This window comes from Roseibaca sp. Y0-43 (assembly GCF_020667835.1).
Lineage (GTDB): Bacteria > Pseudomonadota > Alphaproteobacteria > Rhodobacterales > Rhodobacteraceae > Roseinatronobacter.
Genome location: NZ_JAFMPR010000010.1, coordinates 1 through 55,103 on the forward strand (window position 1 = coordinate 1; position 55,103 = coordinate 55,103).

Annotated in this window: 55 protein-coding genes and 1 tRNA gene (1 of these 56 running past the window's edge); 25 read left to right on the plus strand and 31 right to left on the minus strand. The window is 63.6% G+C overall.

Annotation, left to right across the window (positions count from 1 at the left end; genetic code table 11):
* The first annotated feature begins 248 nt into the window (after positions 1 to 248).
* Positions 249 to 689: a DUF302 domain-containing protein gene (locus tag J1C52_RS12205; RefSeq protein WP_227428232.1), complete on the plus strand. Its 441-nt coding sequence runs from the start codon at positions 249 to 251 to the stop codon at positions 687 to 689.
* Between the two features lie 175 nt (positions 690 to 864).
* Positions 865 to 1,341, plus strand: a complete 477-nt coding sequence (locus J1C52_RS12210) for a fasciclin domain-containing protein (protein WP_227428233.1) — start codon at positions 865 to 867, stop codon at positions 1,339 to 1,341.
* 53 nt (positions 1,342 to 1,394) lie between these two features.
* On the opposite strand, the gene hemE is transcribed toward J1C52_RS12210, so the two are convergent.
* Complete coding sequence (hemE, locus tag J1C52_RS12215; protein WP_227428234.1) at positions 1,395 to 2,429, minus strand: uroporphyrinogen decarboxylase; 1,035 nt, start codon at positions 2,427 to 2,429, stop codon at positions 1,395 to 1,397.
* Between the two features lie 108 nt (positions 2,430 to 2,537).
* On the opposite strand from hemE, the gene hemC reads away from it, so the two are divergent.
* Positions 2,538 to 3,494, plus strand: coding sequence for a hydroxymethylbilane synthase (gene hemC, locus J1C52_RS12220; protein ID WP_227428235.1), 957 nt, complete (start codon positions 2,538 to 2,540; stop codon positions 3,492 to 3,494).
* Here the strand turns inward: hemC and murC are convergent.
* From murC to J1C52_RS12275, 11 genes are all read right to left on the minus strand, one after another.
* Positions 3,491 to 4,900 (minus strand): UDP-N-acetylmuramate--L-alanine ligase, encoded by a 1,410-nt coding sequence (murC, locus tag J1C52_RS12225; RefSeq protein ID WP_227428236.1) that lies wholly within the window; start codon positions 4,898 to 4,900, stop codon positions 3,491 to 3,493. The two genes, hemC and murC, sit on opposite strands and share 4 nt — an antisense overlap.
* Positions 4,897 to 5,997: a UDP-N-acetylglucosamine--N-acetylmuramyl-(pentapeptide) pyrophosphoryl-undecaprenol N-acetylglucosamine transferase gene (locus J1C52_RS12230; RefSeq protein WP_227428237.1), complete on the minus strand. Its 1,101-nt coding sequence runs from the start codon at positions 5,995 to 5,997 to the stop codon at positions 4,897 to 4,899. Before J1C52_RS12230 ends, murC begins: the two co-directional genes overlap by 4 nt.
* A gap of 18 nt (positions 5,998 to 6,015) precedes the next feature.
* Positions 6,016 to 7,179, minus strand: a complete 1,164-nt coding sequence (locus tag J1C52_RS12235; protein WP_227428238.1) for a peptidoglycan glycosyltransferase FtsW — start codon at positions 7,177 to 7,179, stop codon at positions 6,016 to 6,018.
* A gap of 93 nt (positions 7,180 to 7,272) precedes the next feature.
* Positions 7,273 to 8,382 carry a Gfo/Idh/MocA family protein gene (locus tag J1C52_RS12240; RefSeq protein ID WP_227428239.1) on the minus strand — a complete coding sequence of 370 codons (1,110 nt, stop codon included), beginning with the start codon at positions 8,380 to 8,382 and terminating at the stop codon, positions 7,273 to 7,275.
* A gap of 10 nt (positions 8,383 to 8,392) precedes the next feature.
* A complete protein-coding gene (locus J1C52_RS12245; protein ID WP_227428240.1) occupies positions 8,393 to 9,100 on the minus strand; it encodes a GntR family transcriptional regulator in 708 nt (235 codons plus the stop codon).
* Between the two features lie 5 nt (positions 9,101 to 9,105).
* A complete protein-coding gene (locus J1C52_RS12250; RefSeq protein WP_227428241.1) occupies positions 9,106 to 10,215 on the minus strand; it encodes an ABC transporter ATP-binding protein in 1,110 nt (369 codons plus the stop codon).
* Between the two features lie 103 nt (positions 10,216 to 10,318).
* On the minus strand, positions 10,319 to 11,362 hold the full coding sequence (locus J1C52_RS12255; protein ID WP_227428242.1) for a carbohydrate ABC transporter permease: 1,044 nt from the start codon (positions 11,360 to 11,362) through the stop codon (positions 10,319 to 10,321).
* On the minus strand, positions 11,362 to 12,348 hold the full coding sequence (locus tag J1C52_RS12260) for a carbohydrate ABC transporter permease (RefSeq protein WP_227428243.1): 987 nt from the start codon (positions 12,346 to 12,348) through the stop codon (positions 11,362 to 11,364). The genes J1C52_RS12255 and J1C52_RS12260 overlap by 1 nt, the downstream gene beginning before the upstream one ends.
* An 84-nt stretch (positions 12,349 to 12,432) precedes the next feature.
* Positions 12,433 to 13,692, minus strand: coding sequence for an ABC transporter substrate-binding protein (locus J1C52_RS12265; protein ID WP_227428244.1), 1,260 nt, complete (start codon positions 13,690 to 13,692; stop codon positions 12,433 to 12,435).
* 35 nt (positions 13,693 to 13,727) lie between these two features.
* The gene (locus tag J1C52_RS12270; RefSeq protein WP_227428245.1) at positions 13,728 to 14,627 is read right to left on the minus strand and encodes an aldo/keto reductase; all 900 of its coding nucleotides are present in this window, start codon (positions 14,625 to 14,627) and stop codon (positions 13,728 to 13,730) included.
* On the minus strand, positions 14,627 to 15,784 hold the full coding sequence (locus tag J1C52_RS12275; RefSeq protein ID WP_227428246.1) for an LLM class flavin-dependent oxidoreductase: 1,158 nt from the start codon (positions 15,782 to 15,784) through the stop codon (positions 14,627 to 14,629). The genes J1C52_RS12270 and J1C52_RS12275 overlap by 1 nt, the downstream gene beginning before the upstream one ends.
* A gap of 158 nt (positions 15,785 to 15,942) precedes the next feature.
* Between J1C52_RS12275 and J1C52_RS12280 the strand changes: the two genes are divergently transcribed.
* Entirely contained in the window at positions 15,943 to 16,683 is a 741-nt protein-coding gene (locus tag J1C52_RS12280) for a ZIP family metal transporter (RefSeq protein WP_227428247.1), read from the plus strand.
* An 8-nt stretch (positions 16,684 to 16,691) separates the two neighbouring features.
* On the opposite strand, the gene rlmH is transcribed toward J1C52_RS12280, so the two are convergent.
* Positions 16,692 to 17,162 (minus strand): 23S rRNA (pseudouridine(1915)-N(3))-methyltransferase RlmH, encoded by a 471-nt coding sequence (rlmH, locus tag J1C52_RS12285; RefSeq protein WP_227428248.1) that lies wholly within the window; start codon positions 17,160 to 17,162, stop codon positions 16,692 to 16,694.
* Positions 17,163 to 17,171: 9 nt separating this feature from the next.
* Positions 17,172 to 17,564 (minus strand): ribosome silencing factor, encoded by a 393-nt coding sequence (gene rsfS, locus J1C52_RS12290; RefSeq protein ID WP_255618491.1) that lies wholly within the window; start codon positions 17,562 to 17,564, stop codon positions 17,172 to 17,174.
* Positions 17,565 to 17,889: 325 nt separating this feature from the next.
* Between rsfS and leuC the strand changes: the two genes are divergently transcribed.
* The 4 genes from leuC (at position 17,890) to J1C52_RS12310 (ending at position 22,142) form a co-directional block, all read left to right on the plus strand.
* Positions 17,890 to 19,299, plus strand: coding sequence for a 3-isopropylmalate dehydratase large subunit (leuC, locus tag J1C52_RS12295; protein ID WP_227428250.1), 1,410 nt, complete (start codon positions 17,890 to 17,892; stop codon positions 19,297 to 19,299).
* A 66-nt stretch (positions 19,300 to 19,365) separates the two neighbouring features.
* Positions 19,366 to 19,971 carry a 3-isopropylmalate dehydratase small subunit gene (gene leuD / locus J1C52_RS12300; protein WP_227428251.1) on the plus strand — a complete coding sequence of 202 codons (606 nt, stop codon included), beginning with the start codon at positions 19,366 to 19,368 and terminating at the stop codon, positions 19,969 to 19,971.
* 264 nt (positions 19,972 to 20,235) lie between these two features.
* Positions 20,236 to 21,078 carry a hypothetical protein gene (locus tag J1C52_RS12305; RefSeq protein WP_227428252.1) on the plus strand — a complete coding sequence of 281 codons (843 nt, stop codon included), beginning with the start codon at positions 20,236 to 20,238 and terminating at the stop codon, positions 21,076 to 21,078.
* Positions 21,079 to 21,098: 20 nt separating this feature from the next.
* Positions 21,099 to 22,142 carry an endonuclease/exonuclease/phosphatase family protein gene (locus tag J1C52_RS12310; RefSeq protein ID WP_227428253.1) on the plus strand — a complete coding sequence of 348 codons (1,044 nt, stop codon included), beginning with the start codon at positions 21,099 to 21,101 and terminating at the stop codon, positions 22,140 to 22,142.
* Here J1C52_RS12310 and dapA read toward each other — a convergent pair.
* Positions 22,135 to 23,013, minus strand: a complete 879-nt coding sequence (dapA, locus tag J1C52_RS12315) for a 4-hydroxy-tetrahydrodipicolinate synthase (RefSeq protein ID WP_227428254.1) — start codon at positions 23,011 to 23,013, stop codon at positions 22,135 to 22,137. The genes J1C52_RS12310 and dapA overlap by 8 nt on opposite strands.
* A gap of 96 nt (positions 23,014 to 23,109) precedes the next feature.
* Between dapA and J1C52_RS12320 the strand changes: the two genes are divergently transcribed.
* Positions 23,110 to 25,080: a lytic transglycosylase domain-containing protein gene (locus J1C52_RS12320; RefSeq protein WP_227428255.1), complete on the plus strand. Its 1,971-nt coding sequence runs from the start codon at positions 23,110 to 23,112 to the stop codon at positions 25,078 to 25,080.
* Here the strand turns inward: J1C52_RS12320 and J1C52_RS12325 are convergent.
* On the minus strand, positions 25,077 to 25,919 hold the full coding sequence (locus J1C52_RS12325; RefSeq protein ID WP_227428256.1) for a sulfotransferase family protein: 843 nt from the start codon (positions 25,917 to 25,919) through the stop codon (positions 25,077 to 25,079). The two genes, J1C52_RS12320 and J1C52_RS12325, sit on opposite strands and share 4 nt — an antisense overlap.
* Positions 25,920 to 25,998: 79 nt before the next feature.
* Here J1C52_RS12325 and J1C52_RS12330 point away from each other — a divergent pair, with 79 nt between their 5' ends.
* The 5 genes from J1C52_RS12330 to queG all read left to right on the plus strand — a co-directional run bounded on the left by J1C52_RS12330 (position 25,999) and on the right by queG (position 30,660).
* Positions 25,999 to 26,382, plus strand: coding sequence for a histidine triad nucleotide-binding protein (locus tag J1C52_RS12330; RefSeq protein ID WP_227428257.1), 384 nt, complete (start codon positions 25,999 to 26,001; stop codon positions 26,380 to 26,382).
* 36 nt (positions 26,383 to 26,418) lie between these two features.
* Positions 26,419 to 26,492, plus strand: a tRNA-Cys gene (locus J1C52_RS12335).
* A 236-nt stretch (positions 26,493 to 26,728) separates the two neighbouring features.
* Positions 26,729 to 28,162, plus strand: coding sequence for a mannose-1-phosphate guanylyltransferase/mannose-6-phosphate isomerase (locus J1C52_RS12340; protein WP_227428258.1), 1,434 nt, complete (start codon positions 26,729 to 26,731; stop codon positions 28,160 to 28,162).
* Positions 28,162 to 29,583: a phosphomannomutase gene (locus J1C52_RS12345; RefSeq protein ID WP_227428259.1), complete on the plus strand. Its 1,422-nt coding sequence runs from the start codon at positions 28,162 to 28,164 to the stop codon at positions 29,581 to 29,583. The genes J1C52_RS12340 and J1C52_RS12345 overlap by 1 nt, the downstream gene beginning before the upstream one ends.
* Positions 29,584 to 29,622: 39 nt before the next feature.
* Positions 29,623 to 30,660 carry a tRNA epoxyqueuosine(34) reductase QueG gene (queG, locus tag J1C52_RS12350; RefSeq protein WP_227428260.1) on the plus strand — a complete coding sequence of 346 codons (1,038 nt, stop codon included), beginning with the start codon at positions 29,623 to 29,625 and terminating at the stop codon, positions 30,658 to 30,660.
* Between the two features lie 6 nt (positions 30,661 to 30,666).
* Here the strand turns inward: queG and zapE are convergent, their stop codons facing one another.
* Positions 30,667 to 31,749, minus strand: a complete 1,083-nt coding sequence (gene zapE / locus J1C52_RS12355) for a cell division protein ZapE (protein ID WP_227428261.1) — start codon at positions 31,747 to 31,749, stop codon at positions 30,667 to 30,669.
* Between the two features lie 102 nt (positions 31,750 to 31,851).
* On the opposite strand from zapE, the gene sseA reads away from it, so the two are divergent.
* From sseA to J1C52_RS12370, 3 genes are read left to right on the plus strand one after another with little or no spacing between them, the layout of a single operon-like run.
* A complete protein-coding gene (gene sseA, locus J1C52_RS12360; protein WP_227428262.1) occupies positions 31,852 to 32,697 on the plus strand; it encodes a 3-mercaptopyruvate sulfurtransferase in 846 nt (281 codons plus the stop codon).
* A complete protein-coding gene (locus J1C52_RS12365; protein WP_227428263.1) occupies positions 32,694 to 33,254 on the plus strand; it encodes a GNAT family N-acetyltransferase in 561 nt (186 codons plus the stop codon). The genes sseA and J1C52_RS12365 overlap by 4 nt, the downstream gene beginning before the upstream one ends.
* A gap of 4 nt (positions 33,255 to 33,258) precedes the next feature.
* Complete coding sequence (locus tag J1C52_RS12370) at positions 33,259 to 34,446, plus strand: aromatic amino acid transaminase (RefSeq protein ID WP_227428264.1); 1,188 nt, start codon at positions 33,259 to 33,261, stop codon at positions 34,444 to 34,446.
* A 43-nt stretch (positions 34,447 to 34,489) separates the two neighbouring features.
* On the opposite strand, the gene ubiG is transcribed toward J1C52_RS12370, so the two are convergent.
* The gene (ubiG, locus tag J1C52_RS12375) at positions 34,490 to 35,233 is read right to left on the minus strand and encodes a bifunctional 2-polyprenyl-6-hydroxyphenol methylase/3-demethylubiquinol 3-O-methyltransferase UbiG (RefSeq protein ID WP_227428265.1); all 744 of its coding nucleotides are present in this window, start codon (positions 35,231 to 35,233) and stop codon (positions 34,490 to 34,492) included.
* A 65-nt stretch (positions 35,234 to 35,298) separates the two neighbouring features.
* Between ubiG and pip the strand changes: the two genes are divergently transcribed.
* Together pip and katG are read left to right on the plus strand one after the other, a co-directional pair.
* Positions 35,299 to 36,282, plus strand: a complete 984-nt coding sequence (pip, locus tag J1C52_RS12380; RefSeq protein WP_227428266.1) for a prolyl aminopeptidase — start codon at positions 35,299 to 35,301, stop codon at positions 36,280 to 36,282.
* A 96-nt stretch (positions 36,283 to 36,378) separates the two neighbouring features.
* On the plus strand, positions 36,379 to 38,544 hold the full coding sequence (katG, locus tag J1C52_RS12385; RefSeq protein ID WP_227428267.1) for a catalase/peroxidase HPI: 2,166 nt from the start codon (positions 36,379 to 36,381) through the stop codon (positions 38,542 to 38,544).
* Between the two features lie 56 nt (positions 38,545 to 38,600).
* On the opposite strand, the gene J1C52_RS12390 is transcribed toward katG, so the two are convergent.
* The 3 genes from J1C52_RS12390 to J1C52_RS12400 are packed head-to-tail and all read right to left on the minus strand — an operon-like array spanning position 38,601 to position 41,007.
* Positions 38,601 to 39,248, minus strand: coding sequence for an HAD family hydrolase (locus J1C52_RS12390; RefSeq protein WP_227428268.1), 648 nt, complete (start codon positions 39,246 to 39,248; stop codon positions 38,601 to 38,603).
* Entirely contained in the window at positions 39,245 to 39,808 is a 564-nt protein-coding gene (rsmD, locus tag J1C52_RS12395) for a 16S rRNA (guanine(966)-N(2))-methyltransferase RsmD (protein ID WP_227428269.1), read from the minus strand. Before rsmD ends, J1C52_RS12390 begins: the two co-directional genes overlap by 4 nt.
* Positions 39,805 to 41,007 carry an NAD(P)/FAD-dependent oxidoreductase gene (locus tag J1C52_RS12400; RefSeq protein WP_227428270.1) on the minus strand — a complete coding sequence of 401 codons (1,203 nt, stop codon included), beginning with the start codon at positions 41,005 to 41,007 and terminating at the stop codon, positions 39,805 to 39,807. The genes rsmD and J1C52_RS12400 overlap by 4 nt, the downstream gene beginning before the upstream one ends.
* A gap of 82 nt (positions 41,008 to 41,089) precedes the next feature.
* Here J1C52_RS12400 and J1C52_RS12405 point away from each other — a divergent pair, with 82 nt between their 5' ends.
* From J1C52_RS12405 to J1C52_RS12420, 4 genes are read left to right on the plus strand one after another with little or no spacing between them, the layout of a single operon-like run.
* A complete protein-coding gene (locus J1C52_RS12405; protein ID WP_227428271.1) occupies positions 41,090 to 41,578 on the plus strand; it encodes a peroxiredoxin in 489 nt (162 codons plus the stop codon).
* Entirely contained in the window at positions 41,578 to 42,747 is a 1,170-nt protein-coding gene (locus J1C52_RS12410) for a GNAT family N-acetyltransferase (RefSeq protein WP_227428272.1), read from the plus strand. The genes J1C52_RS12405 and J1C52_RS12410 overlap by 1 nt, the downstream gene beginning before the upstream one ends.
* A gap of 9 nt (positions 42,748 to 42,756) precedes the next feature.
* Positions 42,757 to 43,044, plus strand: a complete 288-nt coding sequence (locus tag J1C52_RS12415) for a 4a-hydroxytetrahydrobiopterin dehydratase (protein WP_227428273.1) — start codon at positions 42,757 to 42,759, stop codon at positions 43,042 to 43,044.
* Positions 43,045 to 43,087: 43 nt separating this feature from the next.
* Complete coding sequence (locus J1C52_RS12420; protein ID WP_227428274.1) at positions 43,088 to 44,173, plus strand: THUMP domain-containing class I SAM-dependent RNA methyltransferase; 1,086 nt, start codon at positions 43,088 to 43,090, stop codon at positions 44,171 to 44,173.
* Between the two features lie 17 nt (positions 44,174 to 44,190).
* Here J1C52_RS12420 and J1C52_RS12425 read toward each other — a convergent pair whose 3' ends face one another.
* From J1C52_RS12425 to J1C52_RS12440, 4 genes are all read right to left on the minus strand, one after another.
* Positions 44,191 to 45,201, minus strand: coding sequence for a YeiH family protein (locus J1C52_RS12425; RefSeq protein WP_227428275.1), 1,011 nt, complete (start codon positions 45,199 to 45,201; stop codon positions 44,191 to 44,193).
* A 71-nt stretch (positions 45,202 to 45,272) separates the two neighbouring features.
* Positions 45,273 to 46,454, minus strand: a complete 1,182-nt coding sequence (locus tag J1C52_RS12430) for a UxaA family hydrolase (RefSeq protein WP_227428276.1) — start codon at positions 46,452 to 46,454, stop codon at positions 45,273 to 45,275.
* Between the two features lie 12 nt (positions 46,455 to 46,466).
* Entirely contained in the window at positions 46,467 to 46,763 is a 297-nt protein-coding gene (locus J1C52_RS12435; RefSeq protein WP_227428277.1) for a UxaA family hydrolase, read from the minus strand.
* Positions 46,764 to 46,790: 27 nt separating this feature from the next.
* The gene (locus J1C52_RS12440) at positions 46,791 to 47,789 is read right to left on the minus strand and encodes an Ldh family oxidoreductase (protein ID WP_227428278.1); all 999 of its coding nucleotides are present in this window, start codon (positions 47,787 to 47,789) and stop codon (positions 46,791 to 46,793) included.
* Positions 47,790 to 47,914: 125 nt separating this feature from the next.
* On the opposite strand from J1C52_RS12440, the gene J1C52_RS12445 reads away from it, so the two are divergent.
* Both J1C52_RS12445 and J1C52_RS12450 read left to right on the plus strand, forming a co-directional pair.
* Complete coding sequence (locus J1C52_RS12445) at positions 47,915 to 48,661, plus strand: GntR family transcriptional regulator (RefSeq protein WP_227428279.1); 747 nt, start codon at positions 47,915 to 47,917, stop codon at positions 48,659 to 48,661.
* Positions 48,648 to 49,121 carry a YaiI/YqxD family protein gene (locus J1C52_RS12450; RefSeq protein WP_227428280.1) on the plus strand — a complete coding sequence of 158 codons (474 nt, stop codon included), beginning with the start codon at positions 48,648 to 48,650 and terminating at the stop codon, positions 49,119 to 49,121. Before J1C52_RS12445 ends, J1C52_RS12450 begins: the two co-directional genes overlap by 14 nt.
* Before the next feature lie 167 nt (positions 49,122 to 49,288).
* On the opposite strand, the gene J1C52_RS12455 is transcribed toward J1C52_RS12450, so the two are convergent.
* From J1C52_RS12455 to J1C52_RS12480, 6 genes are all read right to left on the minus strand, one after another.
* On the minus strand, positions 49,289 to 50,281 hold the full coding sequence (locus J1C52_RS12455) for a zinc-dependent alcohol dehydrogenase (RefSeq protein ID WP_227428281.1): 993 nt from the start codon (positions 50,279 to 50,281) through the stop codon (positions 49,289 to 49,291).
* 9 nt (positions 50,282 to 50,290) lie between these two features.
* On the minus strand, positions 50,291 to 51,046 hold the full coding sequence (locus tag J1C52_RS12460; protein WP_227428282.1) for an SDR family NAD(P)-dependent oxidoreductase: 756 nt from the start codon (positions 51,044 to 51,046) through the stop codon (positions 50,291 to 50,293).
* On the minus strand, positions 51,046 to 52,362 hold the full coding sequence (gene hisD / locus J1C52_RS12465; protein ID WP_227428283.1) for a histidinol dehydrogenase: 1,317 nt from the start codon (positions 52,360 to 52,362) through the stop codon (positions 51,046 to 51,048). Before hisD ends, J1C52_RS12460 begins: the two co-directional genes overlap by 1 nt.
* Before the next feature lie 40 nt (positions 52,363 to 52,402).
* A complete protein-coding gene (locus J1C52_RS12470; protein ID WP_227428284.1) occupies positions 52,403 to 53,731 on the minus strand; it encodes a TRAP transporter large permease in 1,329 nt (442 codons plus the stop codon).
* 10 nt (positions 53,732 to 53,741) lie between these two features.
* Positions 53,742 to 54,248: a TRAP transporter small permease gene (locus J1C52_RS12475; RefSeq protein WP_227428285.1), complete on the minus strand. Its 507-nt coding sequence runs from the start codon at positions 54,246 to 54,248 to the stop codon at positions 53,742 to 53,744.
* 74 nt (positions 54,249 to 54,322) lie between these two features.
* Positions 54,323 to 55,103 carry the 3' portion of a TRAP transporter substrate-binding protein gene (locus J1C52_RS12480; protein WP_227428286.1) on the minus strand. Its footprint extends 374 nt past the window's final position, so the window shows 781 of its 1,155 coding nt (coding positions 375-1,155); its start codon lies beyond the right edge, outside the window; it ends in the stop codon at positions 54,323 to 54,325.

Sequence of the window (55,103 nt, forward strand, 5' to 3'; positions counted from 1 at the left end):
CCCATGCAACCTCGTCTCCCGTCATGATAACCAACCAAACCTCAGCTCAGCCAGCTAACCAACCGCGTCCCCGCCGCCGGTGAAGCGCTATCTAGAGGAGTCGTTCGGCCCACGCAACAGGAAAATGAAACAAATCCATGAAAAACTTCGTACCGCTTTCTGGGCGTGCGATTTTGATTTAGATCACGGCAGGAAAAGAAGAGTTTTGTAGTCTTCTTTGCGTGAACGCTTACAGGAAGGAATACGAGATGTTTTACAAAGCGCTTGGGCTGAGCGCCGCGCTGGCCCTCGCCAGCCCCGCTTCTGCCGATGGGTTCTTCACCTTCGAGGCCGAAGGCTCTTTCGATGATGTGGTCTTTGCCGTCGAGATGGCGATTACCGGGCGTGGCCTTGTGATCGATTCCGTCAACCATATCGGCGAGATGCTGGCGCGCACCAAGGAAGATGTGGGCGGCACCAAGGATCTGTTCGCAGCCGCGCAGGTCATGTCCTTCTGCTCTGCCGACATTTCGCGGCAGGTGATGGAAGCCAACATGATGAACATTCAGTATTGCCCCTATGGCATCTACGTGTTCCAGCCCGCCGAAGAGGGCGCGCCCGTCATGGTAGGTTACCGCGAATATAGCGACCGCTCCATGCAGCCGGTGAACTATCTGTTGCAGCAGATCGTGGCGGATGCGTCGAATTGATCGCGGATCATTCACGCGCAGACACGTTACTTTGACTTGAAATGAAGGGGCGCGCTGGCTTAGTGGCGCGCCCCTTCGCGTCAAGGCAGCTTCCGTAAAAGTTGAGTGCGATCCAATCCTGACATGTGCCCGTAACCCCAGCGTCATTACGGAAATGACCAATGGAGGTTAAACAATGTTCAAGACCACTCTGACTGGCGCCGCTGTCGCCCTTGCCCTGTCCACCCCGGCTTTCGCGGATGGCCATGGCAGCAAGACGATCGTTGACATCGCCGTCGAAGATGGCCGTTTCACCACGCTCGTGGCTGCCGTGACCGCAGCCGGTCTGGCAGAGACGTTGTCGGGCGAAGGCCCGTTCACCGTGTTCGCCCCGACCGATGACGCGTTTGCCGCGCTGCCCGAAGGCACTGTCGAAGGTCTGCTGGAGGATATTCCGACGCTGACCTCGATCCTGACCTATCACGTTGTTCCGGGCGCGGTCATGTCGGGTGATCTGACCGACGGCATGATGCCGGAAACCGTGAACGGCCAGACCGTGGAAATCGGTGTGGGCGACGCGGTCACCGTGGATGGTGCGACCGTCATCCTGGCCGACATCGAAGCTTCGAACGGCGTGATTCATGTGATCGACCAAGTGATCCTGCCCGAATAAGCACCGGGACAGATCAAACGCTGCGGGCGGCCCTTGGGCCGCCCGTTTGCGTATCAGGCTTTGAAATTGCGCACCGTCTCTATCATCAGCGCGACATTTTCCGGGTCCGCGTCGGGCGTAATGCCGTGGCCCAGATTGAAGATATGCGGGCCGTTCTTGAAGGCGGCGACGACCTTGCGGGTTTCATCGACCAGCTCTTGCCCGCCCGTCACCATGTGGCGCGAGGCGAGGTTGCCCTGCACGCAGCCGCCCGTTTGCACATTGGCGGCGGCCCATTCGGGCGTGACGGAATCGTCGATTGCCACGCAATCCGCGCCGCTTGCCTTGTGGAAACCGATGTAATTCTCGCCCCCTTCGCGTGGGAAGGCGATGACGGGAATGCCCGGATGGCGCGCCTTGAGCGCGTCGATGATGCGCTTCGTGGGCGCAAGCGCGTATTTGGCGAAAGCGTCGCCCTTGAGCGACCCCGCCCAGCTGTCGAAGATCTTGACCACTTCGGCCCCGGCCTTGATCTGCATGGACAGGTATTCGATGGTTGCGTCAGTGATGCGGTCGATCAGCGCGTCGAACACCTCGGGCGCGCCTTCACGCAGGGCGTGGGCCGGGCCTTGATCCTTGGTGCCGCGCCCGGCGATCATGTAGGTTGCAACCGTCCATGGCGCCCCGGCAAAACCGATGAGCGTTGTCTCGGGCGGCAATTCGCGCGACAGGATACGCACGGTTTCATAGACCGGGTTCAGTGTATCGTGGATGGCATCTGTCGGCTTCAGCGCATCAACGCCCGCTTGGTCGGTGATGGTGGACAGGCGCGGTCCTTCGCCGGTGACAAACCACAAATCCGCCCCCAGCGCCTGCGGCACCAGCAGAATATCGGCAAATAGGATCGCCGCATCGAACCCGTAGCGGCGAATGGGTTGCAACGTGACCTCTGCCGCCAGTTCGGGATTATAGCACAGCGACAGGAAATCCCCGGCCTGCGCGCGGGTGGCACGGTATTCGGGCAGGTAGCGACCGGCCTGACGCATCATCCAGATGGGCGGTGTGGGCAGAGTTTCACCGGCAAGGGCGCGCAGGATGGTCTTTGTCATGTGGTTTTCTCCTTACTCGCCTCTCTCGTCACAAGTCGGGCGCAGGTTGTCAAGTCTGCATGACAGTCTGTGCTTGAAAGGTGCCATGTGCGGCGCTATGCAAAACGCATGACACATGCACATCCGACCCCCGAACAGCCCCTGAAAATCGGCACGCGCGGCTCTCCGCTGGCGCTGGCGCAGGCGTATGAAACCCGGCATCGCCTGATGGCGGCACATGGCCTGCCCGAAGCGGCGTTCGAGATCATGGTCATCAAGACCACGGGGGACGACCGCACGCTGATCGACGCGGACCGCCCGCTGAAAGAGATCGGGAACAAGGGGTTGTTCACGAAGGAAATCGAAGAGGCGATGGTCGCAGGTCGAATCGACATTGCCGTGCATTCGATGAAGGACATGCCGACCGTTCAGCCCGAAGGGCTGACGCTGGGGTGCTACCTGCCGCGCGAGGATACGCGCGATGCCTTCGTGTCGCACAAGGCGCAAGGGATCGCCGATTTGCCAAGCGGCGCTGTTGTCGGGTCATCGTCCTTGCGCCGCCGCGCGCAACTGTTGAACAAGCGCCCCGACCTGAAAGTGGTCGAGTTTCGCGGCAATGTTCAAACCCGGCTGAAAAAGCTGCAAGATGGCGTGGCAGATTGCACCTTTCTTGCCATGGCCGGGCTGAACCGTCTGGGGATGAGCGACATCGCCACCGGCGGGATCGAACCCGAGGATATGCTGCCCGCGATTGCCCAAGGTGCGATCGGGATCGAATGGCGCATCGCGGATACCGCCACCGCGGAGCTGCTGTCGCCGCTGCACGACACGCCCACCGGGCAACGGCTGGCCGCGGAGCGCGCGTTTCTGGCCGCACTCGACGGGTCATGTGAAACCCCCATCGCCGGGCTTGCGCTGGTCGAGGGCGACGAGATCTGGCTGCGTGGCGAGATCCTGCGGCCTGACGGATCACAAAAACTGGCCACCGAAGGGCGCGCACCCGTGGCCGATGGCGCCGCCCTTGGCCGCGAACTGGCCGAAGAACTGCGCGGGCGCGCGCCCGCCGGGTTCTTCGACTGGCTTTAAGCCGCCGCCTTCAGGCGCGGCACCAGCCCGTGTGCCCAGCCCGAAATCGTGCCTGCCCCAAGGCAAACGACCATGTCGCCCGGTTTGGCATGGGCGCGCACCAAAGCTTCCAGTGCTTCCTCACTGTCCACGGCGTGCACGTTGCGGTGGCCATGCGCGGTCAGTCCCGCCAGCAAGTCATCGCGGCTGGCACCCGCAATCGGGTCTTCACCGGCGGCATAGACCGGGGCGATCCCCACGACATCGGCGTCGTTGAAGCAGGTGCAGAAATCCTCGAACAGGTTTGACAGGCGGGTATAGCGGTGCGGCTGATGCACGGCGATCACGCGGCCGGTGCCACCCAGCGCCTGACGGGCGGCGCGCAAGACGGCGGCAATTTCAACCGGGTGGTGGCCGTAATCGTCGATGATGGTCACACCATCGACCGTGCCCAGACGTGTGAAGCGACGGTTCACGCCGCCGAACTTGGCCAGCGCGCTACGGATTTCAGCCGGGTTCATCCCCAGATGGCGCGCTGCCGCAACGGCGGACAGCGCGTTCGACACGTTGTGATCGCCCGGCATGGGCAGCGAGCAGCCTTCGATGACGCGCCCTTCGTCCTGCAAGGCGATGTCGAAATGCGCGACGCCCGCGTCATAGCGCAGGTTGATCGCGCGAATATCGGCCTGCGCGTTGAAGCCAAAGGTCACGACACGGCGGTCGGTCAGCTTGGCCACGAGCGCCTGCACTTCGGGATGGTCGGTGCAGCAGATCGCCAGCCCGTAGAACGGAATGCCGCTGGCGAAGTCGTAGAAGCCTTTGCGCAGCGCGTCGAAACTGCCCCAGTGTTCCATATGTTCGGGGTCGATATTCGTGACGATGGCGATGGTCGCGGGCAGGCGGTTGAAGCTGCCGTCCGACTCGTCCGCCTCGACCACCATCCACTCGCCTTCGCCCGCACGGGCGTTCGAGCCGTAGGCGTGGATCACGCCGCCATTGATGACGGTCGGATCAAGCCCGCCTTCGTCCAGAAGTGCGGCAACCATCGTTGTCGTGGTCGTCTTGCCATGCGTGCCCGCGACCGCGATGTTCGAGCGCAGGCGCATCAGTTCGGCCAACATCTCTGCCCGGCGCACGACAGGCAGGCCCGCCTGCCGCGCAGCCTGCAATTCGGGGTTGTCGGGCTTGATCGCGGTCGAGACGACGATCACCGCCGCGCCGTCGATATTCTCGGCCCGCTGGCCCACGAATACCTCTGCCCCAAGGCTTTCCAGCCGCTGGGTGATGGCGCTGGCCTTCAGGTCAGACCCCTGCACGCGGTAGCCATGGGTCATCAGCACTTCCGCGATGCCCGACATGCCAATGCCGCCGATCCCGATGAAATGGATGGGGCCAATATCGGTGGGCAGCTTGGTGGCGGGGCTCATGGGCGGTCCTTTCGGGCTAGTGCCTCGACCAGTTCGGTCAGGCGCTCTGTGGCATCCGCGCGGCCTGCGCCAAGCGCGGCCTGCGCCATTTGCGCGGCGGCGTTTGGATTTGCAAGGATGGAATGCAGGCTATCCGCCAGCGCGGGCACGGTGAACTGGCTTTCGGGAAAGACCACGGCGGCATCAACCGCGCCCAGCATCCGCGCATTGGCGGCCTGATGATTGGCGGCGGCGGCGGCATAGGGCACCAGAATGGACGGGCGGCCAATGACGGAAATATCGGCCACCGAGGACGCGCCCGCGCGACTGATGACAAGCTGGCATTCCGACAGGCGGCGCGGAATATCGGCAAAGAATGGGGCGATTTCGGCGCGGACATTGCCAGCCTCGTAGGCGGCGATGACGCGCTCCATATCTTCTTCGCGGGCCTGATGGGCCACCGTCAGGTTGCGCTTTATGTCATCGGGCAAGGCGCTGATTGCATCCGGCACCACATCGGACAGGATGCGCGCACCCTGAGAGCCGCCGATCACCAACAGGTCCATCGGGTAGTCGCCCGGCGCGATATAGCCTGCGCCCGCGCGCTCCAGCACAGCGGCGCGCACCGGGTTGCCGGTAAACTGCGCATCCAGCCCGTCCGCGCCTTCGGTCGGCCACGTGCCGCAGGCCAGCACGTTCACCCGCCGCGCGAATAGATGGTTCACCCGGCCCAAAACGCCATTTTGTTCATGGATCATACGCGGCACGCGCAACAGCCACGCCGCGCCCAGCGCCGGGATGGACGGATACCCGCCGAAACCGACAACGGCCTTGGGCCGGTCGAACACCATCCCCAGCGCCGCGCCCAATATACCCGTGGCCAGCTTGAACGGCACCTTGATCTTGTCCATCAGCCCACCACGCGCGAAGGTCGCGGCGCTGACGGTTTCAATGCGCACCGCCTCGGGAAAGCCGCCTGCGTAGCGCGCGCCGCGTGCATCGGTCGACAGCTTCACCCGCCAGCCGCGCGCCAGAAGCGCCTCTGCCAGCGCCTGCGCGGGGAACATATGCCCCCCTGTGCCCCCGGCCGCGATCAGGATAAGCGGTGCCTTGGCCATGATTGCCCCCTGCCCTAGCTAGCCGCGCCGCGAGAGGATCTCGCCGATCTCGCCCTGCGGGCGTTGGCGCGTCAGTGCCAGAAGCATACCGATTGCGATACCCGTCGCAAGCAGCGACGACCCGCCATAGCTGACCAGCGGCAAAGTCATGCCTTTCGAGGGAAGCAGCCGCACCGCCACGCCCATGTTTATCATGGCCTGCAGGCTGAACACGACCGCGATGCCCGTGCCCGCCAGGCGAATGAACATGTCCCGCTCGCGCATCAGCCGGAACAGCGAGCGCAGCAGGATCGTGGCGTATAGGCCGATGATAAAGACCACAAGGATTAGCCCGTATTCTTCTGCCGCGACCGCGATGATGAAATCGGTATGCGCATCGGGCAGCGACCATTTCACCCGCCCTTCGCCCACGCCCGCGCCGAAGAAACCGCCCTCGGAGATGGCGTTTTGCGCGTAGCCCATCTGCGTGCGGGGATCGACCTCTGCGGCCAGAAACCCGTCGATGCGGCGGGCGAAATGTTCCGAATTGTTGTAAGCGACATAGCCGCCCGCAATGACCAGCAGCGCCAGACCCGTCAGAAGCAAGATCGGTGCGCCCGCTACGAAATACATCACGATCCAACCGGCGGAAATCAGCGCGGCCTGCCCGAAATCCGGCTGGATGACCAAAAGCCCGACCACCAGCAGCACGACCCCAAATGAAATCGCACGCCCCGGTGGTCCACCCACATCGGCGCTGGCGGCCATCAGCCATGCGACAAAGACCGCCAGAAGCGGCTTCATGAATTCCGACGGCTGGATAGACCCGACCCCGAAGCTATACCACCGCACCGCGCCCTTGCCGAAATCGGTTCCAAGGAAGGGCAGCAGGATCAGCGCGGCCAGCGTCAGAAGGAAACCCACGGTCGCGAAGCGGCGGATTTTCTCGGGCGAGGCCATGGAGATCAGCAGCATCGCCCCGATCCCAAGCCCGCCGAAAAACACCTGCCGCTGAACGTAATAGAACGGGTCCAGCCCGTTGCGCTGCGCCAAGGGGGGCGACGCCGCCAGCCCCAGCAAGATGCCGACCGCCATAAGCAGCAGCACCGATGTCAGCGTCATCTTGTCGATCGTGCGCCACCAGCGCGGAAGAATCGGATCGACCACGCGCAATGGCGTGGTGCCGTAGACCATTTCCGTCATTTGGCTGTCCTGCTCGGGTTGCCTGATTTGCCCGTTTTCCGGGTCTGTGGCCAACCCTACCGCGAAACCCCGCGCCAATCCAGCCCAAAGGCGTCAGATCGGCGCAAAGCCGCGATCAGAAATCGCCATGGCGCGCCCGGTCTGGGCAGAGGCCTGCGCGGCCATCCCCATCAGCACGGCCCAGACGCCATCTTCCAGCCCAACCTCGACCGCGCCCTGCCCGCGCACCACATCGGCAAAGCGGGCATGTTGGTAATAGGTCGATCCATTGTGATCGCCTGCCGCCAGAAGCGCCGGATCGACCGGAATTTCCATCGCGCGTGGTCCTTTGGGACTGCGGGGGCTTTCAATCAGTTGCGGCACCGGCGGCGCGCCCAGATGCGCGGGCCAGAACCGCCCCGGCCCCGGAACAAGGCACTCGATCTTGCCCTTGGGGCCAACGGTGGAAATCTCCTCCTGGTAGCGCGCGCCTTCGGCGAACATGCACAATTCCAGCATGGCCCGCGCGCCGCGTTTGAAATCGACGATCACATAGGCATTGTCCCAGATATCGGGCGTCTGGCCATCGTAGCTTTCATCCAGATGGTTCACATCCTGCCCGCCCGACGCGACAACGCGCACCGGGTCATCTTGCAGGATATGGCGCATCAGGTCGAAGAAATGACAGCATTTCTCGACCAGTGTGCCGCCCGTTTGGGCATTGAAGCGGTTCCAGTCGCCCACCTTTTCCAGAAAAGGAAAACGGTGCTCGCGGATGGTCAGCATCCTGATCCCGCCGGTCACCCGCTCTGCGGCGTCGATCAGCGCGGCCACGGGCGGCATGTAGCGATACTCCATTGCCACCCAGACTGGCGCGGACAAGTTCAACGCGCGCACACGCTCCAGATCGGCCGGGTCGGTGAACAGGGGCTTTTCCACCAGAACCGGGCGCGGGCTGGCCTGCGCGATCTGTTCCAGCTGGGGCAAATGCAGATGGTTGGGGCTGGTGATGACCAACGCCTCGACCGCCGGGTCTGCCAGAAGCGCATCAACACTCTCGACGAAGCGCGCATCGGGGGCCAATCGGGCGGCCTCTGCCCGCATCCCCGCATCCGGCTCATAGATGACACCCACATGCGCGCCCTCGATCAGCGCGATGTTGCGCAAGTGTTCCTGTCCCATCATGCCACAGCCGATCATGCCGTAACAAATTGCCTTGCTCATTGCCGTTTCCTTATTTCAAACGCGAGACATAACGCGCCACATTCGGGTCAAACCACGTTTCCGACACTTCCGCGCGCTGGTTGTCCTGCGACCAGCTTGTCCGCTGGATATGGGCCGCCACGGCACCGGGCCGCAGGCCAAAAGCGGGGGGCGCAAAGTCGGGGACAATCGCGGTGCCGATCCGGTCCTCGGCCCGCGCGATCCACAGGCCCAAATGCGTGCGGTAATGCAAATACAAGGATTGCGACAGATCTTCGGCGCGCAATGCACGTGCATAAGATCCGTCCAGCCAGATCTCCTCGACCGCCGCAGGCTGCCCGGACAGCAACCGCAAGCGCCGAATACGATGCGCGTCGTCCGAACGTCCGAAATCCGGTAAATGCGCGGGCTTGGGCAGGCGCGCCACGTCCAGAACCTGCGCCGAGGGCAACCCACCGCCAGCGACCAGTTCCAACCGGAACAGCGCGTAAATGCTGTCCACCTCCGGCTGCGCCCGGATATAGTTTCCGGACCCCTGCACGCGCTCCAGCAAGCCCTTGTCGGCCAAATCCTGCAACGCTTTGCGCAGGGTGCCCACGGCCACGCCCAGATCGGCGGCCATCTCGCGCTCTGGCGCAAGACGCGCGCCATCCATCAACCGCCCGGCGGCAATATCGCGGATCAATAGCTCGCTGATCTGCTGGTAGCGCGGCAGGGCACCGCTGGGCGCATTGGACATGGCGCTCAGCCCACCGCCTCGCCCAGACGCAGGCGCGGCTGCGCGACGCCATCCTGGCGGAACACATGGCACAGGTCGGGCTGCACGCCCAAGACCACCGGCGCGCCGCGCCCGAGCGCGGTCTGGCCGGACATGTGCACCGTCACCTCCACACCGTCAGGCCCGCGACAATACAAGTAACTCTCGCCGCCCAACTGCTCGACATTCTCGACCGTGGCCGCGATGCCTGGTTCGCCCTCGGCGACCGGGTGCAAATGCTCGGGGCGCACACCAAGGTCCACCTTGTTGCCGGGGTTCAGGCCGCGCCCATCGACATGGGCCACCAATTCGCGCCCGGACGGATCGCGCAACCGCGCGCCTTGCCCGTCAGCCTCAACCACCTCGCAGGCAATGAAATTCATCCGGGGAGAGCCGATGAACCCCGCCACGAACTTGTTCGCGGGCCGGTTATACAGCTCGATCGGCGCACCCTGCTGCTCTATCCGCCCATCGCGCAACACGACGATCCGGTCCGCCATGGTCATCGCCTCGACCTGATCGTGGGTCACATAGATCATCGTATTGCCAATGCGCCGATGCAGCGCCGCGATCTCGCCGCGCATCGTCACGCGCAACTCGGCATCGAGGTTCGACAAGGGCTCGTCGAACAAAAACACCTTCGGCTCGCGCACAACCGCGCGCCCGATGGCCACGCGCTGGCGTTGGCCGCCCGACAGCGCCTTGGGCTTGCGGTCCAGATAGGGCTCCAGCTGCAACATGCGCGCGGCCTCGGCCACGCGGGCGTCAATTTCGGCGCGCGGCATGCGGATATTCTCCAACCCGAAGGCCAGGTTCGCGCGCACACTCATATGCGGGTAAAGCGCGTAGGTCTGGAACACCATCGCAAGCCCACGTTCGCTGGCGCGCTGGTCATTCACCCGGTCTCCACCGATCAGCAGATCGCCGCCGGTTATATCCTCCAGCCCCGCAATCATCCGCAGAAGCGTCGACTTCCCGCAGCCCGACGGCCCGACAAAGACGCAGAATTCACCATCCGCGATCTCCAGGTCCACCCCGTGGATCACCCGCACCGCACCATATTCCTTGACGATGCCCTTCAACGACAGCCCGGCCATGCGCCCTCCCCTCTTTCATCCTTGCCCCAAATATCCTGGGGGAGTCGCGCATCCGCGCGACGGGGGCAAAGCCCCCCAAACAATAGCCTTGCGCCGCAGGCGCTCATTTTACGCCAGACTGGGCAATGCCCTGCGTGATGTATTTCTGCAAAAATGCGAACACGATGGTTATCGGCAACAACGTCAGCACCGTCATCGCCAACAGGTTCGACCAGCTTGTCTGCAACTCACCCTGAAAGCTGTTCAGCGCCAGTTGCAGCGTGAACACCTCTGACCGGTTCAGCACGATCAACGGCCAGAGGAATTCGTTCCACCGCCACATGACCGAGAAGATCACCAGCACCGCCAGCGCAGGCGCGGACAGGGGCAGCACGATTTTCCAATAGACCTTCCATTCGCTTGCATTGTCCATGCGCGCGGCATCCAGCAGGTCATCGGGAATCGTCAGCATGTATTGGCGCAGCAGGAACACGCCCGTCGGCGTGGCAATCGCGGGCCAGATCACACCCCAATGGCTGTTGACCATGCCCATTTCGGATATGACCAAAAACAGCGGCACCAGCGTGATCGTCGGCGGGATCATCAATGTCGCGATAATCAGCACGAAGACCGCGTTACGCCCGGTGAACTTGTATTTCGCCAGCGCGAAAGCGGCCATCGAGTTGAACAGCACCGTCAGGATCGTGGCGACGACCGTGATGAAGGTCGAGTTCCAGAAGTACAGCATGAAATTGAACCGCGAGAAAACGTCGGTATAGTTCTCGGTCGCGATGCCGAATTCGCGCAGCGGTTCGCGGTCGCTGATCGCCACGTTCAGCCGCTCGCTTGGGTTTGCCGGGTCCACCATCTGCGCATTCAGCCCGATGCGGCGCACCTGCGCCAGCTCGCGGCCTGCGTGCTCTCCTGCGGTGACGGTGAACATCTGCAAAGGCTGGTCAAACCCCTCGACCATCCGCTCTATCGGGGCGAGCGGCAGGAACTTGGGCGGGTATTCCTGAAGCGCGGCTTCTGTCTTGAAGCTGGACAGCACCAGCCACAGCACCGGACCCAGCATCAGGAACACGCCCAAGCCCAGAAATCCGAAGGCCATCCAGTCGGTCAGGTCGAACCCATGGCGCCCGCGCCGCCCGATCAGCCAGCCAAACATCAGTTATCCCCCGATTGTTTGCGCGTGGCCGCAAGCTGGATAATGGTCAGCACGAACAGCACGCCCGCCATCAGAAGCGACGCCGCCGCCGCCAGCCCATAGAGGCGCGGACGGGTCGAGAAACCCACGTCATAGATATATTGGATCAGCAGCGTCGTGGCAGACCCCGGCCCGCCGCCGGTCAGGACGTAAATCTCGTCAAAGGCCTGCACCGCGCGGATGACCGACAGCACCATGACGACCAGCATCGTCGGCATCAACAGGGGCAGGGTAATGCGCCAGAGCTGCCGCCAGCGGGGCGTGCCGTCCATCTCGGCGGCCTCGTAGACGTCCGAGGGGATGGATTGCAGACCCGCGAGCAGGATCAGCACATAGAACCCCATGTTGCACCAGATCGACACGAAGACGACCCAGAAGAAGGCCCAGTCGGCTTCCAGCAGCCAGTTGATCGTGCCGAAGCCCGCGCCTTCAAGGCCTGCGTTCAGCACACCGTTGCGCTGCAAGATCCATTTCCAGATCAGCGCCACGACCACCGGCGACAGCAGCACCGGGTAGAAAAACACCGCGCGGAAGAAGCCGCGCAGCACGATGTCGCGGTTCAGGATAAGGGCCGTGATGAGCGAGAAGAGGATCATGAAGCCGACCTGCATCAGCACGAACCAGCCGGTATTGCCGACAGCGCGCCAGAACAGGTCCCGGTGGCAGGAATTCGGGTCGAAATAGCTTTCGCAATCCAGAAGGCTCGCAAAATGCTCTGTGCCGACAAAGGGCCGATCCGCCAGGATGATGCGGTCGCCGCCCGTGGTGGCGAAGACGAAATTCAGGATGATCGGCAGGAAGGTGAACAGCCCGAAGATGACAAGGTTGGGCAGCAGGAAAACCCACGCCACCCGGCTTTGGCCGAACAGCTTTTGAAGGGCCAGCATGGGGCGTTCCAACAGGTTGAACGCGCCTTCATAGGCTTGGACAGCCGCCGTTTTCAACATGTCGCCTTCCCTTCATGGCCCGGCAAGGGACCGGCCCGCCCCATGGGCAGGCGAACCGGTCAGGTCGATCGCGACAAGCGCGTGTTACTGCGCAATCGCCTCTGCGATGTCGGCATCCAGGCGGGCCAACGCATCGTCCAGCGACAGCTCGCCCACGATGGCCTGCGTGATGCGCGCGGGCGTTGCGGTGTAGATGGCGCGGTTATTGGCATAGCCCTGCAACGCATAGGCACTGTCCGCAAAAGTCGGGATAGAGGCTGCGAAAGTCGTCAGCGCCGCTTTCACATCATCGCTGACATCTTGGTACTCGATCCCTTGTTCTTGCAGCACGGAATTGGCCGGAATGTTGCGGGTCTGCGCCAGAACGGCGGCCTGCACATCGTCGCGCGCCATGAATTCCATCAGCTTGCCGACGGCTTCGGGGTGTTCGGTCTGCTTGAAGCCGACGATCCCCGCGCCACCCGGCATACCCGTGCAGGCGACGGGCCCACAGATACCGCCCGTGGCAACCCAGTCGAATGCGTCGCCAATATCGCGACCAAAGCGGCCGATCTGCCAGCTACCCGAATAATACATTACCAAATTCGCGTTGATGAATTCGGCCGCCGCATCCTGGTAGGTGCCGCCACCCGCGCCTGCCCAGACATCACGCGCCAGCGTGCCGTCTTCGTGCCACGCGACGAATTGCTCGGCGAAGCTGCGGAAGCCGTCATCGACCAAGATCGGGTCGCCGTTTTCATCGAAATAGGCAGCGCCATAGGACATGGCCGGCCCAGCGAAGCGGTGGCCGGTGCGGTCGATTGCCATTGCAAAGTCGACGCCCACGGCATCGCGCACGGCGCGGCTGGCTTCCGCCCATTCCGCGAATGTCGCGCCCGGTCCGGGCATCTCTACACCTGCTTGGTCGAACAGGGTCTTGTTGGCAAAGCCGCCCGTCGCGGTCAGCTGGTCCACGATGTTGTAAATACCGTCGGCATTATTGTCGCCCACGCGCGCCCATGCCAGCGATTGGCCGTAACGCGCTTCAATCGCAGCGGGGTCGGACACATAGGGGCGCACATCCAGCATGAAGCGCGCCAAGCCGCCATAGTCGGTCACGCGCGCAAGGTCCGGGCCTTCGCCCACTTCCAGCTGCACCGGAAGCGATTCGATGATCGACTGATACGGCACCTCGTCCACCACCACGGTGATGCCGGGGTTCTCGGCCTCGAACGCGGGCATTTGCGACGCCCAAGCGGCGCATTCGGTGCCATCCTGATAGCACATGAAACGCAATTCCTGCGCGCTGGCCGCGCCTGCGGCCAAGATCAGCCCTAGGGTCGTCGTTGTCAGTGTGGTTTTCATCATTGTCCTCCCTTGATGAAAGTCCGGCCTTATGGTCAGGGCACCTCTTGCCCCGCCGCCGCGGTCCAGAGTTCGAACCAGTCCTCGCGTGTCAGCGTCACTTTCGCGGCATCCCCGATGCGCGCGATCCGCTGTAGCGAATTCGTGCCCAGCACCGGCAGAATGCGGGCCGGATGTGCCAGAAGCCACGCTACCGCGACCGCGTCCATACCCACCCCTTGCGCTTTTGCGTGCCGTTCCAGATGCGGGCGCAAGCGCATGGCCGCGTCGCCCTCTCCGAACAGCGCGCCGCCGCCCAAGGGCGACCATGCCATCGGGGGCAGGCCAAGCTTTTGCAGATGTGCCAGATCGCCATTCGTGAACGCGTCCCGCGCCAGTAGGCTGATCTCGATCTGGTTGGTGCAAAGCGGCGTCGTCATGGCAGATTGCAGCAAATCCCAATCCCATGGCCGGAAATTCGACACGCCCACGGCGCGCAGCTTGCCTTCGGCTACCAATGCATCCAGCACCGCGCCGGTTTCCTGATGGTCCATCAGCGGGTCGGGGCGGTGGATCAGCAACAGGTCAATCCGGTCGGTCGCCATATTGCTGAGCGACGCCTCGACCGAGGCGCGGATATGCGCGGCGCTGGTGTCGTAATACTTCACCCGCGCCGAGGCATATTTGCCGATCGGGGCCACGATGTCGCATTTCGTGACCAGTTCCACCTTGTCGCGCAGGCCGGGGCTTGCACGAAATGCCGCGCCGAGCAACGCCTCTGCGCCATAGTCGCCATAGATGTCGGCCTGGTCCATGGTGGTGATGCCTTGGGCCAAGCACGCCTCGACCTTAGCTTGCACATGGGCGGGGCTGGTGTCGGCGTCATCGCCCAGCCGCCACATGCCATAGACAAGTCGCGACAAGGACAAGCTGTCGGTCAGATCAACACGTTCCATCAGACACGCTCCCCCACGCCCAGGGGCGTTGCCGGTGTTTCACTTGGCACGCGGCCATATTCATGCGGCAGCGAGCAGGTCGCCAGATTCGGCATGACCAACCGCCCGAATTGCTGGCATTCGTCCAGATGCGGATAGCCAGAAAAGATGAAGGCACGGATGCCCATCTTACGGTAACGCTCCAGCTTCGACAGCACCTGATCGGCGCTGCCCACAAGCGCCGCGCCACAGCCGGAACGCGCGCGACCCACGCCTGTCCAAAGGTTCGGTTCGGTATAGCCGAACTGGTCGGCCAATTCGCGCGCGCGCGCCTGATGTGACACGCCCAGACTGCCGCTGTCATGCGCGCGTTCGCGGATCAGGCGGCCATACTCGTCGTCCAGTTTGCTGACCAGATGGTCGGCGTATTCGCGCGCCTCTGCTTCGGTATCACGGACGATGACATGCACCCGCAGCCCGTAATCCAGCGTGCGGCCATGCGCCTCTGCCCTTGCATGGACCGCGCGCATCCGCTCGGCCAGTTGATCCTCGGTTTCGGGCCACATAAGGTAGACGTCGCATTGCGCCGCGCACAGCTCTAGCGCATCGGGCGAATAGCCGCCAAAATACAGAAGCGGTCCGCCGTTTTGCTGGTAGGGCTTGGCGGGCGCGGTGGGCACGCCCTTGAACTGGTAGATCTCGCCCTCGTGGTTGATCTCGTCCCGTTCCCACGCCTGCCGCAGGATCTGCACCACCTCATGGCTGCGTTTGTAGCGATAGGCGCTGTCGGCCACTTCGCCCGGAAAATCGGAACTGATGACATTCAGCGTCAGCCGACCTTTGAGCATGTGATCCAAGGTCGCCACGGTGCGGGCGAGCATGATGGGCTGCATCTCTCCGCAGCGAATGGCGGCCAGCATGTTGATCCGTTCCGTGACCTGACTGCCCGCCGCGACGAAACTGAGCGTGTCTTGCCCCACCTGATAGCTGGACGGGCACAGGATGTTGCGGAACCCCTGCGCTTCGGCGGATTTCAGAATGTCGCTACAATGCGCCCAACTGGACCGCAGCGCGCCATCTGGAACACCAAGAAACTGGTAGTCATCCGAACAGAGCGCGGCGAACCACGATATTTCGGCCGCCTCCAGATCGCCCGAAGTGACGGGAACGATGGTCATGTCTTCCTCCCATGCGGCCTGTTATGCGGCCACTTGAGACGGACCGTAGCAAAGCGGATTTTGTAAATCAATAATGTATCAATTTGGCCGGGCAGAAAAATGCTTGCGATCTCAGAGCGGCCCATTTATTAGAATAATTCTAATTTAAGAGAATCGCCATGACTGAGCCTACCCTCCTGATCGTCTTCATCGCGGCCCTTGTTACCGCCCTGGCCACCGGCCTTGGCGCGCTGCCGCTTTTGGCCGCGCGCTCTATGTCGGGGCGCGCACTATCCATGGGCAACGCGCTGGCGGCGGGTCTTATGCTGGCAGCAAGCGCGACGCTGGTGATGGAAGGGTTCGAATTGTCCGGCCCGCGCACCATCGGCGGCATCGTTCTGGGTGTCTTTGCCATCTGGCTGGTCAAGAAACTGCTGGACCGCCAAGGGGAAGTCAGCCTGGGCGACATGCAGGGCGCCGACGCCATGAAAGTGCTGATGATCATGGGGGTCATGACCGCGCATTCCGCCGCCGAAGGCATTGGTGTGGGTGTGGCCTTTGGCGGCGGCCGCCCGCTGGGTGACCTGATTACGATTGCAATCGCCCTGCATAACGTGCCCGAGGGGCTGGCGATTGCGTTGGTGATGGTGCCGCGCGGCGCAAGCGTGGCCAAGGCGGGCTGGTGGGCAATCGTGTCGTCGCTGCCGCAGCCCTTGCTGGCGGTCCCGGCCTTTCTGTTCGTGCTCTATTTCGCGCCAATCCTGCCCGTGGGCCTGGGCCTCGCAGCCGGGGCAATGCTGTGGATGATCTTCTCGGAACTCTTGCCAGAGGCGCAGGAAGATGCCGACAACTCGACCGTCGCCGTGGTCGTCACATTGGCCTTCGCCGCGATGATGGCCGCGACGCTCGTTCTGGGCTGATTAGCGCCTCAATCCCGGTGATAGGGGCTTCCCGACAGGATGGTGGCCGCGCGGTATATCTGCTCGGCCAGCATGACGCGGGCCAGCATATGCGGCCAGACCATATGTGACAGCGACAAAACCGAATCGGCCTGCGCGCGAAACTCCGGGTCCAGCCCATCCGCCCCGCCGATCACAAAGGCCAAGTCACGCGCACCACGGTCGCGCACATCTGCCATTAACCGCGCAAAATCGGGCGAGGTCATGAGCGCCCCGCGCTCATCCAGCGCCACGACATGCGCGCCTTCGGGGATCGCGCGCGCCAGAAGCGGCGCTTGCGCGGCAGGTGTCGCGGCCTTGCGCTCGTCCAACTCATGCTCTTCGCAGGGGCCAAGCGACAAGGGCCGCCCCGTGCGATTGAAACGCGTCAGGTAGTCGTCGATCAGGTCGCGCTCCGGCCCCTTGCGCAGGCGGCCCATGGCGCAGATATGCAGCTTCATTCCAAGCGGTCAGGCGCCCGCGCGCCCGATATCCTGCCACATCTTTTCAAGCTGATAGAACTCGCGCACTTCCGGGCGGAAGATATGCACAACCACATCGCCCGTGTCGATCAGCACCCAGTCGCCGGTATCCTTGCCCTCGACCCGCGCCGACAGACGAAAGGTTTCCTTCAGCCGGTCCATCAGCTTTTGCGCCATCGCCGCAACCTGCCGTGTCGACCGGCCAGAGGCGATGACCATCGTGTCCGCCATCGCCGATTTCCCCCGCAGGTCGATCTGCACGACATCTTCCGCCTTGTCATCGTCCAGCGAGGACAGGACCAGTTTCAGCAATGCCTCGCTTGTCACGGGCGTGGTTGCTTCAGGGCGGGCCGCAAGCGCGGGCGTATCGACGTAAGACAGGGCAAGACCTCCAGAGTTTGCTACCCGTTCAAGATAGCAGTTGCGGGGCGTTATCTCAATCACCGGGGGCTGTGCAATGCACTTCGTGATGAAGAAATGCACATATTGCGGACCGTTGCCATATCGCCCGCAACCAAGTATCTAGCGCGTCATGTATCGGTTTTTCGACATGACAGATCACGCGCGCCTGCCCCAGCGCTTCACGCATGAGAACCGCTCGGTTCTGGCGCGACTGCGCTGACCCGTGCCTGCGCGCAGGCCACGCCCTTGCGCCCGCGCGCCCGAAAGCCACGCAAAGACTTCGCTTTTTTCGAAAGATACAGCCATGCCAAAGACCCTCTATGACAAGATCTGGGATGCCCATGTCGTGCACGAAGACGCCGACGGCACCTGCCTTTTGTATATCGACCGCCACCTGGTGCACGAAGTGACCAGCCCGCAAGCCTTCGAAGGGCTGCGCATGGCGGGCCGCAAGGTGCGCGCGCCGGAAAAGACCATCGCCGTGCCCGACCATAACGTGCCCACCACCCCAGACCGCGAAAACGGCATCGAGAATGCCGAATCGCGCATCCAGGTCGAAGCACTGGACCGCAACGCCCGCGACTTCGGCGTGAACTACTACCCGGTCAACGATATTCGTCAGGGCATCGTGCATATCGTCGGCCCCGAACAGGGCTGGACGCTGCCGGGCATGACCGTGGTCTGCGGCGACAGCCATACGGCAACCCACGGGGCCTTTGGCGCGCTCGCCCACGGCATCGGCACATCGGAAGTGGAACATGTTCTGGCCACGCAAACGCTGATCCAGAAGAAATCCAAGAACATGAAGGTGGAAATCACCGGCTCCTTGCGGCCGGGTGTGACCGCCAAGGACATCACCCTGTCGGTTATCGGTGCCACCGGCACCGCGGGCGGCACGGGCTATGTCATCGAATATTGCGGCCAAGCCATCCGCGAACTGTCGATGGAAGGGCGCATGACCGTTTGCAACATGGCCATCGAAGGCGGCGCGCGCGCAGGTCTGATCGCCCCCGATGAAACCACCTTCGCCTATGTCAAGGGCCGCCCCCATGCGCCCAAAGGCGCGCAATGGGAAGCCGCGCTCGCATGGTGGAAAACGCTCTATTCGGACGATGATGCGCATTGGGACAAGGTCGTCACCCTGCGCGGCGAAGACATCGCGCCGGTCGTCACCTGGGGCACCTCGCCCGAAGACGTGCTGCCCATCACCGCGACCGTCCCCGACCCCGCAAGCTTCTCGGGCGGCAAGGTCGAGGCCGCGCGCCGTGCGCTCGACTATATGGGGCTGAAAGCGGGCCAGAAGCTCAGCGACATCGAGATCGACACCGTCTTCATCGGCTCTTGTACGAATGGCCGGATCGAAGACCTGCGCGCCGCCGCTGAAATCCTGAAAGGTCACAAGATCAAGGTCAAACGCGCCATGGTCGTGCCCGGATCGGGCCTTGTGCGCGCGCAGGCCGAAGAAGAGGGTCTGGCGCAGATCTTCATCGACGCTGGCTTCGAGTGGCGCCTCGCAGGCTGCTCGATGTGCCTCGCCATGAACCCCGATCAGCTTCAGCCGGGCGAGCGCTGCGCCGCCACCTCGAACCGCAATTTCGAGGGCCGCCAAGGCCGCGGGGGCCGCACACATCTCATGTCGCCCGCCATGGCCGCCGCGGCTGCCATCACCGGACGCCTGACCGATGTGCGCGATCTTGCGACCGAACCGGCCTGATTTCATCCTTGCAAAAATATCCTGGGGTCCGGGGCAAAGCCCCGGATGCGTCCGGAGGAGAGACCCATGGAAAAATTCACCACACTGACAGGCGTCGCGGCCCCGATGCCGCTGGTCAATATCGACACCGATATGATCATTCCCAAGCAGTTCCTGAAAACGATCAAACGTTCAGGGCTGGGCAAGAACCTGTTCGATGAGATGCGCTACGACAATGACGGAAACGAAATTCCCGATTTCGTGCTGAACCAGCCGGCCTATCGCAACGCGCAGATCCTTGTCGCGGGCGACAATTTCGGCTGCGGCTCGTCGCGCGAGCACGCGCCGTGGGCGCTTCTGGATTTCGGCATCCGCTGCGTCATCTCGACCAGCTTTGCCGACATCTTCTACAATAACTGCTTCAAGAACGGCATTCTGCCCATCGTGCTGCCGCAAGACCAGGTCGACGCCCTGATGGACGACGCCCGCAAGGGCGAGAACGCGCGCATCACGGTCGATCTGGACTCCCAGACCGTCACCGGGGCCGATGGGTCGGTTTACGCCTTTGAGATCGACTCGTTCAAGAAGCATTGCCTGCTGAACGGGTTGGATGACATCGGCCTCTCGCTCGAGAAAGTAGCGTCAATTGATGCTTTCGAGGCGCAGGCCGCCCAGTCACGCCCCTGGGTCTGAGCTTTGATTTTTCGCGATTTTCTGGCGGCATCCCTTTGGGGTGCCGCTTTTTTTCCACAAATTTGATGCAAAGGCGCGACAGTTCGACCTCGAAATTGCCCAAAGCCTTACCGATAGTCGGCATAGCACTTGCTAGGGTGACTAGAAATGGGCAACATTGTGTCAAGAATAAGGCAAGTCCGGGCGAACGGGCTGCTGGACAAGATCAAAGACCTGCGGGCAACGACCCCGCAAAAGGCATCGAGGCGAGGCAGTCGAACGTCCATGTCACATGTGGCACAGTGTTTCTTGCGCGGCATTCTGGTCGCAGTGCTGGTATTGCTGCCAGCGGTGCTCTTGCCCGGTGTGTCCCAGGACGTGGCCCAAGCCGTCACGCTGATCGCGCTGATTGCCGGGGCCGTTGTCATGGCGGAGTATGCTGCGGCCTATCCCGGACTGATAGAGTTTCGCGACGCCAAGCCCTATAATCGCCTGCGCTTTGCCATGCTGGCGCTGGTCGTTCTGGTGTTGACCCTGTTCCAGCGCGAAATCGCCAGCGGCCAGCCGGGCAGCTTGTCGGCGGTGGCATTCTGGCTTGCCGGCGCGTTCGATTTTGCCTTCAGCCCGATCCGGATGCTGGCCCTGTCCTTGCCCGAAGGGCTGCCCATCGCGCACCTGATAAACGTGATGGCAAGCGCCTCGCTGGCCTTCGTCACCAGCCTGCTGGGATTGTTAGGGTTTCTGGCTGCGATGGTGCTCGGCTACTGGCCGTCGAAGGGAAGCACCTTCAATGTCTGGATCAACCTGCCGAATTTCGACCCGACCAAAGGGGTCGATGTCGTGCAACGTCTGGAACGCGATGCCCAGATTAACGTCTTGTTAGGGGTTATCCTGCCATTCTCGCTTCCGGTTCTGTTGCATGTGTCCAGCCTGCTGGTTCAGCCGCTGACCTTTGAAACCGGTTTGACGATGGTATGGGGGATGGCCGTCTGGGCGTTTATTCCGATCAGCCTTATCACGCGGGGCGTGGCGATGTATCGGGTGGCACAGCTTATCCGCGCTCAGCGCCGTCGCATCGCAGAGGAAGAGGCCGCCGTGCCCTTGCCCGCGCGCTCTGCCTATTCCTGACCTTTTGCGCCACCACCTCGGTGGCGCAGACGGGTCGGACCGGGCAGGCAGATGCGATCCGCATCGCCTTTTGGCGCGTAGATCTGCACACGCGCGGCCCCGGAGAGGCGCTTGCCCAGATCCGTGACCGCCGCCCCAATGCGGCAGCCCTTGCACAGGTCATCGCCACGCTATCGCCCGATATCATGGTGCTGTCAGGCGTCGATTACGACATGCAGGGCCACACGCTGAGCGCCCTGCGTGATCTTGTGGCCGAGGCTGGCGTCACCTTCCCCCATCTTTTCGCGCCACAGCCCAATGCGGGCTTCGACAGCGGTCTGGACCTCAATCGCGATGGCCGGGCGCACGGCCCCGATGACGCGCATGGCCATGGCGACTATGCGGGCGAACGGGCACTCGCGGTCATGTCGCGCCACAAGCTGAACCTGCCCAAGCTGCGCGATTTCACCGGCTTCCTGTGGCGCGATTTGCCCGATGCCCTGCTCTATGGCGGGATGGGCCCCGCTTTGGCCGGGCATCACCGCCTGTCGAGCGTGGCCCATTTCGAGCTGCCCGTGACCCTGCCGGGGGGGCGCGAACTGGCGTTGCTGATCTATCAGGCCGGCCCGCCCGTCTTCGGCGATCACCCCGACCGAAATCGCAACCGCAACCATGACGAAACCGCCTTCTGGACGCGTCTTCTGGAGGGCGCATTGCCGGTGCCACCGCCGCCCGCCTCCTTCGTGCTGATCGGAGGCAGCAATCTGGACCCGTTCGACGGCGACGGACGAAACAGCGCCATGCGCGATTTGCTCGCGCATCCGGCGCTGCAAGACCCGCGGCCCGCCAGCCCTGGCGGTGCCGCCCACGCAGACCCCAACCATAACGGCCCGCCGCACCTCGACACGGTCGCCTGGGATACCGAGCAAGGCAATCTGAGGGTGTCTTACATCCTGCCCTCTGCCAAGCTGACCGTGACCGGCGCAGGCGTGTTGTGGCCACTGGCAGACGACCCGCTAGATGCGGTGCTGGCCGAAACCGGCACGCTGCACAAACCCGTCTGGGTGGATATCGCGGTTAATTGAGCAGCCCGGCATGGCGCATGGCCGCGTCCATGCGCGCCTTGGCCGTGTCGGTCAGTCCCAGAAGCGGCAAGCGCACCTCTTCACGGCAGCGCCCAAGCTGGGACAGGCCGTATTTTGCACCCACCAGCCCCGGCTCTGCAAAAATGGCCACGTGCAGCGGCATCAGGCGGTCATGGATTTCCAGCGCGCGGGCATAATCGCCCGCCAGCGTCGCCTCTTGAAATTCCGAGCAAAGGCGCGGCGCGACATTGGCGGTCACGGAAATGCAACCCACCCCGCCTTGCGCGTTGAAGCCCGGTGCGGTCGCGTCCTCGCCCGAGAGCTGAAGGAAATCGGGACCGCAGGCCATGCGTTGCAGGCTGACGCGCTCCAGCTTGCCGGTGGCGTCCTTCACCCCGATGATGCGCGGCAATTCGGCCAGCCGCGCCATGGTGTCGGGCATCATGTCGACCACAGAGCGACCGGGAATATTGTAGATGATGATCGGCAGATCGCAGGCATCATGCAGAGCGCGGTAATGCGCGATCAGACCCTCTTGCGTGGGCTTGTTGTAATAGGGTGTGACCACAAGGGCCGCATCTGCGCCGACCTCTTGCGCGTGCCGCAGGAAACCAATCGCTTCGATCGTGTTGTTCGACCCGGCACCGGCAATCACCGGAACGCGGCCCGCCGCGGCGCGCACGACTTCCTCGACCACGCGCTTGTGTTCGTCATGGCTGAGGGTGGGGCTTTCGCCGGTCGTGCCCACCGGCACCAAGCCATGAGAGCCTTCGGTAATCTGCCATTCGACCAGCGCGTGAAGCGCGTCGATGTCCAGCGCATTATCCTTGAGCGGCGTGACCAAAGCCGGAATGGAGCCTCTGATCTGCATGTGCCTCTCCTTGATCTTGCGCGATTGTGTGTTGCCGATAGGCTGTTGGCGGTTAGAACGATGCAAGGGCATTTTCAAGGTCTAAAGAGGTTTTTCATGCCAAAGCGTGCGCAATCGGTCTGGCTTGCAACCTGGCTTGCGGGGGCGCTGGCGCTTTCTGCGGTGCCGCTTTCGGCACAGCAGACACCGCCGCCGTCGCGCGAAGCCGGGCTTTTGGGCACTGCGTTCAGCGCGGGGGCCAGCGGCAACTGGGACGAGGCGCGCAGCATCGCCAGCCGGATCGGACCGGATGCGCGCACGCTGGTGGACTGGCAAGCCCTGCGCGCGGGCGAGGGGGATTTGCCAGATTTCGCCCGCTTTCTGGACGACCACGCACATTGGCCGCTGGCGCGCAGCCTGCAACGCAACGCCGAAGACAAGCTAGCGGGGGCCGATGCCGCCACCGTGCGCGCGTTCTTTGCCAACCGCCAACCGATAACCGATGACGGCAAGCTGGCCCTGACATTTGCGCTGGCAGACACCGACCGCGCCGCAGCCGAAGCCTTGGCGCGCGATCTGTGGCTGACTGCGCCCCTGTCCGAAACCGCAGAGGCGCGATTGCTGGCCAGCTTTGGACCGAGCTTGCAAGACCTGCACGCCGCGCGGGTCGATGCGCTATTGTGGGAAGGCGAACGCAGCGCGGCAGAGCGCAACCTGACCCGGCTGGATGCAAGCCAAGCTGCCCTAGCCCGCGCGCGTATCGCGTTGCAGGCGCGCCAATCGGGCGTGGACGCGCTGGTCGCCGCCGTGCCGGACGCGTTGCAGCGCGATCCGGGCCTTGCCCGCGACCGGTTCGACTTTCGCTATCGCTTTGTCAGCCGCGAGAGCGCGGCCGAGTTGATGTTGTCGCAGTCGCGCGCGCCCGAAGGGCTGGGCCGCGCCGAGGCTTGGGCGCAACGGCGCATCGTTCTGGTGCGCGGGGCCATGGCAGATGGCGATTACGAACGCGCCTATGCGCTGGCCACGCCGCACGGGCTGGACGACGGGATCGCCTTTGTCGATCTGGCCTTTCTGGCCGGGTTCATCGCGCTTGAATACCTGAACAAACCCGCCGAGGCGCTGGAGCATTTCCGCGCCCTGCGCGTGCGCGTGTCCAGCCCGATTTCGCTTGGGCGCGCGGGCTTTTGGGAGGGGCGCGCGCATGAACGGCTGGGCGACGCGATTTCGGCGCAAGCTGCTTATGAATTCGCCGCCGAACACCAGACCGCCTATTACGGTCAGCTTGCCGCCGATCGGCTAGGCCTGACGCTTGACCCTATGCTTATTGACGGGCCAAGCTACCCCGATTGGCGCGACACCGCGCTTGCGCAATCCGAACTGCTGCGCGCGGCGCAACTGCTGTATGACAGCGGCGACTGGTATGAAGCACGCCGCTTCCTGATGCATCTGGCCGAACAGCTGAGCACAGAGCCAGAGCTGGGTGCGCTCAGCGACCTTGCACTGGCTTGGGGCGAGCCGAATTTCGCGCTGAAGATCGCCAAGATCGCGGTCCAAGAGGGCATCGTTTTGCCGCGCGCCTATTTCCCCGTGCCGCAAGACGAGCGGCGCGGCCTGACGGCGCCCGATGATCTGGTTCTGGCCGTCACGCGGCGCGAGAGTGAATTCGACCCCCGCGCCCGCAGCCGCGCCGATGCGCGCGGATTGATGCAGCTTCTGCCCGGCACGGGCGAGATGATGGCGCGCAAGCTGAACGTGGCCTTCTCCCCCTCTGACCTGACGCAAGACCCCGTCCTGAACATGCGCCTTGGCGCGGCCTACCTGTCGCAGCTGCGCGACGAATTCGGCCCCTCGCTTGGGTTGGTGGCGGCAGGCTACAACGCCGGTCCCGGCAGGCCACGGTCATGGGTGGGCGAGATCGGCGACCCGCGCAACCCGCAGGTGGATTTCGTGACATGGGTGGAACGCGTGCCCTTCGCGGAAACCCGCAACTACATCATGCGCGTGGCCGAATCGCAGGTGGTGTATCGCAGCCGACTGGCGGGCAGCCCCCAGCCTATCGAGCTGGAAAGCCTGATCCGGGGGCGCTAACCGCCAAGGCCAGCCCAATGCGGCGGGTGCGGGTCGGCCAGCCTTTGATTCAGCGCAGCCAGGTCCAGCGCGCGGTCGGGCAGGACCGTTGCCGGGTCGAACGCCCGATAGCCGAACAAGTCGAAATCCCAACGGTAAATTTCATGCACCAGATGCAGGGTCAGGTCATCGAAATAGCTGTCCAAGGGCAGGTCGGGCCGGGCCGAGACATTGAACTGGGGCAAAGCCATCGGGCGGCGGTCAGGCGGCAGCTTGGCCAACACGGGTGCGACCCCATCCGCAAAATGCTCGACATGAAACAGGTGGTCGAAGGGCAGGCCATTGACCGTGAAGGACCGCAAATGCTGCGCCTGCGGGGTCCAGTGCCGGTCGAACCAGAAGCGGTCACGGTTGCGCAACGTATCCCGCAGGAACAGCACGAAGCGCCTGAAACCGGGGCGCGGGTCTGCCCCCTCTGACAAATCCGCCCCGTAATGCTGCATCAGAATGGCACGCAGATTGCCACGGTAATAGCTGCCATCGCGCTGCGTGGTGCAAACCTTGTCATGGTAGCAGGCCACGAGACGCGCATAGGGGTTGCGGATGGCCGAGAACACGAAACGGTCCGGGCGGGCAATGGCGTCGGCAAAGGCAGCAGAGGGCCATTTCACCACGTCTTCGGTCGCGTCATGCACATCACCCGCGAAGAACCGGCCATGATCGGCATGGTGCATTAGCTGGCCAAGCGTGGAACAGGCGGCCTTGGGCACTTCGCGGTAGATCAGCCCGGTCGCGCGGCTGGCCCAACCGCCTGCAAAGCGGCCGGGGTATAGGCTCATGCCACTGGCTGGCCGCTGCATGATCGCCCCTTTCCTCGGCCCTTCCCTATGATAGGTGAAGCGCGTAACCTGCCCCAAACCGACACCGTCCGAGGATCCGATGCCCTATTCATACGACGACCAGAACATTTTCGCCAAGATATTGCGCGGTGAGATTCCCTGCAAAAAGGTGGCCGAGAGCACGCATTGCCTGGCTTTCCACGACATCGCGCCGCAAGCCCCGCAGCATGTGCTGGTCATTCCCAAGGGCGCCTATGTCACCTATGACGACTTCGCCCAGAATGCGAGCGATGCCGAGATCGCCGATTTCACCCGCATGTTGGCCAAGGTCTGCGCGCAACTGGGCGTCTGCCCGACAGAAGGCGAAGGCGGGTATCGCCTGATTTCGAACGCAGGGCCGGACGCCAACCAGGAAGTGCCCCACCTGCATGTGCATATCCTTGCTGGCACGAATATTGGCCCGCTGACCGCGAAGCGCACTTGACGCGACGCCAGCAAGCCAATACTTGCAGCGTCCAGAGGCGAGTTGGCGGAGTGGTTACGCAGCGGATTGCAAATCCGTGTACACCGGTTCGATTCCGGTACTCGCCTCCAGCCCCTCAAACACCCGCGCATTCGAAAGATTGGTCGCTCATCTGGGCTGGCTGAACGCGATTGCGTATAAGTCTTTAGCGATGGCGTTCCGCCACGCTCTTGGTCGCACGGGCCGCGCGCGGCCTTGTGCAAGTTTGGGTTGACTAGACCCGCATAAAGACGCTTTCATTCAACTTCAGGTTACACGCCCACAAGGCTGCGTCACTTGCGCGCTCGCCCCGAAACTGGATGAAGCCATGCTGATACATCCTGTCCTGCTCTGCGGCGGATCTGGAACACGGTTATGGCCGCTGTCGCGAAAGTCTTATCCGAAGCAATTCACACCGATCATGGGGGAGCGTAGCTTGCTGCAAAGCTCTGCCCGGTTGGTATCGGGTCCGGGCTTCGCCGCCCCCACGATTGTCACCGCCGCCGATTTTCGCTTCATTGTCACGGAACAACTGGCCGAGATCGGCATCGAGCCCGGCGCCATCTTGCTGGAACCTTCGCCTCGCAATACCGCGCCAGCGATCTTGGCCGCAGCCCTTTCCCTTGGCGACGACAGCCTTGTGCTGGTTACACCATCCGATCATGTCATTCCCGACCCCGACCGGTTTCGCCAAACACTCTTGGCCGGGGTGCCCGCCGCGCGGCAAGGGCAGCTTGTCACATTCGGCATAAAACCGGACCGGGCGGAAACCGGCTATGGCTGGCTGGAACTGAACACAAGCATCGACGACCTGTGCCATCCGGTGCCCCTTGCGTTGCAGCGCTTTGTCGAAAAGCCCGACGCGATCACGGCTCAGACCATGCTGGCCACTGGTCGGCACTTGTGGAATGCCGGGGTCTTTCTGTTCCGCGCCGATGCGATGATCCGCGCCTTTCAGACCTACCAGCACCGGATGCTGGCCGCGGTGCAAGATGCGCTTGCCGCCGCCACCCCGGACCTGGGTTTCACCCGGCTGGGTGCCGCCGCGTGGGACGCGGCCCAAGACATCTCGATTGACTATGCCGTCATGGAAAAGGCCGACAACCTGACGGTCATTCCCTATGGCGGCGAATGGTCCGACCTTGGCGGATGGGAGGCGGTCTGGCGCGAAAGCGTACCCGATGCCCATGGCGTGGTGACAACCGGTGCCTCTCTGGCAATCGACTGCCGCGACACGCTGCTGCGCTCTGAAACAGAGACCATGCAAATCGTGGGCATCGGGCTGGACAATATCGTTGCCGTTGCCATGCCCGACGCGGTCCTGGTCGCACACAAGGATTGCGCGCAAGACGTCAAACAGGCCGTGAGCGCGCTGAAGCGGCAACGTACCCCGCAGGCGGAAACCCTGCCCCGCGCCTATCGACCATGGGGCTGGTATGAAAGCCTTGCACTGGGCCCGCATTTCCAAGTCAAACGCATCCATGTCCATCCCGGTGCGGCCCTTAGCCTGCAATCGCACAAACACCGCTCAGAGCATTGGGTCGTGGTGCAGGGCACCGCCAAGGTCACGGTGGATGACGAGATCCGGATCGTCACGGAAAACCAGTCCGTGTTCATTCCGCTCGGGGCCGTGCACCGGCTGGAAAACGCGGGCAGCCAGCCCATGGTCCTGATCGAAGTGCAAACCGGCAGCTATCTGGGCGAAGATGACATCATTCGTTACGATGACGTTTATGCCCGCGCGCTGTCCGCGCCGGACTGATGGGGCCGAAATTCGGAACATCGGGGCTGCGCGGGCTGGTGGCGGATTTGACGCCAGAGCGTATAGAGGCGCATGTCTCTGCATTCCTGACGGTCTGCCAAACCGGCGGCAAGCTGTTTGTCGGGCGTGACCTGCGCCCAAGTTCGGGCCGGATCGCCCAGACCGTGATCGCCCGCGCCTTGGCGCATGGGGTCAGCGTCAGCGATTGCGGCCCCGTGCCGACGCCCGCCCTGGCGCTTGCGGCGCAAAGCGCCAGCGCAGGCGCGATCATGGTCACGGGCAGTCACATTCCCGCAGACCGGAACGGGCTGAAATTCTACACCCTCCAAGGCGAGATCACCAAGGCAGAGGAATCCGCGATTTCGGCCGCATTGGGCAGTCGCGCGACATCTTTGGCGCGCGGCGTATTGCATCGCCATGATGCACTTGCGCCCTTCATGGCGCGCTATTGCACCGCCTTTGGCACGCAGGCTCTGGCCGGGCGCAGACTGGTGGTTTGGTCTCATAGCGCGGTCGGGCGCGATATTTTGGTCGACATCTTGCGCAGCTTGGGCGCAACCGTCACAGAGGTCGCGCGCGCGGATCATTTCATCCCGGTCGATACCGAAGCAGTCGCGGACACCGACCGCGCCTTTCTGCAAGAGATCGCGCGACTACATAGATGCGACGCCATCCTCTCGACCGATGGCGACAGCGACCGCCCGCTGATGACCGATGAAACCGGCAAGCTGGTGCCCGGTGACATCCTTGGCCAGATCGCGGCGCAATACCTTGGCGCCGATACGGTCGTCACGCCCATCACCTCGAATAGCGGGGCAGAGCAGAAGGGCTGTTTCAGATCGGTGATCCGCACGAGAATCGGCTCTCCCTACGTGATTGCGGGCATGGCGGGCGCGGCGGGGCGCGTTGCGGGATACGAGGCCAATGGCGGCTTCCTTCTGGGCTATGGCGCCCAAGGCCCGGCTGGCCCGCTGCCTGCGCTCATGACACGCGACAGCTATTTGCCGATGATCGCGGCGCTTGTGGCGGCTGGCCCAAAGGGGCTGGCTGCCCGCGTCGCGGCAGAGCCTGCGCGCTTTACCGCCAGCACGCGGCTGGAACAGGTGCCGACTGCCATGTCGGCGGCGCTTGTGGACCGGCTGCGCACCGCGTCCGATGTGCAAGCGGCCCTCGTAGCCAGTCTTGGCCAAGATACGGTAAGCGATGTCACGACCATCGACGGGCTGCGCCTGACCTTGGGCAAGGGGCGGATCGTGCATCTGCGCGCGTCGGGCAATGCACCGGAACTGCGGCTCTACACAGAGGCAGAGACCGAACGCACCGCCAATGACCTGCTTGCCCGGCTGCATCGCACGATCGCCGACATGCTTGCGGCAGACAGCTCTCCAGCCCTGCGCCGCGCCACACCCCGAACCGGGTGACAGGTTGCCAGCGCCGCCTTTTTGCGCGATGCCAGCGGAATGTCGGATGATCTGAAACAGGCTTTGCGCAAGGCAGCGCTGGAATTCGGGTTCACGGCCTGCGCCGTGACGCATCCGAATGCCATTCCAGACGCGCCGCAAAGGCTGCGCGCCTTTGTCGAGGCTGGCCACCATGGCCAGATGGGCTGGATGGCCGAGCGCATGGAATGGCGCGGCAACCCCGCCGCGCTTTGGCCTCAGGCACGCAGCATCATCATGCTGGCCGAAGCCTATACCCCCGATCACAACCCGCTGGACCTGCTAGAGCAGCGCGAGGCGGGCGTGATCTCTGCCTATGCGCAGGGGCGCGATTACCATGATGTGGTCAAGAAACGGCTGAAACGGCTGGGCCGCTGGTTGATCGAGCAGGCGGGCGGCGAGATCAAGGTCTTTGTCGATACGGCACCCGTCATGGAAAAGCCCTTGGCAGAGGCGGCGGGTTTGGGCTGGCAGGGCAAGCACACCAACCTTTTGTCGCGCGAGTTGGGAAACTGGTTCATTCTTGGTGCCATTTTCACCACTCTTGACCTGCCCCCCGACACGCCGGCGCAAGGGCATTGTGGCAGTTGCCGCGCTTGTCTGGACATTTGCCCGACAGGTGCCTTTCCAGCGCCCTACCAGCTGGACGCGCGGCGCTGTATTTCCTACCTGACGATCGAGCATCACGGCCCCGTGCCCGAAGAGTTGCGCGCCAAGATGGGCAATCGCATTTATGGATGTGACGATTGCCTTGCGGTCTGCCCTTGGAACAAATTCGCCACTGACGCGCGAGAGGTGAAATATGCCGCCCGCGACGGCATGATCGCGCCAGACCTTGGCGAGCTGGCACGGCTGGATGACGCCGCCTTCCGCGCGCGGTTCTCCGGCTCTCCCATCAAGCGGATCGGGCGGGGGCGCTTCGTGCGCAACGTGCTTTACGCCATTGGCAATTCCGGCAGCCCCCGGCTGAAGCCCGTCGCGCAAGCCCTCTGCAATGACGCCGACCCTGTTGTCGCAGACGCGGCCCAATGGGCGGTGGCGCGGTTATCGTCGCGCTAGGGCGGATCAGCCCTGCCAATCCGCGCTTTGCATTTCGCGCAGGCGGCTGGCTGTGCGTTCGAATTCAAAGGCGCCGGTGCCCTCGGTATATAGCTTTTCCGGCTCTGCCGCCGCAGAGGCGATCAGGCGCACACGCCCCTCGTAAAGCGCATCTACCAGCGTGACGAAACGTTTGGCCTGATTGTAATTGCCGGAAGATAGCTGCGGAATGTCATCAAGGATCAACACGCGCAGCGCCTCTGCAATGGCAAGATAGTCGGCCGCGCCCGAGGGCTGGCCGCACAGCTCCCAGAACGATGCCCGGCCCACGCCGTTATGCGCCTTGGGGATGACCACGTCACGGCCCGTGACCCGCAGACGCAATTCATGGCCCGGATCGTGGCCGGTCAGGTCGTCCCAAAGCTGGTCCAGCCGCGCGCGGGCCTGTGCGCCCGACGGGGCGAAATAGACCTGTGCGCCCGCCAGTCGATGCTGGCGGTAATCGGTTTCCGATTCCAGGTGGTGCACGACCATGCGGGCCTTCAGCATGTCGATAAAGGGCAGGAACAGCGCGCGGTTCAGCCCGTCTTTATACAGATCATCCGGCGGGCGGTTCGAGGTGGTCACAATCGCCACGCCCGCATCCATCAGCCGCTCGAACAAGCGGCCCACGACCATGGCATCGGTGATGTCGGTGATCTGCATCTCGTCAAAGGCCAGCAAGCGCACCTGCGCGGCCACTGCATCGGCCACCGGGGCCAGCGCATCTTGCGTGTTGGCTTGGCGGGCCTTGTGCATACCCGCGTGGATTTCCTGCATGAAGGCGTGGAAATGCACCCGCCGCTTGGGAACATCGCCCGCATGGGCCACGAACAGGTCCATCAACATGGATTTGCCACGCCCCACCCCGCCCCACAGATATAGCCCTGGCACAGGTGCGGGCTTGGCGCGGCCAAACAACCCCCTCAGCCCGCCAGCCTTGGCCGCGGGCTGTGCCAGATGCTCCAGGATCGGCTGGAACAATGGCAGGGCCGCGCGCTGTGCCGGGTCGGGGCGCAGCGTGCCGTCTTCGATCTTGCGGTCGTAAAGCGCGGTCAGCGTGTCGGTCATCCCAGAGTGAATACGCCAAGGGGCAGCCCGCGAAAAGCCCCGCTTGCCAGTCTGCACCTGCCTCGGTAGGTGTAAACAAGCACGATAGCCAAGGGGGCAAACATGGACGATCCGAAAACGCTGGTTTCTACCGAATGGCTGGCCGCGCATTTGTCCGACCCCGATCTGCGCGTGCTGGATGCAAGCTATTACATGGCCGCGACCGGGCGCGACGCGAAAGCGGAATATGAGCGCGCGCATATCCCCGGTGCGCGTTTCTTTGATATTGACGACATCAGCGACCACCGCTCTGCCCTGCCCCACATGGCCCCCCCGGTCGAGAAATTCATGTCGCGCACCCGCGCCATGGGCGTGGGCGATGGGCATCAGGTGGTGGTCTACGACGGCTCTGGCCTGTTCTCGGCCGCGCGCGTGTGGTGGATGTTCCGGCTGATGGGTAAAACCGACATCGCCGTGTTGGATGGCGGTTTTCCGAAATGGCAAGCCGAAGGCCGCCCGGTCGAAGATATGCCCCCCGTCCTGCGCGAACGCCACATGACCGCGCAGCGCCAGCCGCATCTGGTGAAGGATGTCAGCCAGGTCGCCGCCGCGATCAAGCTGCGTGACTGGCAAATTCTGGACGCCCGCAGCCCCTCGCGCTTTCGCGGCGACGAACCAGAGCCGCGTGAAGGCTTGCGCTCGGGCCATATGCCGGGCGCGCTGAACCTGCATTATGCCGAATTGCTGAATGCCGATGGCACCATGAAGCGCGGCGACGCGCTGCGCGCGGCGTTCGAGGGCGCGGGCGTCGATCTTGACCGCAAGGTGATTACCACCTGCGGGTCGGGCGTGACGGCGGCGATCCTGTCGTTGGGGCTGGAAATTCTGGGCCACCGCGACCACGCGCTTTATGATGGGTCATGGTCGGAATGGGGTCTGTTCCCAGACCTGAAGGTGGAACAGGGATGACCACCTACCGCGCCGGGGAAACAGTTCCCTACACTGTCACATTCTTGGAAATGACCGAACGGCCAAGCTATGACTGGCCGCACACCCCGACAGCCATGACAGGCGCGCTGCTGCGTGCCGAAGCGCCGCCCGTCTGGTATTTCCGCGCGCTCTATGATGCGGTTGGCCGCGACTACGCCTGGACAGACCTGCACGCCAGCGAGGATGCAGAAATCGACGCTTGGCTGAAGAAGCCAGAAGTCGCGCTTTATTCGCTGATCGACAAGGGCTGGCCGCACGGCTTCTTCCTGCTGGATTGGTCGGCGGGCGAGACATGCGAGCTGTGCTATTTCGGGTTGGTGCCCGGCGTTGTCGGGCGTGGCTTCGGGTCGTGGATGCTGCGCACCGCGATCCTGACGGCTTGGGCGCAAGACGGGGTCGGCAAGCTGACGGTCAACACCTGCACGCTCGACCATCCGCGCGCGCTGATCCAGTACCAGCGGCACGGGTTTTCCGTGGTCCGGCGCGAGGACCGCACGCGCCTTCTGACCCGCGACTGGACCAAGGCACAGGACTAAACCTATGTTCGAAACCCTGCCCGCCCCCAAGATGGACGGCATCATCGCGCTGATGCAGGCCTATGCCGAAGACCCGCGCGCGGATAAGATCGACCTTGGCGTGGGGGTCTATCGCGACGCACAGGGCCGCACCCCGGTCATGCGCGCGGTCAAGGCCGCAGAGGCGCGGATACTGGCCGAGCAGGACAGCAAAAGCTACCTGTCGTTGGCGGGGGACGCTGCGTTTCTTAACGCGATGGAAGGGCTGCTTCTGGGCGGTGCCGTGCCCAGCGCGCGTGTGGCTGCCGTGGGCACGCCGGGCGGCACGTCGGCGGTGCGCCAGATTTGCGACTTGGTTGCCAAGGTGCGCCCCGGCACAACCGTCTGGGTCAGCGCGCAGACATGGCCGAACCACGGCCCGCTGATCGCAGCGGCGGGGTTGCAGGCGCGGCCCTACCGTTATCTGGATGCGGACGCGGGCGCGCTTGACCGCGACGGCATGTTTGCCGATCTGGGGGCCGCGCAACCCGGCGAGGTGGTTCTGCTGCATGGCTGCTGCCACAACCCCACGGGCGTGGACCTGTCCCCCCAAGACTGGGCAGAGGTCGCCGCCCTTCTGGAGAGCACAGGCGCCACCCCCTTCGTGGACATGGCCTATCAGGGCTTTGGCGAAGGGCTGGATGCCGATGCGGGCGGGTTGCGCCATCTGGCGGCGCGTTTGCCCGAAGTGCTGATCGCGGCCAGTTGTTCCAAGAATTTCGGCCTCTATCGCGACCGGGTGGGCATTGCGATGGCGGTTGTGCCCGAAAACAACCGCGCGAGCCTTGCGACGTCGCTTGCGGGCCTGAGCCGCCAGAGTTTCGCCTTCCCGCCCGACCATGGGGGCCGCGTGGTCAGCACCATCCTGGGCGATCCGCTGCTGCGCGCCCAGTGGCAGGAAGAACTGGACGAGATGCGCAGCCGCGTGCAAACCAACCGCCGCGCGCTGGCCGATGCGCTGCGCGCGGCAACCGGGTCCGACCGCATGGGCAGCGTAGCCGCGCAACAGGGCATGTTTTCCATCCTGCCGCTGTCAGAGGCGCAGGTGACACAGCTGCGCGAAGAGCATGGCATCTACATGCTGTGGGACGGGCGGGTGAACATGGCGGGGCTGGACCCGTCGCGCGCGGGCGATGTTGCGCGCGCGGTGGCGCAGGTGATGCGCAGCGCGTGACACGCGCCCCGGGCTTGACCCGGGGCCTTGCGGTCAACCGGGCCTATGCGCCCGGTTTTACCGACGCCGTCACGTAATTCACCGACAAGTCGCGCTCGGACAGCGACCAGTTCCACCGGATTTTGTCGAACACGAACCCGGTGCGGTCCACCGGCTCCAGCCCCGCACGGCGGATCAGGTCGTATAGCTCATCCGGCGTGATGAACTTGGCCCAGTCATGCGTGCCCTTGGGTAGCCAGCGCATGACATATTCCGCGCCGATGATCGCCATCAGGTAGCTTTTCGGGTTGCGGTTCAGGGTCGAGCAGACCATCAGCCCGCCCGGTTTCAAAAGCTGCTGACACGCCGTCAGATAGGCCAGCGGGTCGGCCACATGTTCGACCACTTCCATGTTCAGCACGACATCGAACTGCTCGCCGGCTGCCGCCATATCCTCGGCCGTGGTGTGGCGGTAGTCGATCTGCAAGCCTTCCTGTTGCGCATGAATTTGCGCCACCGGAATGTTGCGCTCTGCGGCATCGGCGCCGACCACCTCTGCCCCAAGCCGTGCCATGGGTTCCGACAGCAACCCGCCGCCGCAGCCAATATCCAGCAGGCGCAACCCTTCGAAGGGCACGGGCGCGGTCAGGTCACGGTCAAATTCGGCGGCAATCTGGCGGGTGATATAGTCCAGCCGGCAGGGGTTGAGCATGTGCAGCGGTTTGAACTTGCCGTTCGGATCCCACCATTCGGCGGCCATCGCCTCGAATTTCGCCACCTCGGCAGGGTCAATCGTGGTTATGGTCATGGTCCCCTCGGTTTTTTCCAACTGCCCCATGGCGGGCGACTGAGCCGATCTATATAGTTTCGCACATGGACAAGCCAGTCGGACACGATAACGCACATAGGGGGCTTTACCCTTATATCGAGCCTTACGACCAGCGCCTGCTGGACGTGGGCGATGGCCATCGTGTTTATGTCGAACAATGCGGCAATCCAGACGGTCTGCCCGTGGTGGTTCTGCATGGCGGCCCCGGTGGCGGGTGCAGCCCGACCATGCGCCGCTTTTTCGACCCCGACCATTACCGCGTCGTGCTGTTTGACCAGCGCGGTTGCGGGCGCTCGAAGCCCTCGGCCTCGACCCATGCGAACACCACCGCGCATTTGCTGGCCGATATAGAGCTGATCCGCGAGGTGCTGGAGATCCCCCGCTGGATCGTCTTCGGCGGGTCTTGGGGGGCCACCTTGGCGCTGGCTTACACCCAAGCGCAGCCCGAGCGCGTGGCGCATGTCGTGCTGCGCGGGGTGTTCATGGGCACGCGCGCCGAACTGGACTGGTTTTATGGCGGCGGGGCCGCACGGTTCTTCCCCGAACTCTGGGCACAATTCATCCGCCCCATCCCCGAAGACGAGCATCACGACCTGATCGCGGCCTATGCCCGCCGGCTGTTCAGCGGTGACATTCACGAAGAAAACCGCTTCGCCCGCGCATGGACACGCTGGGAAAACGCGCTCGCCTCGATAGAGACGCGCGGGCTGGTTGGGGGCGACGCCCCAAGCGATTACGCCCGCGCCTTTGCCCGGCTGGAGAATCACTATTTCTCGAACGGGTGCTTTCTGGGCGACGATGGCGCGCTGATGGATGGGCTGTCGAAAATGGCGAATGTGCCGGGCACCATCGTGCAGGGGCGCTATGACATGATCTGTCCGCCCACCACCGCGTGGGAATTGCACCGCAACTGGGGCCGCTCGCGGCTGGAAATGGTCGGTATGTCAGGACACGCGCTGTCAGAGCCCGCGATTGCCCGCGAATTGGTGCGGGTCATGAACCAGCTTCGCGACTTGGTTTCAGCCTGATCTATAAGTTCAGGTTATCAATTCGATCAGAACAAAAAACTATTCCTGATCCGCCCCACATGTTAGACCCATTCCAGATCAAACATGGAGGGAAACATGGACGGTTCCGATAACGCGGGCAAATGCCCGGTCATGCATGGCGCGCTGACCACCACCGGCAGCGATGTCATGGAATGGTGGCCCAAGTCGCTGAATCTGGACATCTTGCACCAGCACGACACCAAGACGAACCCGCTGGGCGATTTCAACTATCGCGAAGCGGTGAAAGAGCTGGATTACGACGCGCTGAAAGCCGATCTGAAAGCGCTTCTGAAAGACAGCCAAGACTGGTGGCCGGCTGACTGGGGTCATTACGGCGGTCTGATGATTCGCCTGTCGTGGCACGCCGCCGGCAGCTACCGCGTGGCCGATGGCCGTGGCGGCGCCGGCACCGGCAATATCCGCTTCGCGCCGCTGAACAGCTGGCCGGATAACGCAAACCTCGACAAGGCGCGCCGCCTGCTGTGGCCGCTGAAAAAGAAATACGGCAACAAGATCAGCTGGGCAGACCTGATTATCCTTGCGGGCACCGTTGCCTATGAGGACATGGGGCTGAAGACCTTCGGCTTCTCGCTGGGCCGTGAAGACATCTGGGGTCCGGAAAAAGACGTCTACTGGGGGTCCGAGAAAGAGTGGCTGGCCCCCTCGGACGAGCGGTATGACAACGTCAGCGACGCGTCGACCATGGAAAACCCGCTTGCAGCGGTGCAGATGGGCCTGATCTACGTCAACCCCGAAGGCGTGAACGGCCAGCCCGACCCGCTGAAAACGGCCGCCCATGTGCGCGAAACCTTCGCCCGCATGGCCATGAATGACGAGGAAACCGTCGCCCTGACCGCTGGCGGCCACACGGTCGGCAAATGCCACGGCAATGGCCGGGCGGAAAACCTTGGTCCGGCCCCCGAAGGTGCCGCTCTGGAAGAAGGCGGCCTTGGCTGGATGAACCACAAGACCCGCGGCGTGGGCCGCGATGCGGTGACGTCCGGCATCGAGGGTGCGTGGACCACGCACCCTACCAAGTGGGACATGGGCTATTTCAAGCTGCTGTTCGGCTATGAGTGGGAATTGAAGAAATCCCCCGCAGGCGCATGGCAGTGGGAGCCCATCGACATCAAGGAAGAAGACAAGCCGGTCGATGTCGAAGACCCGTCGATCCGCTACAACCCGATCATGACCGATGCCGACATGGCCATGAAGATGGACCCGGCTTACCGTGCCATCTGCGAGAAGTTCATGGCGGACCCCGCGTCGTTCGACGATGCTTTCGCCCGCGCGTGGTTCAAGCTGACCCACCGCGACATGGGCCCGCAGGAGCGCTATATCGGCAAGGAAGCCCCGACCGAAGTGCTGATCTGGCAAGACCCGGTTCCGGCTGGCAACAAGGACTATGACGTAGCCGCCGTGAAGGCGAAGATCGCCGCGAGCGGTCTGTCGGTTGCCGACATGGTCGCCACCGCTTGGGACAGCGCCCGCACCTTCCGCAAGTCGGACTATCGTGGCGGAGCCAACGGCGCACGCATCCGTCTGGCACCGCAGAAGGACTGGGAAGGCAACGAGCCCGAGCGCTTGGCCCGTGTCCTGTCGGTTCTGGAGCCCATTGCCGCAGAAACCGGCGCATCGATTGCCGATGTGATCGTGCTGGCGGGCAATGTCGGCGTGGAGCAGGCCGCGAAAGCTGCCGGGTTCGATATCGAGGTGCCCTTTGCACCGGGCCGTGGCGATGCGACCGACGAGATGACCGATGCCGACAGCTTCAAGTGGCTGGAGCCCGTCGCAGATGGGTTCCGCAACTGGATGAAGAAGGACTATGTCGTCTCGGCCGAGGAAATGATGCTCGACCGCGCGCAACTCATGGGCCTGACGGCGCATGAAATGACCTGCCTTGTCGGCGGTCTGCGCGTTATGGGCACCAACCACGGCGGCACGGCGCATGGCGTCTTTACCGACCGTGTCGGCGCGCTGACGAACGATTTCTTCGTCAACCTGACCGACATGGCATGGAAGTGGGAACCGAAGGGCCGCAATTCCTACGAGTTGCAGGACCGCAAGACGGGCAAGGCCAAATTCACCGCCACCCGTGCGGACCTTGTCTTCGGCTCGAACTCTATCCTGCGGGCCTATGCAGAGGTCTATGCCCAGGACGACAATGCCGGGAAATTCGTGCAGGATTTCGTGGCAGCTTGGGTCAAGGTCATGAACGCGGATCGCTTCGATCTGGCGTAAGCTGACCGGAAACCAAACGAAAAGGGGCGCCGCGTGCGCCCCTTTTTTCTATTCGCCTAAAGGCCTAACAGGGCGGGCAACTCATCCATCGACCGGAACAGACGCGCGCCTTCTGCCGCGAGTCTTGGCCCGTCACCTTCGGGCGCGTAGCCGAAACACCGCATCCCGGCCGCCTGCGCTGCCCGCGCGCCGGTGGGGCTGTCCTCGACCACGACGCAATGCGCCGGGTCTGCCCCCAGTGTTCTGGCAGCGTGCAGGAACAGGTCCGGCGCGGGTTTCGGCACGCCCACATGCTCGACCGAGAACATCCGCCCTTGCAGCCGCGCCCATGTCTCGGGGTGCTGGCCCAAGGTGACGCGCATCTTGGCGACACGCCCGTTCGACGCCACGCAATAGCCGATGCCAGCATCATCAAGCCGGTCCAGCACCGCCACGACACCGGGCATCAGCTTCGTGCCCTTGGCCAGACGTTCGTAAAGCCGGGCGTAGAAATCCTCTACCCAGCCCTCGGGCAGATCGGCCCCCATGCCACGCGCCTTTTGTGCAACGCCTGTCAGGGTACCGCCGATGAAATGCTCGGTCGCTTGCGCTACGCTCATGTCCAGCCCGTAGATAGCCAGCTCGTCGCGCAAGAAATGCATCATCACCGGCTCGCTATCGACCAGAACGCCGTCGCAGTCGAAAATCACCAGTTTCGGGGTCATGGGGTATAATCCAGCATGGTTACATAAGTGTCGCCGTAGCGGCGCTGATCGACCATCGCAAAGCCTTGGGGCGCAAGCTGCGGGGCGCTTTCCTCCCAGACAATGCGCGCGCCGGGGGCCAGCCAGCCGCCCGCCACGGCGGATGCCAGCGCCTTTTGCCCCAAGCCCTTGCCATAGGGCGGATCAAGGAACACAAGGCCAAAGCCCGCGCCGTGGTTTGCGCCCAGTGTCGTTGCATCGCGGCGGAACACCTTGGTGCGGCCCATGGCGCGCATCTTCTCTATGTTCTCGCGCAAGAGCGCGCGGGCCGCCGCGCCATCGTCGATGAAACAGGCGAAGATGGCCCCCCGCGACAGCGCTTCCAGCCCCAGCGCACCGGTGCCCGCGAACAGGTCCAGCACGCGGATACCGTCCAGCGCAATCGCATCGGCACCGTTGATAAGCAGGTTGAACATCGCCTCGCGCACGCGGTCGGATGTGGGGCGCAGATGCGCCCCAGCATCGCCCGCGCCGACATCGGCCAAGATCAGACCGCGAGATGTGCCGCCGATGATCCTCATGCCTGCAACAACGCTTTCAGGTCGCTCGCGGGATCAGCCAGCGCGGCGGGGTCGGGGGTGATCCCTTGTTCGATCATGCGTTTGCCGACCATGTAGGCGCGCGGATCGCCCAGCGCATCGACCGAGATCAGGCTGTCATCCTTAAAATACCAATGGCTGCGCGCGGGCGCTTCTCGCACCACCACGCGCGTGTAGCCCGCGTTCAGACCTGCGATTTGCAGCTTCATGTCGTATTGGTCCGACCAGAACCACGGCATGGGCGCATAATCGCGGCCCGCGCCCAGCATGTTGTCGGCCACGCATTCGGCTTGGTCTATGGCATTCTGCACGCTTTCCAGCCGCAAGCGCCCGCCCTGCCACGGGAAAGACGCGCAATCGCCAGCCGCCCAGATCGCGGGGTCGCTGGTGCGGCCCTGCGCGTCGGTGGCGATGCCGTTGTCCAGTGTCAGACCGGCGCTTTCGGCCAGATCGGTCGCGGGCGCGATGCCGATGCCGACGATCACGAAATCGGCGGGGAGCGCGGTGCCATCCGCCAATGTGACACCCGTCACCCGCTCGGTGCCGTCAATGTGCGCAAGGGCCGTTTCGGTCAGAATACGCACGCCGTGGCGTGCGTGCAGGGCATGGACGGCCTCGGCGGTTTCCGCCGCCGCCACGCGCGCCAGAATGCGCGGGGCCATTTCCAGCACGGTCACATCCAGCCCGCGCTTCGCGGCCACCGCCGCCGCCTCCAGCCCGATATAGCCACCGCCCACGATGACGACGCGCGCGCCCTCGCGGAATTCGGACGCCATCGCATCGACATCGGCCAAGCCGCGCACGGTATAGACGCCGGGCAAGGTGCCGCCGATGCTGGCAGGCAAGTGGCGGGGAATGGACCCGGTAGTCAGCGCAAGCGCATCATATGGCAAGACTTCGTCGCCCAGATGCACCTGCTTCGCGGACCGGTCCAGCCCTGTCACCCGCGCATCGGTGCGCAGCGTAATCCCCTGATCCGCGTAAAAGCTTTCCGGCCGCAGGAACAGCCGTTCCAACGCCATGTTGCCCAGCAGATAGGCCTTGGACAAGGGCGGGCGCTGATAGGGTGGCACGGGTTCTTCGCCCAGAAGCGTGATCAACCCGTCGAACCCTTTGGCGCGCAAACGGGCCACCAGCGATGCCCCTGCCTGCCCTGCGCCCACGACAACAATTCTGTCCATCCTGACCTTGCCCCTCTGGCCCAAACCGTGGCGAACCCTATATCGGTGGGAAAGCGAAACACAACCAACAGAGGGATGGATTATGTCAGTCAAAGTCGGAGATACGCTGCCAGAGGCCACGCTGTCGCGCATCGGTGCGGACGGGCCGGAACAGGTCGAGCTGTCCAGCCTGACCAAAGGCCGGAAAGTCGTGATCTTCGCCGTGCCCGGCGCGTTCACGCCGACCTGCCATTCGGCCCATGTGCCCAGCTTCATCCGCACCAAGGACCAGTTCATGGCCAAGGGCGTCGATGAAATCATCTGCATCTCTGTCAACGACGCCTTCGTGATGAAGACATGGGGCGAGGTGACGGGTGCGAATGACGCGGGCCTGACCCTGCTGGCCGACGGCACGGGCGCGTATACCAAGGCGCTTGGCCTGAATTTCGACGCGCCGCCCGTGGGGCTGATGGGCCGCTCGAAGCGCTATGCAATGCTGGTGGAAGATGGCGTCGTCAAAGTTTTCCTGCCTGAAGAAAGCCCCGGCACCTGCGAAATCTCGGGTGGCGAGGCGCTGCTCGCGGCAATCTGATGGCGGATGGCGGGGCGCTTTCGGTCACGCTGATCTCGTCCCTGGCCGAGATATCGGCGCAGGATTGGGACGCCTGCGCCTGCCCCGAGGCCGCAGATGGCCGCCCCGCCGACCCGTTTACCACGCACCGTTTTCTGCACGCGCTGGAAGCGTCGCGCTCTGTCGGCACCGGCACGGGGTGGGAGCCGCGCCATATTCTGGTCGAACAGGATGGCGCGCTGATCGCAGTCGCGCCGCATTACGTGAAATCGCACAGCCAAGGCGAATATATTTTCGACCATGCCTTCGCCCAAGCCTACACACGCGCGGGCGGTAGCTATTACCCCAAGCTGCAAAGTGCCGTGCCCTTCACGCCCGCAACGGGTCGGCGCTTCCTGTGCAAACCGGGGTGTGAGGACGCAGGCACAGCCACCATTTTGCAGGCCATGGCGCAGGTGGCGCGCGACAATCGGCTCTCCTCGGCCCATGTCACCTTTTGCACAGCAGAAGAAGCCGCCCGCGGGGCCGAGCACGGGTTCCTGCATAGGGTGACAGAGCAATTCCACTGGGAAAACTCCGGCTATGGCAGTTTCGACGATTTCCTCGGTGCGCTTTCGTCACGCAAGCGCAAAACCATCCGCAAGGAACGCGCCACGGCGCAGGGTTTCGGCGGCGAGATCCGCGCCTATACCGGCAATGACCTGCGGCCAGAGCATTGGGATGCCTTCTGGGAATTCTACCAGGATACCGGCGCGCGCAAATGGGGCACGCCTTACCTGACGCGGGCGTTTTTCGACATCGTGCAAGACACCATGCGCGACGATGTGCTGCTGGTTCTGGCAGAGCGCGAGGGCGCACCCATCGCGGGTGCCTTGAACTTCATCGGGCGTGACTGCCTTTATGGTCGCTATTGGGGTTGCGTCGAGGATCATTCCTGCCTGCATTTCGAGCTGTGCTATTATCAGGCGATGGATTTCGCCATAGCGCAGGGTTTGACGCGTGTCGAAGCGGGCGCGCAAGGCACGCATAAACTGGCGCGCGGCTATATGCCCAGCGAAATACACTCGCTGCACCATTTCCCCGAACCGGGATTTCACCAAGCGGTCGCGCGCTACCTGCGCGAGGAACGCGCGGCGATTGACTACGAGATGTCGACGCTGGCGAATTTCGCGCCCTTCCGCAAAAGTTGAGAGGTTTTCATGGCAGAGAAACTGACGGATCGCGCCGCGTTGGAGCCGCTTCTGGCCAATGGCTGGACCTTGGTCGACGGGCGCGACGCGCTGGAAAAGACCTACACATTCGCCAATTTCATCGACGCCTTCGGCTGGATGACCCGCGCGGCCATCGTGGCGGAAAAGATGAACCACCACCCGGAATGGTTCAACGTCTACAAGACCGTGCGCGTCACCCTGACCACGCATGACGCAGGCGGGCTGAGCGCGCTGGATGTGAAACTGGCCGAAGCCATGGATCGGCTGGCGGGCTAAGTTTCCGCTCGCCAAGTGGCGCGTTTCGCCCTATCGCGGGGCCATGGACGATTACACGATTTTCATGGCCTGCCTGCCGGGGTTCGAGCCGCTTCTGCTGGCAGAGGCGCAAGAGCTTGGCTTGCGCGGCGCGAAGGCATTGGCGGGCGGCGTCGAGGTTTCGGGCGGTATGGCAGAGCTGGCCCGCGCCAACCGCGAAAGCCGCATCGCCAGCCGCGTGCTGTTGCGTATTGGCGAATTCCGCGCGCTGCATCTGGCGCAGCTGGACAAACGCGCGCGAAAGCTGCCTTGGGCCGACTGGCTGCGCGCGGATGTGCCGGTGCGGGTTGAAGCGAGCTGCACCAAGTCGCGCATCTACCACCAGAAAGCCGCCGCACAGCGGATAGAGCGCGCGATTGCCGATCTTGTGGGCGCGCCAATCTCTGCGGACGGGCTGCGCGTGATGCTGCGGATCGACGACGATCTGGCGACCATCTCGCTCGACACATCGGGCGAAGGGCTGCACAAGCGCGGCTTCAAGCAATTCACCGGCAAAGCGCCCTTGCGCGAAACCATGGCCGCCGCGTTCCTGCGGCAGATGGGCTATGACGGCAGCCAAGCGGTGCTGGACCCGATGTGCGGGTCGGGCACTTTCGTGCTGGAAGCAGCCGAGATCGCCGCCGGTCTTGCACCGGGCCGCGCACGCGGTTTCGCCTTTGAACAGTTTGCAGCCGCCCGCGATCTGCCCCCGCAACCGGCACCCAACCGGGTGCCTGAACGTCGTTATTTCGGCTTTGACCGCGACCAGGGCGCAATCCAGGGCGCACGTGCCAACGCGGAACGCGCGGGCCTGTGCGACTGGACCAGCTTCACTTGCCAGCCGGTCAGCGCGCTCACGCGCCCCGATTGCGCGCCGGGGCTGGTCATGGTCAACCCGCCCTATGGCGGGCGTATCGGCAATATCGGGCAGCTTTACGGGCTATATGCCAGCTTGGGCAAAGTGCTGGCCGAGCAGTTTCAAGGCTGGCGCGTGGGGCTTGTGACAACCGAGGCCAAGCTTGCCCATACCACGGGGCTGAAGCTGGAGGCCGGCGCGCCCATCCCGCATGGCGGCATGAAGGTGCGCCTGTTTCAATCAGGCGCTCTGTAAGCCCCGCGCGACCCCGGTCAGATCGGGTGGAACAGCAGCAAGGTGCCGAGGGCGAGGGTCAGCAGCACCAACGTCTCTATCACGACAATCGCCATATGCCCCGGCCCAACGGCGCTCAATGCCTTGAGCGAGGTCTTGACGCCCAGCGCGGCAATCGCCGTCACAAGGCAGATGCGCGACGCGGTATTGACCTGCGTGACCAAGGCCTCTGGCAGATCGACCGCGCTGCCAAGGCCAACGAGTGCCAAGAACAGCACCATGAACCAGGGCAGAAGTGCCACGCGCCCTTCGCCCTGCCCTGCTCCGCTGGCGCGCAGCACCAGCCCGATGACAACCAGCACCACCGGCAGCATGGCCACGCGGAAGAGCTTGGTAATGGTCGCGGTTTCGCCCGCCGTGTCGGACACGGTAAAGCCCGCGCCAACGACTTGGGCCACGTCATGGATGGTGGCCCCGATCAGAAAGCCCTGTTCGACCTCGGAAAAGCCCAGCGCGCCGAACAGAAGCGGATAGGCCACCATCGCCACCGTGGACAGCGCGGTCACGGCCATGACGGTAAACAGCGTGTTGCGTTCCGTCTTGTCGTTATGCGGGATGACGGCAGCAATGGCCAAGGCCGCCGACGCCCCGCAAATCGCGACAGAGCCGCCCGTCAGCAGCGCAAACCGCCATTGCCGCTTGAACAAGGGGGCCGCGATGAAGCCCGTCGCAATCGTCGCGGCAATAAGCCCGACCAAGAGCGCCGCACCCGACAGGCCAATCTGCGCAAGATCTTCGAGCGCGATACGAATGCCCAACAAGCCGACACCCAAGCGCAGCACGAATTTCGCGGCGAAATCCACGCCCGCGCGGCAGGGGCCGCTTTCATGCATGAAGTTGAACGCCATGCCCAACAACAGCGCGAACAGCATGACCGGCGCGCCGTAATGCGCACCCAGAAAGCTGGCGGCGGCGGCGATGGTCGCGCTCAGTAACAGCCCCGGCAAAAGCGGTTTGGCATGGGCGGGCAAGTCGGCAAGGTTGGGCATTATGGGCTTTCCGCATGAATACGGGGCGCACGAGGGTAGACGCGCGCCCCGATACCGTCAGTCGCCTGCGATCAGGCGGAACGATAGAGCTTCGTCATCGAGAACTCGCGATGACCCAGCGCCTCGGCGCAGGTCAGGCGACCGTTGGCGGTGCGCTTGATCATCTCGATCAGCGCGTCGCCCGCCTGGTCGATGGTCATGTCGCGCCGCAACACGCCGGTTACGTCCACGTCGATATGCTCGGACATGGTGCGCAGCGTGCGCGGATTGCCAGAGATCTTGATGACCGGCACGATCGGGTTGCCAACCACGTTGCCCTGCCCGGTGGGGAAGGTGTGGATCACATAGCCTGCCGCCGCCATCAGCGTCACGCATTCCGCCGCCGCAGAGGACGTGTCCATGAAATACAGACCGTTGCCCTTGGACGGTGCTTCGGCCGGTTCCAGCACGTCGATATAGGTCGAGGTGCGGCCAATCTTCTCAAGGTTGCCGAGCGCCTTTTCCTCGATCGTGGTCAGACCGCCAAGGATGTTGCCCTTGGTGGGCTGGCTGTCGGACAGGTCGTTGGTCTTGTGCGCCTCGATCACGTCATCGGTATAGGCCTGCCAGGTCTTGCGGAACTTCGCCGCCGCTTCGGGGTTGGCCGCGCGCTTTTCGCAGATATGTTCGGCCCCGGTGATTTCCGAGGTTTCGCCGAACACGCCATACAGACCATGCGGCAACAGCTTGTCATACATGTTTCCGACAGTCGGGCAGGAGGACAGGCCCGTGGTGGTGTCGGATTCACCGCATTTGGTGGAGACCCACAGATCGGTCACGGGGCAGTCTTCTTTCTGAAGCTCGGTCGCCCACTGGACATATTCCTTGGCCTTCCAGCTTGCGCGGCGGATGGTCTCGAAATCGCCGTTCTGCTCGATCCAGAAGCCTTCGACGGGCTTGCCGGTCTTGGCAATGCCGTCAACGATGATCTTAGTCCATTCCGGTTCAATGCCGATGACCACAACGGCGGCCACGTTGGGGTTTGCGCCGGTGCCGATGATGGTGCGGAAATGCAGGTCCAGATCCTCGCCGAACTGCAAACGGCCATAAGCGTGCGGAATGGCCATGGTGCCTTTGACATTGTTCGCCACGGCCTCGCAGGCCGCGTTGGAAATGTCGTCCACCGGTAGGATCAGCACGTGGTTGCGCACACCCACGCGGCCGTTTTCACGCCGCCAGGCCTTGATCGTGTCTTGAGAAAAATCGAATGCCATGGTCGGTCCCCCTTACCAGCGCTTGGTTTTCAGATTGTGGGTGTGGACATGTCCGCCGACCTCTGCCGGGCCCACCATGCGACCGATGTCCTCGCCGTATTTGATGACCGTGTCGCCCTCGGCCAGGTCTTTCAGCGCGACCTTGTGACCGATGGGAATATCGGCCTTGGCGGTCAGGCGGAAATCGCTGTTATCCTCGGTGCAGACGCACAGCATATCGGTGCCGGCGGTCAGGCCCTCGACCACGACAACGCCGACATTGTCGACCTTGTCATGGACAAGCAGCTGGGGGTGGGTGTTTGCGGTCATGTCCTCTCTCCCTTTTAGATGAGGTGTCTAGCCACGGGCGAGGCCCGTGAGCGTGTCGTAAAGCTGTTGCGGGATGTCGATCTGGTCGGCGCGGCTTGCCCGCTCGGCCATGCGGCGCGCACCCGGCAGGCGGGCGCCATCCTGCGACTCAATCGCGGCGAAGATCGCCTCGGCCCGGTCGGTGAAACCGGGGGCAAAGCGTGCGGGATCCAGCACCAGCATGAAATGCGCAAGGTTCGGGGCTGGCCCCTTGTCGTCGAACAGCGAGCTGGCTTGATACGCGAAATGCGCGCCTGCAAGACCAGCGGTCAGCAGTTCCACCATCAGTGCCAGCGCCGCGCCCTTGGCCCCGCCCGACGGCACCATCGTGCCCGCCATGGCGGCATCGGCATCGGTGGTCGGGTTGCCATCCACGTCCAGCGCCCAGCCTTCGGGAATAGCCTGACCCGCCTTCTGCGCCAGCATGACCTTGCCGCGCGCGACATGGCTTAGCGACAGGTCGATCAGCAGCGGATCGCCCTTTGCGCGCGGCGCTGCAAAGGCGATGGGGTTCGTGCCATAAAGCGGCTTGTTGCCGCCCCAAGGGGCCATCGCGGCGGGCGCATTGGCGAAGGCCAGCGCGATTAGCCCCTCGCGGGCGAAAGGTTCCACCGCTTGGCCCGCCACTCCAAAATGGTGCGAGCGGGTAACGCTGACAGCAGCGACTCCCAGCTCGGCCACGACATCGCGGGCCGCTTGGGCGGCGGCGGCAATCGCGGCAAAGGCCAGCCCCAGCCCCGCATCAACGCGGATGACGGCGCCGTCACGCTCAACCGTTGGCGCGGCGTCGGCCACCACTTTGCCCGCGACCATCTGCGCCGCGTAAAAGGGCGCGCGGGCCAACCCGTGCGAGGGCAACCCTTCCTGTTCTGCCATCACCAAGGCCTGCGCGGCCGGTGCGGCCAGATGCGCGGGCATTCCCGCCTTGGCGAACACATCGACCACCAATTGGCGCGCGTCGGCAAGGCTGAGGGTGGTCGTTGACATGGGGCGGGGTTCCGATTCTCGTACCGTCATTCTCTGACTTCACTTCTATATAGTTTATATGATAAAGTAAGGTCAATGGCCTTACCGCTTTCTCGTTGGGTTTTCTGCATCTAGCAGGTAAAAACATGAAATCGTATTATTCGGAGGTGTCGATGTCTTTGCGCCCGGTTTCTCAGCCGCTCCACCAGCAGTTGCGCGACCTCATGCTGGCGCGCATCGAATCCGGCGAATGGTCGCCCGGCACGTTCCTGCCGTCAGAGACCCGGCTGGCCGAGGAATACGGCGTGGCCGTCGGCACATTGCGCAAGGCGCTGCTGGACATGGCCGCCGAAGGGCTGGTGCAGCGCAGGCAGGGCAAGGGCACGGTCGTGTCCAGCCATGACAGCGACGCGGTGCTGTTTCGCTTCTTCAATCTGCGCCGCGCCGATGGCACCACCTTTCACCCTGAAAGCCGGGTTCTGGACCGCACCCGCCGCCACGCCACCCCAGACGAAGCCAATGCGCTTGGTCTGGCCCCCGATGCGATGGTGATCTGCATCACCCGCGTGCGCGATGGCGACGGGGTGCCGCTGATCTATGAACATATCGTGCTGGATGCCGCCCGCTTCGGCAGCCTGCTGACCACGCCGGACCCGCTGCCGAACACGCTGTATCAGCTATATCAGACCGAATTCGGCGCCAGCGTGTTCCGCGCGCGGGAAAAGGTCACGGCCTGCGCCCCCTGCCCGGACTGTGCACGCGAACTGGGAATACCGGCGACCAGCCCGGTTTTGCGCGTGCATCGCGTGGCCGTGGATTACAACGGTGCCCCGCTGGAATTACGGATTTCCCACATCAATACCAGCGCCGTGCATTACCATGCCGAAGTCTGACCCGGTGATCTATGTCGATGCCGATGCCTGCCCGGTCAAATCGGAGGTCGAGCGCGTCGGCACCCGGCACCGCGCGCGGATGGTGATCGTCTCGAACGGAGGGATAAGGCCATCGCAAAACCCATTGGTCGAAACCATAATCGTCAGCGCGGGCGCGGATGAGGCCGACAAATGGATCGCAGAGCGCGCCGGGGCGGGCGATGTGGTCGTGACAAACGACATTCCCTTGGCTGCGAAATGCGTGGCGTCGGGCGCGCAGGTGTTGCGGCATGACGGGTCAGAGCTGTCAGAGGCCAATATCGGCAGCACTCTGGCCACGCGCGACCTGATGGCCGATGTCCGCGCCGCCGATCCGTTCCATCAAGGTCGCGGGCGCAGCTTTTCCAAGGCCGACCGCTCGCGGTTTCTGGACGGGTTGGAACGGGCGATGCAGCGGGCGAAACGTGGGCAGGGACGTTGAGCGCAATCGGCGGGCCGGGGGACTGCCGAAACGACAGAAGTTCGGCCGCGATTTATGGCAGCCAAATCCGACAACGCGCAGTGCTGAGTGATTGGCCGATCAAATCGGCAGGCCGCGGGACGGCCCGCCGATTGCGCGGCGGGCTTCGCCCTTGTTCCGCGCTGTCCTTATGACACCACCTGCAACACGATCTTGGCCGCATCCACCCGCCCCGAATCCAGATCCGCAAAGGCTTGCGGGCCGTCCTGTAGCGCGCGGGTTTCGACCCAGCCCAATGCGCCCAAAGCGCCCGCCCCAAGGGCAGCCAAGGCATCGGCGAAGTCTTGCGGCGTGTAGCAATACGATCCGGTCACGCAGATTTCCTGTAACGTGATGCGGCGGATGTCATAACCCTCTTGCCCCGGCAAAAGCCCTACATGCACGATCACCCCACCGGGCCGAACAAGACGCGAGGCATCGGCGCGGGTGGCTTTGGCACCCACCGCGTCGATCACCAGATCGAACGCATCCGCGCCGGGGTCATGGCGGGTGGGGTCGAACGTGTCTATCCCCGGCTCTGGCGCGAGGGTCGCGCGCCGCCCGGCATGGGGTTCGGCCACGTGAATGCTGGCCGCACCCATATGCCGTGCAACCAAGGCGGCGGCAACGCCGATCGCGCCCGCACCCTGCACCAGCACGCGCGGGGCCGCTTGGCCCAACCGCTCCAGCCCGATGCGCACCGCGTGCCATGACACCGCCACGGGTTCGGCAAGTGCGGCGTCGCGCATGGACAGCCGGTCGGGAATGGGCAACAGGTTGCGTTCCGGGATGGAGACGTATTCGGCAAACGCGCCCGGTCGCGGCGGCATGGAGATGATCGCGCGCGTGGGCGACAAATGCGGGCGGCCCGCGATGGCAGCAGGGCAGGACGGGTCCACCACCAGCGGGTTGATGGCCACCGCCTGCCCCTTGCGCGGCCCCTCGGCCACGATCCCCGCCGCTTCGTGCCCCAGCACCAAGGGCGCGGGACGGCGGTCGTCATAGCCATGATAGGCGTGCATGTCGGACCCGCAGATGCCCACGGCACGGACCGCGACCAGAACCTCGTCCTCGGCAGGCACCGGCGCAGGCAGCTCGGTCAATTCCATCTGGTTCGGCCCGGTGTAAAGTAGCGCGCGCATGGTCTGTCCTTATTTCGCGGTAAAGCCGCCATCGACGAAAAGCGTCTGCCCGGTAATGTAGCCCGACGCGTCAGAGCACAGGAACACCGTCGCCCCAAACAGGTCTTCCAGCTTGCCGTTGCGGCCTATCGCGGTGCGTGCCGCATTGGCGGCGGCAAGGTCGGGGTTGCCAAAAACCGGGGCCGTCAAAGGCGTGGGAAAGAAGCCCGGTGCGATGGCGTTGCAGGTGATACCCTTGGCGGAAAACTCTTCGGCCATGGCGCGGGTCAGTTGCACAACGCCGCCCTTCGCGGCCCCATAGGGCGCGGAATTGGCGAAGGCACGCACCGATTGCAGCGATGCGATGTTGAGCACCCGCCCCCAGCCGCGCGCCGTCATGCCGGGCGCCAAATGCTGCACCAACAGGAACGGCGCCCGCAGGTGCAGCGCCATGTGCAGATCGAACGCCTCTGGCGTGACTTGGTCGTAGGGCTGGCGCAGGTTCACGCCGGCCGCATTCACCAGAATGTCCACCTCGCCCGCCGATTGCGCCAGCCCTTCCAACGCAGCCGCATCGGCCAGATCGGTCGGGTGGGCGCTGGCGGTAATCCCGTCTGCGGCCAGCTCGGCCACCGCAGATTCCAGCTTGTCGGGCGCGCGGGCGGCAAGGGCCACGGACGCCCCGGCCAGACCCAGCGCGCGCGCCATGGCCAGACCGATGCCCGAATTGCCCCCCGTGACCAGCGCGCGCCGACCGCTCAGGTCGAACAGATGCGCCAGACGCATCAGACAGACTCGACCGGTGCGCCAAGGTCGAAATTATGGCCGGGGTAATACTTGGCCAAACGCACATCGGCGGTGCGGGCATGGGCCTCCATCCCTTCCAGCCGCGAGATGCGGGCGGTGCGGATGCCCAGTTCCTTGCTGGCCTCGCGACTTGCCTGCTGCCATGTCAGGGGCTTGAGGAACTTGTGCACCGACAGGCCCGCCGAATACTTGGCGGCGTATTTCGTGGGCAGGATGTGGTTCGGGCCGGAACACTTGTCGCCATAGGCGACGGTCGTTTCCTCGCCCACGAACAAGCTGCCGTAATTGGTCAGGTTCGCCATCCACCAGTCCAGATCGGCGCAATGCAGTTCCAGATGCTCGGACGCGTAGACATCCGACACCTCGACCAGTTCTTCGCGGGTGTCGCACAAGATCACCTCGCCATAGTCGCGCCACGCGGCATCTGCGGCTTCGCGCGCGGGTTCGGGCAGGGTGGCGATCAGCTCGGGCACGCGGGCCATGACGGTGTCGGCCAAAGCCTTGTCATCGGTGAACAGCCATGCGGGGGACTCATGGCCATGCTCTGCCTGCCCCACCAGATCGACCGCGACGATCTCTGCATCGGCGGTTTTGTCCGCAATGATCCCAATCTCAGACGGACCAGCAAACACGTCAATCCCCACCTTGCCGAACAGGGTTCGCTTGGCTTCGGCCACGAATTTATTGCCGGGGCCGACGATGACATCGGCAGGTTTGCCGGTGAACAAGCCATAGGCCATGGTGGCAATCGCCTGCACACCGCCCAGTGTCATGACAATATCGGCGCCCGCTTCGCGCATGGCGTAAAGCACATAGGGGTGCATGCCCCCGCCGCGATAGGGGGTCGAGCACGCGATCACGGTTTTCACGCCCGCCGCCTTGGCGGTGGCCACCGACATGCAGGCGGACGCGATATGCGCATAGCGCCCGGTCGGGACATAACAGCCCGCCACGTTGCAGGGCACCCATTTCTGGCCCGCCGTCAGGCCCGACGGCATGGTCATGTGAAAATCCTTGACCGACTCGCGCTGCGCCACGGCAAAGGTGCGCACCTGCTCGACCGCGAAGGCGATGTCTTCTTTCACCTGGTCGGGCACCTCTGCGGCGCGGGCGTCCATTTCTTCACGCGTCACAAGGATCGCGCCGTCCCATTTATCCAGTGCCTTGGCGTAGTGCTTGACCGCCTCTTCGCCCTCGGCCTCGATCCGGGCAAGCATCTCGTTCACCACGCGCTGCGCTTCGGCAGAGTTGGTTTCGGGCGTCTTTTCCGCCTTTTTCAGATAGGTCGTAGCCATCTGCGTGTTCCTTTGTCCTGGTCGGTTTGGGCAGCCCCGCTCAACGCATGAGCGGCGGCAGAAAAGAGGTTGAAAGCGCGGGGATGAAGGCGATCATCAGAACGACCACCAGCATCAGCAGCATGAACGGAATGGCGCGGTAGGCGATCTTCAGGATCGACTCGCCCGTCAGCCCCGACACGACGAACAAGTTCAGCCCCAAGGGCGGGGTAATGAAACCGACCCCCAGCGTGGTAATCATCATCACGCAGAACTGGACCTCGTTCATCCCGATTTCCTGCGCCAGCGGGAACATCAGCGGCGCAAGGATCACGATATTGGGCGTCGTTTCCATCACGCAGCCCGCGATAATCAGGATCGCGATCATCAGCAGGATGATGATGGTCGGGTTATCCGACACGGTGGTCATGGCATAGACGAAGCCCTGCGGCACACCGATGATGGCCATCGCTTGCGACAAGGGCAGCGAGAAGGCCACGATGGGCAGGATCACGCCGTTCACCTTGGCCGAAGAGATCATCATCGACGGGAAATCGGAAATCTTCAGCGTGCCCAGCAGGAACCCCATGAAGATGGTCACGGTCACGGCGGCGGCCCCGGCTTCGGTCGGTGTCAGACGGCCGGAAAAGATGCCCCAGAAGATGATGCCGGGGATCATGAAGGCATACCACCCCTTGGCCAGAACGCGACCAAGGTTCGCAGCCCATTCGCCAAAGCTCATCAACTGGCCTTCGGCCTTGGCCATGCGGCGGCTGACGATGATGTTGGTGACAAGGATCGACCCAAGGATCAGCAGGCCCGGAATGACCGCCGCCTTGAACAGCGTGCTGGCGGATATGCCCAGCACTAGGCCGATGACGATATAGGCAATCGAAGGCGGGATCAGGATGCCGGTGCAGGCACCCGCGGCCACAAGCGCGCAGGCATAGGGACGGGTGTAGCCCGCCTCTACCAGACGGTCGATGGTCATGCGGCCCACGGCGGCGGCACCTGCCGCGTCCGACCCGGAAATGGCCGAGAACATGCCGCACACAAGCACGGTCGCCGACCCGAAGCCGCCGCGCGCCCAGCAGGTCAGCGCATCGGCCACGTCCAGAAACTTGCGCGACAGGCCCGTGCGCACCAGCACGTCACCCGTCAGGATGAACAAAGGCACCGCCGTCAGCGCGAAATGGTCGATGCCGCCGAAAAGCGTTTCGCCCACCACGCCCACGGGCAAAGCCTGCGACATGACAAGGATGCCGATGGACGCCACCCCGATACAGGCCCAGATCGGCACGCCCAACGCGATCAGCACGAAGAAGACGATCAGCGGCAGGTAGAAATCCCAGCCCAGCTCGACCGTGAATTGTTCCAGTGTCCAAAGCATGGAAGCCCCCTCAGTCGAACAGCTTTTCGCCGGTGAATGGCGGCTCGTCCCGGCGCAGGCTGCCGATGTCGCGCCAGATGGATTGCAACAGGCGCGCCGTGACCATGCTGAAGCCGATGGGCACAGCCAGCAGGAAATACACCTTCGACACGCGCAGCCCGTCAGTGACAGACCCGAACCGCATGGATGTTTCGACCGCGTGCCACGACCAGATCACCACGGCCACCGCGACGGCCAGCATGATAAGATCTCCCAGCAGATACAGCAGCGTTTGCGCCCGGTGGGGCAGCGCGTGAAAGATCACGTCAATACGGATATGCGCACGGTCTTTGATTGCGGCGGATGCCCCGATCCAGACAAGGTAGATGAAAGAATAGCGCACCAGCTCTTCGCCCCAGATGGACGAATAGGCCAGCACTTCACGGCGGATCACCTCGACCACCATGGTCGTCACAAGCAGCATGTAGAAGAAGAGCAATGCCCAGCGTTCGGCATTGCGGTCCAATGCGCGCAGCATGGCCGGTCCCTTTCGGTCGCTATCTGGTCGGGGTGAAGGGGCCGGCGGGCGGTTGGGCCCGCCGGCGCGATGCTTTAAGCGTCGTGCACCGGGATACCGGCATAGGTATCGGCCGCTTCGGCCAGACCGTTGAACGTATCCATGTCGCCCGCGAGTTCGGTCTTGAAGTTGTCCCACTCGCTGCGCTGGTAGCCCACGGTTTCGCGCCATTCGTTCAGCTGATCTTCGCTCAGGCTGTGGAACTGCACGCCAGCCTTGCGCATTTCGGCCATGGCGTAGTTGCGCGCCGAAGGCACCTTCGCAAGGTTCTGCATCATGGTGATGCGGCCCGCTTCCTCGATCCCGTCCTGCACGTCCGAGGGCATGGAATTGAACCATTCCAGGTTCATCGAATAGACTTGGCTGTCGGGCACCGGCTGGTTGAAGGTGACGTGGCTGAGGATGTCGCGGAAGCCGAACACGTTCAGCGCGCCCACGGACGGGTCAAGACCATCGGCCACGCCCTGGGTGATCGCGGACGGGGTTTCGCCCCAAGCTACCGGCGTCGGGTTTGCGCCCGCCATCGAATAATACTGCTGCAACATCTGCGAGCCGGGCACGCGGAATTTCACGCCAGCCAGATCGGACGGCACCAGAACCGGGTTCTCGATCCCCTTGCGCAGCGCAATGACGCGCGGGTCGATGACGATATAGAACAACGGCTTGAAGCCGCGCTCTTCGACCTTGGGGTGAACGTTGTTGATCCAGGTGTCCGAGTTCACAAGGTTCACGAAGCGCTGGTTCGAGCCGCACAGATAGGGCAGGTTGATAAGGTCCACGACCGGCGCGAAGGGCGCGAAATTCGACAGCGAGTGC

What these genes read in the sequence shown, in the direction of transcription:
- J1C52_RS12370 (WP_227428264.1), top strand. Translation starts at nt 33,259, where the DNA reads ATGTTCGAAACCCTGCCCGCCCCCAAGATGGACGGCATCATCGCGCTG.
- J1C52_RS12425 (WP_227428275.1), bottom strand. Translation starts at nt 45,201, where the DNA reads ATGCCCAACCTTGCCGACTTGCCCGCCCATGCCAAACCGCTTTTGCCG.
- murC (WP_227428236.1), bottom strand. Translation starts at nt 4,900, where the DNA reads ATGAGCCCCGCCACCAAGCTGCCCACCGATATTGGCCCCATCCATTTC.
- J1C52_RS12345 (WP_227428259.1), top strand. Translation starts at nt 28,162, where the DNA reads ATGGGGCCGAAATTCGGAACATCGGGGCTGCGCGGGCTGGTGGCGGAT.
- hemC (WP_227428235.1), top strand. Translation starts at nt 2,538, where the DNA reads ATGACACATGCACATCCGACCCCCGAACAGCCCCTGAAAATCGGCACG.
- J1C52_RS12460 (WP_227428282.1), bottom strand. Translation starts at nt 51,046, where the DNA reads ATGCGTCTGGCGCATCTGTTCGACCTGAGCGGTCGGCGCGCGCTGGTC.
- J1C52_RS12230 (WP_227428237.1), bottom strand. Translation starts at nt 5,997, where the DNA reads ATGGCCAAGGCACCGCTTATCCTGATCGCGGCCGGGGGCACAGGGGGG.
- J1C52_RS12400 (WP_227428270.1), bottom strand. Translation starts at nt 41,007, where the DNA reads ATGGACAGAATTGTTGTCGTGGGCGCAGGGCAGGCAGGGGCATCGCTG.
- leuD (WP_227428251.1), top strand. Translation starts at nt 19,366, where the DNA reads ATGGAAAAATTCACCACACTGACAGGCGTCGCGGCCCCGATGCCGCTG.
- J1C52_RS12340 (WP_227428258.1), top strand. Translation starts at nt 26,729, where the DNA reads ATGCTGATACATCCTGTCCTGCTCTGCGGCGGATCTGGAACACGGTTA.
- J1C52_RS12475 (WP_227428285.1), bottom strand. Translation starts at nt 54,248, where the DNA reads ATGCTGCGCGCATTGGACCGCAATGCCGAACGCTGGGCATTGCTCTTC.
- J1C52_RS12410 (WP_227428272.1), top strand. Translation starts at nt 41,578, where the DNA reads ATGGCGGATGGCGGGGCGCTTTCGGTCACGCTGATCTCGTCCCTGGCC.
- J1C52_RS12270 (WP_227428245.1), bottom strand. Translation starts at nt 14,627, where the DNA reads ATGGAACGTGTTGATCTGACCGACAGCTTGTCCTTGTCGCGACTTGTC.
- katG (WP_227428267.1), top strand. Translation starts at nt 36,379, where the DNA reads ATGGACGGTTCCGATAACGCGGGCAAATGCCCGGTCATGCATGGCGCG.
- hisD (WP_227428283.1), bottom strand. Translation starts at nt 52,362, where the DNA reads ATGGCTACGACCTATCTGAAAAAGGCGGAAAAGACGCCCGAAACCAAC.
- J1C52_RS12450 (WP_227428280.1), top strand. Translation starts at nt 48,648, where the DNA reads ATGCCGAAGTCTGACCCGGTGATCTATGTCGATGCCGATGCCTGCCCG.
- J1C52_RS12305 (WP_227428252.1), top strand. Translation starts at nt 20,236, where the DNA reads ATGTCACATGTGGCACAGTGTTTCTTGCGCGGCATTCTGGTCGCAGTG.
- J1C52_RS12435 (WP_227428277.1), bottom strand. Translation starts at nt 46,763, where the DNA reads ATGACCGCAAACACCCACCCCCAGCTGCTTGTCCATGACAAGGTCGAC.
- rlmH (WP_227428248.1), bottom strand. Translation starts at nt 17,162, where the DNA reads ATGAAGCTGCATATCTGCGCCATGGGCCGCCTGCGCAAGGGGCCGGAG.
- J1C52_RS12255 (WP_227428242.1), bottom strand. Translation starts at nt 11,362, where the DNA reads ATGTTTGGCTGGCTGATCGGGCGGCGCGGGCGCCATGGGTTCGACCTG.
- J1C52_RS12455 (WP_227428281.1), bottom strand. Translation starts at nt 50,281, where the DNA reads ATGCGCGCGCTACTTTACACCGGGCCGAACCAGATGGAATTGACCGAG.
- queG (WP_227428260.1), top strand. Translation starts at nt 29,623, where the DNA reads ATGTCGGATGATCTGAAACAGGCTTTGCGCAAGGCAGCGCTGGAATTC.
- ubiG (WP_227428265.1), bottom strand. Translation starts at nt 35,233, where the DNA reads ATGACCATAACCACGATTGACCCTGCCGAGGTGGCGAAATTCGAGGCG.
- J1C52_RS12405 (WP_227428271.1), top strand. Translation starts at nt 41,090, where the DNA reads ATGTCAGTCAAAGTCGGAGATACGCTGCCAGAGGCCACGCTGTCGCGC.
- J1C52_RS12445 (WP_227428279.1), top strand. Translation starts at nt 47,915, where the DNA reads ATGAAATCGTATTATTCGGAGGTGTCGATGTCTTTGCGCCCGGTTTCT.
- J1C52_RS12430 (WP_227428276.1), bottom strand. Translation starts at nt 46,454, where the DNA reads ATGGCATTCGATTTTTCTCAAGACACGATCAAGGCCTGGCGGCGTGAA.
- J1C52_RS12420 (WP_227428274.1), top strand. Translation starts at nt 43,088, where the DNA reads ATGGACGATTACACGATTTTCATGGCCTGCCTGCCGGGGTTCGAGCCG.
- sseA (WP_227428262.1), top strand. Translation starts at nt 31,852, where the DNA reads ATGGACGATCCGAAAACGCTGGTTTCTACCGAATGGCTGGCCGCGCAT.
- J1C52_RS12210 (WP_227428233.1), top strand. Translation starts at nt 865, where the DNA reads ATGTTCAAGACCACTCTGACTGGCGCCGCTGTCGCCCTTGCCCTGTCC.
- leuC (WP_227428250.1), top strand. Translation starts at nt 17,890, where the DNA reads ATGCCAAAGACCCTCTATGACAAGATCTGGGATGCCCATGTCGTGCAC.
- J1C52_RS12250 (WP_227428241.1), bottom strand. Translation starts at nt 10,215, where the DNA reads ATGGCCGGGCTGTCGTTGAAGGGCATCGTCAAGGAATATGGTGCGGTG.
- rsmD (WP_227428269.1), bottom strand. Translation starts at nt 39,808, where the DNA reads ATGAGGATCATCGGCGGCACATCTCGCGGTCTGATCTTGGCCGATGTC.
- J1C52_RS12440 (WP_227428278.1), bottom strand. Translation starts at nt 47,789, where the DNA reads ATGTCAACGACCACCCTCAGCCTTGCCGACGCGCGCCAATTGGTGGTC.
- J1C52_RS12280 (WP_227428247.1), top strand. Translation starts at nt 15,943, where the DNA reads ATGACTGAGCCTACCCTCCTGATCGTCTTCATCGCGGCCCTTGTTACC.
- J1C52_RS12325 (WP_227428256.1), bottom strand. Translation starts at nt 25,919, where the DNA reads ATGCAGCGGCCAGCCAGTGGCATGAGCCTATACCCCGGCCGCTTTGCA.
- J1C52_RS12415 (WP_227428273.1), top strand. Translation starts at nt 42,757, where the DNA reads ATGGCAGAGAAACTGACGGATCGCGCCGCGTTGGAGCCGCTTCTGGCC.
- J1C52_RS12205 (WP_227428232.1), top strand. Translation starts at nt 249, where the DNA reads ATGTTTTACAAAGCGCTTGGGCTGAGCGCCGCGCTGGCCCTCGCCAGC.
- hemE (WP_227428234.1), bottom strand. Translation starts at nt 2,429, where the DNA reads ATGACAAAGACCATCCTGCGCGCCCTTGCCGGTGAAACTCTGCCCACA.
- J1C52_RS12265 (WP_227428244.1), bottom strand. Translation starts at nt 13,692, where the DNA reads ATGAAAACCACACTGACAACGACGACCCTAGGGCTGATCTTGGCCGCA.
- J1C52_RS12235 (WP_227428238.1), bottom strand. Translation starts at nt 7,179, where the DNA reads ATGACGGAAATGGTCTACGGCACCACGCCATTGCGCGTGGTCGATCCG.
- J1C52_RS12365 (WP_227428263.1), top strand. Translation starts at nt 32,694, where the DNA reads ATGACCACCTACCGCGCCGGGGAAACAGTTCCCTACACTGTCACATTC.
- pip (WP_227428266.1), top strand. Translation starts at nt 35,299, where the DNA reads ATGGACAAGCCAGTCGGACACGATAACGCACATAGGGGGCTTTACCCT.
- J1C52_RS12320 (WP_227428255.1), top strand. Translation starts at nt 23,110, where the DNA reads ATGCCAAAGCGTGCGCAATCGGTCTGGCTTGCAACCTGGCTTGCGGGG.
- J1C52_RS12330 (WP_227428257.1), top strand. Translation starts at nt 25,999, where the DNA reads ATGCCCTATTCATACGACGACCAGAACATTTTCGCCAAGATATTGCGC.
- dapA (WP_227428254.1), bottom strand. Translation starts at nt 23,013, where the DNA reads ATGCAGATCAGAGGCTCCATTCCGGCTTTGGTCACGCCGCTCAAGGAT.
- J1C52_RS12245 (WP_227428240.1), bottom strand. Translation starts at nt 9,100, where the DNA reads ATGTCCAATGCGCCCAGCGGTGCCCTGCCGCGCTACCAGCAGATCAGC.
- zapE (WP_227428261.1), bottom strand. Translation starts at nt 31,749, where the DNA reads ATGACCGACACGCTGACCGCGCTTTACGACCGCAAGATCGAAGACGGC.
- J1C52_RS12470 (WP_227428284.1), bottom strand. Translation starts at nt 53,731, where the DNA reads ATGCTTTGGACACTGGAACAATTCACGGTCGAGCTGGGCTGGGATTTC.
- J1C52_RS12260 (WP_227428243.1), bottom strand. Translation starts at nt 12,348, where the DNA reads ATGTTGAAAACGGCGGCTGTCCAAGCCTATGAAGGCGCGTTCAACCTG.
- J1C52_RS12275 (WP_227428246.1), bottom strand. Translation starts at nt 15,784, where the DNA reads ATGACCATCGTTCCCGTCACTTCGGGCGATCTGGAGGCGGCCGAAATA.
- J1C52_RS12390 (WP_227428268.1), bottom strand. Translation starts at nt 39,248, where the DNA reads ATGACCCCGAAACTGGTGATTTTCGACTGCGACGGCGTTCTGGTCGAT.
- J1C52_RS12240 (WP_227428239.1), bottom strand. Translation starts at nt 8,382, where the DNA reads ATGAGCAAGGCAATTTGTTACGGCATGATCGGCTGTGGCATGATGGGA.